This is a genomic window from Nonomuraea sp. NPDC002799, assembly GCF_053592075.1.
Map to the genome: position 1 here is coordinate 171,201 of NZ_JBSFVA010000011.1, position 54,377 is coordinate 225,577.

Here is a 54,377-nt window from a genome sequence, read left to right on the forward strand (position 1 = left end):
CAGGAACTCCGCCAGCCGGGGGCCGAGCGTGCTGCGATGGTAGGTCGCCGAGATGCCGAACAACAGAGCCGACGTGAGCGCGTAGACCACGGAGGCCAGACGGGCCTGCACGGTCGGGCCGAGTGCCACGAGCACGAACCCGGCGACCAGCGTCACGGGCAGCGCTCCAGTGTGCAACCAGCCGCGCAGCCTCGGCTTAACGGTGATGGTCGTCATGGAAACCTACGGTACCGTAGGTTAGAGGCCGTTGAGGAAGCGGGCCGCTATGGGGACCGCCACAGCGCCACCCGCGCCGCCGTGCCGGACGAACACGCAGAAGGCCAGGTCATCGAGGTAGCCGATGAACCACGCGTGCGACTCCTCGCCCTTGACCTCGGCCGTTCCCGTCTTGCCCGCCACGCCCTCCGGCAGCCCTTTGTCAGAGGCGGTCCCGTAGTCCACGACGGCGGCCATCATGCCTCTGAGCCCGGCCACGACGCCGTCGTCGAACGTGAGGTCGGCGGCCGGCAGCCCGTCGATGCGGATCGCCTCCGGCTTCGACAACAACCGGGGCGCGCGCCAGGTGCCGCTCTGCACGGCGGCGGCGAGGGCGGCCATGCAGAGCGGGGTCGCGACGACCTCGCCCTGACCGATCACGTCGGATCCGAACATGTCGGGATCGGTGGTGTCGGCCATGGAGCCGCAGGCCCCGCCGACGCCGGTCGCCATCGACCGGCCGAACCCCCACTCCCGCGCCGTCTCGTGCAGCTCCTGCGCCGTGAGCCGGGTGGTGGCCTGCTCGATGAACGTCGTGTTGCAGGAGTAGGCGAACGCGTCGGTGAGGCTGACCAGCCCGCGGTCCACCTCGCCGTCGTTGTGGAAGGGCCGGTGGAACGGGATCGTGTACGTGCCCGGGCACTGGAGCTGGTCCGCCGGATCGAGCCCGCTCCCGAGCAGCGCCGCCGCGGTGATCGTCTTGAAGACCGACCCCGGCGGGAAGGTGTCGCTCATGGCGCTCAGATTGTCCTCCAGGCGGTCGGCCAGGGCGACGATCTCTCCCGTGCTCGGCCGGATGGCGACGATGGCGGAGTCCTCGACCTCGTCCAGCGCACGGGCGGCCGCCGCCTGCACGGGCCGCGACAGAGTGGTGCGCTCGATCTTCACCTCGGGCTGTCTGGCCATGAGCTGCCTGTCGGGCAGCCCGGGCACCTTGGACAGCAGCTCCCAGCCGCGGCCTGCCTCCTCGAACTCGGGCTGGAGCCGCTCCAGGTACGCCTCCGCGTAGCTGTCGTTCGGGATCTTGTCGCCCTCGCTGGTGACCAGCTCGGGCGAGGAGGCGTCGATCGGGCCGACCTCCAGCGTGCCGCCGTCCTTGAGCAGCGGATGCAGCGTCTCCGGGGCCCATAAGACCTTCCACGCCCGATCGCGTACGCCCAGCCGTAACGTGCTCTCGAAGGGCCACTCCCCGAACTGGGCGAGCTGCCGCACTCCCGCGAACGGCATCTCGGCGCTCGCCTGCCCCGTGCTCTTGAGCGGCCCCGGCGTGAGCTGGATGGACTCGACGTGCAGCCGGTCCGACAACTCGCGGTGCCGGCCGATGAAGTCCGGCGGCGGCTGGTAGACCAGGCGGGCCATGGCCGGCACGTCGCCCCTGCGCCACGCCTGGAAGTAGGCGGTCGCCGTCTGCGCCGCGCTGCCCTTGACCCGGTCCGACGCCAGCACGGCGAAAGCACCCGCCCCGACTACCGCGACTACCGCGATAACGAGCACAATCAGCCTTCGTCGTCGCATACGGTTTCTCCCAGGAGGGGATCAGCGTGGCACGTGGACAGCGGGAACCGATGCCTGGCCTTTATCCGGTGACGTTCGGGGAGATCGAGCTTCTCCGGGATCTGGACAGGCAGGACGGCTGGGTGCTGTCCAAGGATGGCGTACCTCAGTCCTACGTTGATCTACAAGACCCGACATTTCTCGATTTTGAGTATGTACGACTCATGGCGGACGTGATCGACCTTCTCGCGGAAGGGCCGCTGAGCTGCGTGCACGTGGGCGGTGGCGCCTGCACGATCCCCCGCTACGTCGCCGCCACCCGCCCCGGCTCCAGGCACATCGTCATCGAGCCCGACGCGCGGCTGGTCAACCTGGTGCGCGAGCAGCTGGACCTGCGTTCGGTGCCCCGGCTGAAGGTCATCGTCGAGGGCGGGCGCGAGGGCACCGCCAAGATCTGGGACGACTCGGCCGACCTGGTGGTCCTCGACGCCTTCTCGGGGGCCACGATGCCGGTGGAGCTGGCGACGCAGGAGTACATGGGCGACCTCGCCAGGGTGTTGCGGCCCGGCGGGACCCTGCTGATCAACATGGCCGACGGCAAGGGGCTGGCGTTCGCCCGGCGGCTGCTGGCCACCGTCACCGGGACGTTCCCGCACGTGGCCCTGCTGGCCGAGCCGGGGATCATGCGCGGGCGGCGGTTCGGGAACCTGATCGTGGCGGCCTCGCGTGCGGCGCTGCCCGTGGACCTGCTGACCCGGCGCGCCGCCGGTGGGCTGACGCAGGCACGGTGCGTGCACGGCGGGGCGCTGACGAACTTCATCGCCGGGGCGTACCCGATCAAGGACGGCGACCCCGTGCTCGCGCCCGTGCCGCCGCCCGCCGTCTTCGGCTGAGCCCCGAACGAACCCCTGCCGACGAACCCTCTTCCCCGTGCGCGCAAAAAGTGATATCACTTTGCTAGCGAACAGACATCATAGGAGGGGACGGACGATGGCGGGATCACCAGCAGGAGCCACGCTCGAAGGACCGGTCGTGGACATGCCCACACCGCACACGCACGAGCACCCGGTGCGGGCCGCCAACGGCTTCGTGCTGCTGGGACTTGGGTTGGCGCTGCTCCTGGCATCGGTCGTGCTGCTCGTCGTGGGGATCGCCCTGCTGATCAGCGGGGCGGGGCAGCCCGGGGCGTGGGCGATCGTGGCGGCGGTGCTGGCCTTCGGGGTGGGCCTGACCCTGCTCTTCGGCCTGACCGCGGTGGCGCCGGGCGAGGCCAGGGTCGTGCAGCTCCTCGGCCGTTACATCGGCACCCTGCGCACGCCGGGCCTGCAGTGGGTCAACCCCTTCAGCATGCGGCGGCGGGTGTCCACCAGGATCCGCAACCACGAGACCGAGGTCACGAAGGTCAACGACGCGGACGGCAGCCCGATCCAGATCGCGACCGTGGTGGTCTGGCAGGTGCGGGACACGGCGCAGGCGGTGTTCGAGGTGGATGACTTCGTGGAGTTCGTCGCGATCCAGGCGGAGACGGCCGTGCGGCACATCGCGGGCCACTATCCCTACGACTCGCACGGCGAGCCCCGGCTCTCCCTGCGGGACAACGCCGACGAGATCAACGAGCGGCTGTCGGCGGAGATCGCGGCCCGGGTGGACGCCGCCGGGGTGCACGTCATCGAGTCCCGCATCATCCACCTGGCCTACGCGCCCGAGATCGCCCACGCGATGTTGCGGCGCCAGCAGGCCGGCGCGGTGGTGGCGGCCCGGCAGCGGATCGTCGAGGGCGCGGTCGGCATGGTCGAGACGGCGCTGGCCAGGCTCGCCGAGCACAACGTGGTGGACCTGGACGAGGAGCGCAAGGCGGCCATGGTGAGCAACCTGCTCGTGGTGCTGGTCGGCGACCGCGACGTCCAGCCGGTGGTCAACGCCGGAACGCTTTATCAGTAATCGTGGTGGAACGGAAGAAAATCCTGCTGCGGCTCGACCCGGTGGTGCACGACGCGCTGGCCAGATGGGCGTCCGACGAGCTGCGCAGCACGAACTCCCAGATCGAGTTCCTGCTGCGCAGAGCGCTCGCCGAGGCCGGGCGCCTGCCGGAGGGCGTGGGCGGGATGCGCCCCCGGGGGCGGCCCAGAAAGAGCGCGGACGAGGAGGAGGAAGCGGATGGAGACACCGGAGTGGGATGAGCGGGGTGAGCGGGGTGAGTCCCTGCCGAGGTCGGCCTTCCTGCTGACCTTCGACCTGCGCAAGGAACGGCTGCACAACAAGGGCCAGCTGGGTTACCTGGTGCGGGCGGCGGCGCTGGCCGAGCTCCTGCTGGGCGGCAACCTGGCGGACGAGGCCGGCAAGGCGCTGGCGCTCTCGCCGCCCCGCCGCCACGCCGGGCCCCTGCAGGAGCTGCTCTGGGAGCAGATCTCGCAGTCAGAGCCGCGACCGTGGCGGCACTGGGTTCGCAAGGAGAGCACGCGCTCGTACCGCCTGGTCCGTGACGAGCTGGCGGCGGCCGGGCTGATCCAGGTGGAGTCGCGGCGGATCCTGCTGATCCCGGTCTGCCGGATCACGCCGCGCCGGCCGTACCTGTCGCGCCGGCTCGCCGAACGCGTCGGGCGGGCGGTCCTCGGCGGCCTGCCCATCGGCCGGGTGGACCAGGACATCCGGGTCCTGTCCGCGCTGGCCGCGGCCGTCCGGCTCAGGGTGGTCCTGTCCGGGCGGGATTGGAGCCGCGGCAAGGCCAGGATCGCGGAGTTGTCCGAGCCGGTCGAGCCGATCTCGACCGCACTGCGCAAGACCGTCGAAGCGGCCCAGGCGGCGACCTACAGCGGCGGCTGACGGGAGCGTCGCGACCACACCAAGAAGGAGCGCACTCGTGAACACGTCGATCCAGGCGTCCTCTCAAGCGCCCGGCCTCACGGAGCGGGCCCTGGCTCCGGATCTCGCGCGGGGCGTCATGCTGCTGGCCATCGGCTTCGCGCACGCCCCGCTGTTCGTGACCCTCGTCGACCGCGGCCCCGACCTGGCGAACCGGGCCACCGCCCTCTTCCACCTGCTCTTCGTCAACAACCACGCGCGACCGCTGTTCGCCTTCCTGTTCGGCTACGCGCTGGTGCAACTGATGAACCAGCGGCTGCGGCGCGGAAGCGACCCGGTGAGCGTGCGCAAGCTGCTGCGCCGCCGGGGCTGGTGGCTCGTCGCGATCGGGTTCGCCCACACGGCGCTGCTGGTGCCCACCGACATCCTGGCCGGGTACGGCCTCGCCGCCGTCCTCCTGATCGGCCTGTTACGGGTCAAGGACGCGACGCTCCTGTGGGCGGCCGGGCTCAGCCTGGTGCCGGCGACCGTGGCGGTCGCCTTCGCCATGTGGTTCCCGCTGTCGCAGGGCGTCTCGACCTACACCCTGGGAAGCATCGCCGCGGGCACGAGGGGCGTCGCGGAGATGTTCGTCGAACGGCTCACGACCTGGCCGTTGACCATGACCGCGACCATCCTCGCGGTCATGCCCGGGGTGATCCTCGGCATCTGGGCGGCGCGCAGGCGTCTCCTGGAGGAGCCGGGGCGGCATCGCGGCTTCCTGATCCGCGCCACGGCGATCACCACGGCGCTCTCCCTGCTCGGCTCCATCCCCGTCTGGCTCGTCGAGGCAGGGGTGTGGAGCGGGCTCGCGGACGGCGCGCTGCTGGCCGTGGCGGTGGCCCAGCCGCTCACCGGCTATTTCGGCGGCATCGGCCTGGCCGGCCTCGTCGCTCTCGTGGCGCTCAGGATCGGCGACCGGCGCGGTCCGGTGACCACCGCCGTGGCGCCCGGGACCGGCGACCGGCGCGGCCCGGTGACCACCGCGTTCCAGGCGCTCGGGCAGCGCTCCATGAGCTTCTACCTCTTCCAGTCCGTCGTGTTCGTCGTGGTCTTCCATCCGTACGGGCTCGGGCTGCAGGACGATCTCGGCCTCGCGGGCGCCACGGTGGTGGCCGTGGTGACGTGGTCGGCGTCGCTCGCCGCTGCCGAGGTGATGCGGCGGGCCGGCCACCGGGGCCCCGCGGAGCTCCTGCTGCGCCGGCTCGCCTACGGCCGGGAGCGCCAGGCCGGATCCGCGCCCCAGGCGGAATAGTTGAAAAGTAAATTTAGTTGAGCAGGGCAGATCCGCTGGAAGGAGCGCGACATGCCTGCCGTCACCGTTGAGAACCTCCTCAGCCTCCCGCGCCTCCCCGAGCCCCGCGCCGGGGAGCTCGGGCGCAAGGTGCTCGCCGTCGAGACCGCGCCCAGCGGATTCGAGGGCGAGGGCTTTCCCGTCCGCCGGGCACTGGCCGCCATCAAGCCCGAATACCTGGACCCGTTCGTGATGATGGATCAGATGGGGGAGGTCGACTACGCGGCGGGCGAGCCCAAGGGCACGCCGTGGCATCCGCACCGCGGGTTCGAGACCGTCACCTACATGATCGACGGCGTGATGGACCACCTCGACTCCAACGGCGGCGGTGGCACGATCACCAACGGTGACACGCAGTGGATGACCGCGGCGCGGGGCATCCTGCACAAGGAGGCGCCGCCGGAGTGGCTGGTGCAGCAGGGCGGGCTGTTCCATGGGATCCAGCTCTGGGTGAACCTGCCGGGCGCGAAGAAGATGATCGAGCCGAAATATCAGGACATCAGGGCTTCCAGCGTCGCGCTGCTGAGCAGCCATGACGGCGGGGCCCTCGTCCGGCTCATCGCGGGCGACCTCGGCGGGAACGTCGGGCCGGGGAGCACGCAGACGCCGATCACGCTGCTGCACGCCACCGTCTCTCCCGGGGCGCGGCTGGTGCTGCCGTGGCGCAAGGACTTCAACGCGCTGGCGTACGCGCTGTCCGGGCGCGGCACGGCCGGCGTCGAGCGGCGGCCGTTCCACAGCGGGCAGCTCGCGGTGTTCGACGGCTTCGGCAACCGGCCGGGGCTCACCACCGCGGGCGAGAGCGTGACGATCACCGCCAAGGACACCCTTGAGATCATCGTCCTGGGCGGCGCGCCCATCGGCGAGCCGGTGGCGCACCACGGCCCGTTCGTCATGAACACCCGCGCCGAGCTGGTCCAGGCGTTCGAGGACTTCCAGGCGGGCAGGCTCGGCGCCATCCCGGCCGGACACGCCTGACAGCACCCGAGATCCACCGGGCCCGCGCGCGTTCGCGCGGGCCCGGCCGTGATAGGACGACCGGGCCCGCACGAACGCGCGCGGGCCTCACCGGGTCAGGGTGTCTTCTTCACCGTCAGGCAGGCGATGCGGTCGCCGGCCATCCCCGCCTCCGGGCCCGAGGGCGTGGTGCTCTTGGCGTGGATCACCAGCGAGGCCGGCAGGCGGGACGCGTCCAGCGCCCAGTCGTTGCGGGCCGTCGAGTTGGCCGTGCCCTCCTCGTCGGTCTCGAAGTCGAGCCAGACCTCGCTGGCCCGGCTGGCCTCCCCCGCGTGGTGCTGGTAGTGGGGGCCGGAGGCGTCGGGCTGCGCGCCGCAGGGCTTGGTGTGCAGGTGGGCGCCGTAGCGGCGATCAGGAAGGAGCCCTTCGACGACGAGCGAGGTGCGGGTCTGGTCGCCGGTGGACTCGGCGGTGAGGCTCGCCTGCGCGCCCCTCGGGGCGAGCTTGCGGTTGTAGGCGATGGCCGCGGTGTCGGACGAGGTGAACTCGCCGGCGCCCGACAGAGTGATCCCCTTCGCAGGGGATCTGGCCGGGCTCGCCGCCTCGTGGAGCGGCGCGGGCTGGCCCGCGCAGGCCGCCGTGAGCAGGATGAGCAGGAGTGCGGGCACGCGCATGAGACCCCCTCATGGTTCGAGCCCCCACGACATGAGGCTCGGGGAGGGCACCACTCTAACGAGTCACCGATCAGCTACGTACGGTATTCGCGTCAGGCGCCGTGTTTCGCCGCGATCTCGTCGATCACGGCGGCCAGCGCGAAGTCGGCGTCGGTCAGGCCCCCCTGGTCGTGCGTGGTGAGCGACAGGTGCAGCGTGCGCCACCGGATGTCGATGTCCGGGTGATGGTTGCGTTCCTCGGCGCGTACGGCGATCTCGTCGACGATGCGGATGGCCGCGGGGAAGTCGGGGGCGGTGACCGTCCGCCTGATCTCCTCGCCTTCGCGCCGCCATGCGGGCAGGTCGGCGAGCTTGCTCTCGATGTCCATGACGCCTCCTTCGCGGCCCACGTTACTTCAGCGCCCCGGCGCCGAGCCCGGACTGGATCTGGCGCTGGAAGATGATGTAGATGATCATTACCGGCAGGATGGTCAGGCTCAGCGCGGCGAACAACCCCGGCCAGTCCGCCTCGTAGCCGGCCAGTGTCGAGATCCTGGCGATACCCTGCGTGAGGACCCATTTGTCCGGATCGCCCGCCAGGAGGACCAGCGGCAGCAGGTACTGGTTCCACTGCCCGAGCACGTTGAAGATGGTGATGCTGATCAGGCCCGGCCTGGCCATCGGGACCATGATCTGGAAGAACGTACGGGTGTGCGACGCGCCGTCGATCATGGCGGCCTCGGCCACCGTTTCCGGCAACGTCCTGAAGAACGCCGCCAGGAAGAACACCGTGAAGGGCAGGGAGTAGGCGATGTAGACGAGGACGAGGCCGGCATGCGAGTTGAGCAGGCCGAACTGCTTGACGACGAAGAACAGCGGCCCGAGGGCCAGGAAGACCGGAAAGGCCAGACCGGCCACGAAGTAGTAGTAGATCAGCTTGTTGCCGATGAAGGAGTAACGCGCCAGCACGTACGCCGCCATCGACCCGAAGAGCATCGTGCCCGCCGTACCGAAGAAGACGACGATGACGGTGTTGAGCATGTACTGCCCGATGTGCGCCCGGTCCCAGGCCCGGCCCCACGAGTCGAACCGCAGCGCGCCCGGCAGTTGCAGCGGGTCGCCGAAGATCTCGGTGTTGCTCTTGAACGACGCCAGGAACGTCCAGAGCAGCGGCGCGATGATCAGCAGCGCCCAGACGGCCAGCGCCACGTGTGAAAGCCCGCTGAGCACACTGGGCCGGGGCCTGCCCGTATCACGCATCTCTAGAGCTCGACTTTCTCGCGCCTGGTCGTCCGCAACGTCAGCACGGCGAACGTCACGGTGAGGAAGAACAGCGCCACGCCCATGGCGGAGGCGTAGCCGACCTTGTTGTAGTCGAAGGCCGTCTTGTAGATCGTGACGGGCAGGATGGTGGTGGCCCCGTCGGGCTCACCCTTGTCGCCGGCCAGCACCTGGATGAGCGCGAACCCGTCGAGTGCCGCGATCCCCAGGTAGATCCAGCCGACCTGGACGGTGTCACGCAGCAGCGGCAGCGTGATCGAGAAGAACAGCCGGCCGCGCCCGGCGCCGTCCAGCGCGGCCGCCTCGAAATAGTCCTTGGGAATGGCGGCCATGCCGGCCGAGAACAGCACGACGTAGAAACCGACCCCCTGCCAGACCATCACCCCCATGATCGACCAGAGGGCGAGGCCCGGCTCGGTGAGCCAGCCCACGGGGTCGATGCCGAGCCTGGCCAGCACCCCGTTGACGACACCTTCCGCGTCGGGCCGGTAGACGGCCTGGAAGAGCACCCCGACCACGGCCACGGCGAGCACCTGGGGGAAGAAGAACACCACCCGGTAGAACGTCGACCCCCGGACTCCCCTCATGCCCGCGCCGCGCGCGCCGCCGCCCAGGTTCAGCAGGAACGACAGGAACAGCGCGATGACGAGCGTCGCGATCGGCAACACGAGCAGCATGACCGCGTGGTTGCGCAGGGCCTGCCAGAACACCTCGTCGCCGAAGAGCCGGCCGAAGTTGTCCAGGCCCACGTACCGCACGACCGAGCTGTATCCGTTCCAGCTCGTCAGGGAGAGCTGGAACGCCTGGACATAGGGGCCGATGACGAAGACCGAGTAGAGCACGAGCGGGACGACGAGGAATCCGGCGACGAACCCGTACGTGCGCAGCCGCGCCATCCGCTACTGGCTCCGCGTCTGCTTGGCGACCGCGTCGTCCCGCTTGACGGCGTCGGCCTTCTTCTGCATGTTGGCGCAGAACTTGTCCGGGGCGATGCGCCCGGCCATCACCGCGTTGATCTGCTGGGTGCCGTGGTCGAACAGCTCCTTGTACCAGCCTTCGAAACGCGCGTCGGTGATGATGTTCTGGCCGGCCTTGTCCTGGGCCCTGGCCGCGCTCATCAGGCCGGGGGGCAGGTCCAGGCCCTCGGCGGCGCCGTTCACCACCGTGAGGTTCTGGGTCTTCTCGGTGAAGCCGCGCGCGCCCGCCTTCGACAACATGATGCGCAGGTATTCGAGGCCGCCCTGCGGGTTCTCGCCCTTGGCCGCGACGACGAAGTTCTCCCCGACGCCGACCTGGATGGCGCCGTAGGGCATCTTGTCGGCGGCGGTGACGTCGGGGATGGGGGCGATGGCGTACTCGAAGTCCTGGGGCTTGTCCTTGATCATCTCGTTCTCGATCCAGGATCCGACCGGGTAGAACAGCACCTTGTTCTGCAGGTGCTTGATCTGGGTCTGGGTGTGGTCGAGACCGAAGTACGCTTTGTCGCCGTAGTCCGCCTGGATGTCCACCCAGGCGGTGACCGCCTGCTTCATCGCCTCGGCGTTCCAGGCGTTGTCGACCAGGTTGTCGATGTCGATGACGACCTGGTTGCCGCCGATCTTGGCGGCCGTGTAGAGCACGTTCCAGAGCTGGTAGTACGGGCCCTTCAGCCCCGGGTACGCGAAGAGCAGCATGCCCTCCTTCTTCGCCGTCTCCCCCAGCGCCGTGAACTCGGCCCACGTCGTCGGAACCGCCCACTGCATCGACTCGAACAGCTTGGCGTTGAACCAGAGCGCGCGGTGGGACACGGTGTAGTTCAGCACCAGGTCCTTGCCGTTGATCTTGGCGTTGTCGAGCACGGCGGGCGTGACGGTGTCGCGCACCTTCTTGGCCGGATCGTCGACGGAGGGGGCGTCGAACAGCACGCTCAGGTCGGCGAGCTGCTCCTCGGCGGCCAGCGCGGCCAGGTCCATCGAGTCGGGGCCGGAGTTGTTGAGCACGTCGGGGGCGTCGCCGCCGATGAAACGCGGGCGGAGCTGGGTGCCGATCTGCTGGGTGGCGCCGTGCTTGATCGAGACGCCGGGGAACGCCTTCTTGTAGAGCTCCTCGTGCAGCTCCTTGGCGTACGCGTCGCCGTACCCGCCGCTGAAGATGATCACTTCGAGCGGCTTCTTGGCGTCCGCGCCGAACGGGTTGACGGGGCTCGCCGGGGCGGAGGCGGAGGCCGAGGTGGCGGTGGCGGCCGGCGGCTCGCCGCCGGTGCCCGCGGTGGCGCAGGCGCTGAGCAGGCCCGCACCGGGACCGGCGACGAACGCGGTCATGCCGATCCGGCGCAGTAACTGACGCCGAGTGATCTCGCCCGGGTGAGTCATGGGGGGCTCCCGTAAATTAGGAAAGTTTCCTAAACGTTTGCCCGAAAGGTACGAATGCCCGCCGACGCGCGTCAAGGGGGCGCGGCAGAGACGTGACCTTGCCGTGATGCCTTGCCTAGGAGAGTGGGCCAATGATCGTCGAGTACGCGGACCGGGGTTTGGCGCGGTGAATCAGACGACAGCATCGTGGACGCCGGCATGGAGGGCAAGGGCGTACAGACGATCACGGACGGGGTGGGCTGGTGGTCAGGGTTCGGAAAGGTGATCGCCTTCGAGACGGCCGCCGAGTCGGGCGAGCGCGCCTCAGTCCTGCCACCAGCCGCGGGGTAGCGGGAGGTCGGCTCTGGGGATGGAGTTCTCCGGAACGTCCGCGGGGGCGAGGACGTCGAGCTCGACGGCGTCGGGCCCCACCTTCTGACCTGATTCGACGACCCAGTCGTCCTCGATCCGGTCGGCGTCCACCTGATGGCCGTGGCCGCTGCCGTCCGGGTTCAGCCACATCAGGATGTAGGCGATCTTCATCCCCCGCCGCTCCATCTCGGCCCGGACCTCGGAGACCGGCTTGCCCCGGCCGTCATAGGCGTCGGGGCTCCGGTCCTCGACCCCCTGCGGCGGGATCGGGATGATCTGGACGCGCTGGGCATAGCGCTCCCCTGGCTCGGCGAGCCGGCCGATCCCGAAGATGAGCCGCCCCGTGTAACGGACGGGCATGGACACCGTGCCGCACCAGACGGAGGCACAGTGCTCCGCGTGCATGACCGTCACGCCGGTGCCCGCCGGGAACGTCCCCGGCGTGGCGGGCCCGATCAGCTCACCCACCTGCTCCGCCGCCACCGGGACCTTCTTCACCTCCGCGTCCAGCCCCACCGCGCGGAAGGCTTCCGTGAACGTCGCGGTGTCGGCCTCCGGGTCGTTGATGGTGACGTTGAGGAAGTCCTCGCCGCTCCTGAGGGTCACGGCGGCGTTGGCGTACTCGGTGACGGGGCCGCCGAAGGGCGACCAGAGGACGAGAGCCGCGGACAGGGCGGCCACCACCGCTCCCAGTCCCATGCCGCGCCGCCACGGGAAGCCCCGGCGCACGGGTACGCGCTCCTCCATCATGATCGACTCCATCAGCGCCCGCGCCCCCGCGCCGGACGCCTGCCCCACGGGCTCCGCGGCCAGGTCCTCGTCCCGCAGCCGGGCCAGATCGGCGATGCTCACAGCGTGCTCCCTTCGATGGCGACGGCACGCGCGCGGTCGATGCCGGCCTCGGCCAGGCCGCGGGCGAAACGTTTGCGGGCGCGATAGAGCCTGACGCGTACGGCGTTGCGGGAGACGCCGAGCGTCTTGGCGATCTGACCGGGGTCCAGGCGCTCCCAGGCGACCAGGGTCAGCAACTCCCTGTCGTCGTCGGACAGCGTGCGGAAGACCTTGCCCACGTGGGTCGGGTCCGCGTCCGGCGGCTCGGCCACCAGCGGCGAGGCGGCCAGCTCCGCGCGCAGGGCCGCCGTGCGCCGTTCGTGCCTGCGCTCGCCGCGCCGCTGGTTGGCCAGCACCTTCCTGGCCACGCCGTACAACCACAGGCGGGCCTCGTCCCCCGTGGGGACCTCCTCGATGCGCCGCCAGGCGATCACGAACGTCTCGGCCACCACGTCGGCGGCGTCGTCGGGATCGGGGCAGCGGCGCAGGGCGTACCCGAGGAGTGGTCCGTACGAAGATCCGTAGATCTCCTCGAACCGGCTTTCGGGATCGGCTCCCATCCGGGCTCCTCACATGGTCGGTAACATCAACCACATGTCCGGAATGCCGGATGCATTACAGGTCAGCCGAAATGGGCGCGGGTCTCGGCGAACGCCTGGTCCATCCCCTCCAGCGCCCGCGCGATGTCCTCCTCCGTGTGCGCGGCCGACATGAACCAGTTGTGCCACGGATGCGCGTAGACCCCGTGCCGCAGGCACGCGTCGCTCCAGTACATGGCCACGGACAGGTCGGCGTCGCCGTCGAAGCTCAGCCACGGGATCGTCACGGGGCCGGTCTGGTTCACCACGAACCCGTGCGACTTGGCCTGGGCGTACAGGCCCTCGCGCAGCCGGCTCCCGGCGCGCTCCATGGCCGCGATGCCGCCGGTGTCGCGCAGCGTCTCGATGGTCGCCTTGGCCGCCGCCATCGGCACCGCCGAGAACCAGAAGGAGCCGGTCGAGTAGAGCGTCTGGGCGGGTCCGCGCAGCGCGTCGGTGCCGGTGACGGCGGCGATCGGATAGCCGTTGGCCATGGCCTTGGACCAGGCCGTCAGGTCGGGGCGCACCCCGTAGGGCTCCCACGAGCCGCGCAGGTCGATCCGGAACCCGGCGCGCACGTCGTCGATCACCAGCGCCGCCCCGAGCCGGTCGGCCAGGGCTCGGGCGCCACGGGCGAAGGCGGGCTCGACCAGCTCCTGGTCCTCGAACGAGTCGTGCTTGAAGGGCGTCACGATGATCGCCGCCACGTCGCCCGCCACGGTCGCCGCCGCGGCCTCCAGGGAGTCGAGCGAGTTGTAGGCGAACTCAACCAGGTCGGCCCGCTCGTTCGGCGTCGTGCCGGACAGCGACGGCGTGCACCACGGGTCGGCCCCGTGGTAGGCGCCGTGCGCCATCAGCACCTTCGTCCGCCCGGTGGCGGCCCTGGCGACCATGAGCGCCTGCGTGGTCGCGTCGGTGCCGTTCTTGGAGAACATCGCCCAGTCGGCGCTCGGCACGGTGTCCACCAGCAGCTCGGCCAGCTCCACCATGATCGGGCCGGGCCCGTTGAGGCAGTCGCCGAGCGCCGCCTGCCGGGCCGCGGCCTCCTCCACCTTCGGATGCCGGTGACCGAGCACGACGGGGCCCCAGCTGCACATGAGGTCGATGTACTCGCGGCCGTCCACGTCCCACTGCCGGCAGCCCGCGCCGCGCTCGAAGAACTGCGGGTAGCCGGGGGCGAAGAGGGCGGCGTTGAGGTGCCCGTACATGCCGCCGGGGACGACCTTCAAGGCCCGCTGGCGGAGATCGGCGTCTGTCATGGGGAGAGGTCCTTAGAGGAGGCTGAGGGTGGATGCGAGGTCGGTGAGGCCGGCGTCGGAGCCGAGCCCCGTGGCGACGCGGGCGGCGGCGGCCGTGCCCCAGCGGGCGGCGGTCAGCACGTCCTGACCGTCCAGGAGCCCGGTGAGGAACCCGGCGCAGTAGGCGTCACCGCAGCCGGTCGTGTCGGCGACCTCGGTCTTCAAAGCCGGCACGTGCTCCGCGCCCGACTCCGTGACGACGAGGCTGCCCTCCTCGCCCAGGGTGACAAGCACGCCGCGCGGCCCCTCCGCCAGCAGGGCGGCGGCGGCCTCGCCGAGGTCGGACAGGCCGGTCATGAGCCGGGCCTGGGACTCGTTGGGGAGCACGTAGTCGACGTGCGGGAGGAAGGCCCTGGCCATGCCCAGTAAGTCGGGCAGCTCCGAGAGCAGGTCCATGGTGACGAGCGTCCCCGAGGCCCGCAGGGAGTCCAGGAGGGCGAAGAAGGCCGGATCGCCGAGGCCGAACGTCACGTCCATCCCGCCCAGGTGGATCGCCCGGACGCCGCGCAGCACGTCCACGTCCAGGTCGGCGTAGGTCACGCCGAGGTTGGCGCCCGGGACGTGGAAGCTGGGCCGCCCGCCGTCCGGCCTGATCGGCAGGATCGAGGCGGCGGTCTGCTCCCCCGCCCTGCGCGCCAGGCGCGAGACGTCCACGCCGCGTTTGGCCAGCACCATGAGCAGGAAGTCGCCCAGCTCGTCGTCGCCGATCGCGCCCATGGTGACCACGGAGTGGCCCAGCTTGACCAGGTCTACGGCGGTGCCCGCGGCGGCGCCCGCGGCGGTGAGGCGGATCTGGTCCACCAGCACGGTGGCCTGGCCCTCGGGGATGTGCTCCACGGGCCTGGCGAGGATGTCGACGATGTGGACGCCGACGGTGGCGACAGTCATAGTCTAAATAGACAGACGTCCGAATAAAAAGTCAATGACTCCGGGAGGCGGCCGATGCCGAAGATCGTCGATCACGATGAGCGCCGGCGCGAGGTGATGTCGGCGGCCCGCCGGGTGATCGTCAGAGACGGCATCGACGCCGCCACGACGCGGGCCATCGCCAAGGAGGCCGGCTACTCCAACGGGGTGCTCGCCCACTACTTCACCGACAAGGACGAGATCCTGCTGTCGGCGCTGCGGCAGTCGCACGAGCGCATCAGGGCCAGGCTGGCCCGCAAGGTCGAGGGCATGTCGGGCCTGGCCGCGCTGCGCGAGCTGCTGCTGGACAACCTGCCGCTGGACGCCGAGCGCACCCAGGAGAGCCGCCTGGAGGTCAGCTTCTGGAGCCGGAGCCTGGCCGCGGAGCGCCTGGCCGAGGTGCAGCGGGCGGAGGCGGAGGAGTTGCGCGCCGCCGTACGCGACCTGCTGGGCCAGGCCCGCGCGGCCGGCGAGCTACGCGCGGACGACGACCTCGACGACCTGACCGAGCATCTGCTGGCGCTGGTCGACGGCCTCAGCCTGCACCTGCTCCTCTACCCCGGCCGGCTGACCCGCGTCGACCTCGAACGCCTCCTGCTGCGGTCCCTCGATGGCCGATGATTGCCGCATTTCGGACAACCGACTACATTCCCAGCACATGAGCCTGCGCGAGCAGTTGTGCGAGTACGGCCGGCGTGCGATCGAGCTCGGCCTGGTCATCGGCACCTCGGGCAACCTGAGCGTGCGCCAGGGCGACCTGGTCGCGGTGACCCCGTCCGGCGTGGCGCTCGACCGCCTGACGCCGGAGATGTGCCCGATCGTGGACGTCGAGGGCTATCTGGTGGAGGGCGAGCTGCAGCCGTCCAGCGAGACCCCCATGCACCTGGCCGTCTACGCGACCACGGACGCGCAGGCCATCGTGCACACGCACTCGGTGTTCGGGACGGTCGTGGCCACCACGATGACCGAGCTGCCGCCCGTGCACTACAACGCGCTGCTGCTCGGCGGGGTGGTCAAGGTCGCCGAGTACGCCACGTACGGCACCCCCGAGCTGGCCGCCAACGTGCGGGCGGCTCTGACGGGCAAGCAGGCCGCGCTGCTGGCCAACCACGGCGGGGTGAGCATCGGGGCGACCCTTGAGCAGGCGTTCGAGTCCACCCGGCTGCTGGAGTGGTTGTGCGAGGTGTACGTGCGGGCGCTCGGCGTGGGCAAGCCGGCCGTGCTGACGGAGGAGCAGCTCGCGGCCGTGGTGGACCGCGCGCTGCATCCCCCGGCGTTCCCGCGCCGGGCCCAGGCGCACTAGGCCAGCGCGGCCTGCTCCGCCAGCCCCAGCGGGAGCCCGCCGGAGCCCGCGATCTTGTCGTGGAAGTCCTTGAGCGATCCCTGGAACGACTCCCGGATGCGGTCGATCTCGATCGCGCCCGTCAGGTAGGACGGCGCCTGCGTGGGCCAGGCGCAGTAGCGGTTGACCTCGCCCTGGGCGGTGCCCGGCGACAACGACGCCTTCGTGGCCATGAACGTCTCGGCCTGCTCGACGGACATGTCCTCGCAGTGCAGGGCCGTGTCCACGACGATCCGGGCGGCGCGGAAGATCCGGCAGTCCAGGTGGGCCAGCTCGGTGGCCGGGGTGTCGAAGTAGCCCTGCTCGTGCAGGAGCTTCTCGACGTACAACGCCCAGCCCTCGGTGAAGTACGGGGTGCGGAAGACCTTCCTGACCGTACGCGGGTTGCCCGCCATGTACGACAGGTGCCAGTGGTGCCCCGGGTATGCCTCGTGGACGGCGATCGAGGGCATCTGGGCCCGCGAGTTCGTCCGCAGGCGCTGGCGGACCTGCTCGGCGGTGAAGTCGTCAGGCGTGTACGGCACGAAGAAGACGCCGGTGCGCGAGCTGTGCAGCGGCGGCGGCGCCAGGTAGTGGGCCACGGCCAGGACGGGACGGGTGTACTCGGCCGACGGGAGCACCAGGCACTCCTCGCCGTCGGCGAACGTCACCAGGTCCCGCTCCCTGACGAACTCCCGGGCCCGCTGGGTCTCCGCCTCGTACTCGGCCCGCATGCCTTCCAGCGTCGGCGGATGGTCGTCCATGAGGGACTCCATGGCCGCCCGCCAGTCCCGCGACCCGTTGACACGGGCCGCGACCAGGCTCATCCGGGCGTCCAGCTCGGCCCACGCGGCCTTGCCCTTCTCGTGCAGCTCGGCGGCGCCGTACCCGAGCATCTCGCGCTCACGCAGCAGCGTGGAGTAGAGCTTCTCCCCCATCCGCCAGGTGCCGCCGCACTCGAAGCTCTCCAGGAACGTGACAAGGTCGTCGAACGCCCGTGCGGCGGGCTCGGCGGCCTCGGCCAGCCGCGCGCTCAGCGCGGGGTCCTCGACCATGGAGGGGATGGTGCGGGTCAGGAAGTTGCGGCCGGTGCGGGCCTGGCCGAGGCCGCGCTTGACGAGCAGCGGCGCGGCCAGGTCCGGGTCCAGGTTGGCGCGGCAGGCGGCCAGCACGCCGGGCACCTCGGCCAGGCGGGCGAGCGCGGCCGAGACCAGCTCGGGCTCCGGCTTGAGCCGCCGCTGGAACGGCTGGTACATCGACCCGAAGATCGTGGAGAGGTAGACACCGGGATCGCGGCGCCACTCGGGCCAGGCCGCGAGCGCGATCGAGCCTCTCAACTGCGACAGGACGAGGTCTCTGTCGATGGCGTCGTCGATGGTGGCCGCCTCGGTGGCCGACAGGCGGTCGAGCCAGCGGGCCTCCGCGCGCTCGCGCGCGGCCCAGCCGGAGGCGGTGAGATCGCCGAGGGTGTGATCGTAGCCGTCGGCTCCCAAATTGCTGGCTGCGACGGGATGGTCGGAAAAGTACCAGTTGAGAAACTCGTCCACCGATGCACCATATCCTGGCCCAATGCCCCTTCAGATCACTGGCGCGCTGAGCGATCCTGACCTGATCCGCCTCCCCTGGGAGGTACCCCTTCAAGACTGGCCGCAGCGCCATCTGGTCGATCTGCCCCGCGGCATCTCCCGGCACGTGGTGCGCTTCGCGCGACTGTCCGGCAAGGTGTACGCGATCAAGGAGATCAGCGAGCGCTACGCCAAGCGCGAATACCAGTTGTTGTGGGACCTGGCCAGACTCGACGCGCCCTCCGTGGAGCCCGTCGCGTACGTCACCGGCCGCGACGAGGGCCTGGACGCGGCGCTGATCACCAGGCACCTGCAGTTCTCGCTGCCCTACCGCGCCGTCATGTCCGGCACGCTGCGGCCCGACACGCTCACCCGGCTGCTGGACGCCCTGGCCGTCCTGCTGGTGCGGCTGCACCTGAACGGGTTCTACTGGGGCGACTGCTCGCTGTCCAACACCCTGTTCCGCAGGGACGCGGGGGCGTTCGCGGCCTACCTCGTGGACGCCGAGACCGGCGAGATGCATCCGATGATCAGCGAGGGGCAGCGGCTCGCCGACATCGACGCCGCGCACACCAACATCTTCGGCGAGATGCTCGACCTGGAGGCCGGCGGGCTGCTGCACCCGTCGATCGACCCCATGGACACCGCCGAGGACGTCGTCACCCGCTACCACCGCCTCTGGGAGGAGATCACCCAGAGCGAGATCATCGAAGAGGTCGACTGGCACCGGGTGGAGCAGCGCATCAGGCGGCTGAACCTGCTCGGCTTCGACGTGGCCGAGATGATGGTGCGGCGCAAGGTCGGCACCGGGCGGCTGATCGTCCGGCCCAAGGTCGTGGACGCCGGGCACCACCAGCGGCGGCTGCTCCGGCTGACCGGGCTGGACGTGGAGGAGAACCAGGCGCGGCGGCTGCTCAACGACCTCGACGGGTTCAGGGTGGCCAAGGGGCTGCGGCACGAGGACGAGGCCATCGTGGCGCACCGGTGGCTGGCGGAGGTGTTCCAGCCGACGATAGAGAGCATTCCGGCGGAATTGCGCGGCAAGCTGGAGCCCGCGCAATTCTTCCACGAGATTCTCGACCACCGCTGGTACCTGTCCGAGGAGCAGGGCGCCGACGTGGGGCTGACCGCGGCCGTGAAGTCGTACGTGGAGAACGTGCTGGTGCACAAGCCCGACGAGAAGGCGCTGCTGCCCGACGAACCCGATCAATAGGCCCCGGCGCCGCGCGCGGTTCCGCCATTCCCCTTAATAGCGAGAAATTCTCGTAAATCGCACAATTATCAGTAGTAGTGTTGTTTTTCTTAGCAGTAGCCGTATAAAAGCTTAACGCCGGCGACGGCCGATACTTTCCGGTGTTCTCCTCCCCCCTACGCTGACTCCGTCCCACAACGGCGAGGGAGGGGTCCGGTGCTCGGAATCGACACCTGCCTGGCGGAGGTCATGTCCATACCGGGTGCGCTGGACGCCATGCTGGTCGACAACACCAGCGGCATGGCGGTCGCCTTCAGCAGCGCCTCCGGTGTGGACGCGGACCGCTCGGCCGCCGCCCTGACCGAGGCGTTACGGGCGACCACCGACGGCCTGGCCCGCTCGTGCCCGGGTGACGTCGTGCGCATCGACGACATGCTCGTCACCACGGACAAGGGCCACCATCTGCTCAGGCTCCTGGAGACGGTCTTCGAGGGGCCGCTGGTCATCTACGTACGCCTGGACCTGGAGCGATCTAACCTGGCCCTGGCCCGCCACCGTCTCCAGTCCATCTCCAGCCGCCTGACGACGTGACCCATGACGAAGCTGGACGCACTCCTGGCCGGGCTCGCCCGAGAGCGCTCGACGGGCGCCCTGCGGGTGGGCAGGAACGGCACGATCTTTCTCTCCGACGGGCGCGTGACGTACATGGAGTGCGCCCAGACTCCCAGCGTCGAGCGCCTGCTCACGGCCAGGGACCTGATGACCGAGGCGGCGCTGCGCGGGATGCGGGCGGACGGCGGGTGCGAGCGGCTGCTCAAGGAGGGGCCCATCACGCCGGGCGAGCTGCAGTACGCCGTGCTCGGTGTGGTCCTGGACGCGGCCTTCTTCCTGCTGCCGATCACCGGCACGCGGCCCAAGTTCCGTCCCGGGGAGCGGCACTGGCTGGGCGAGCAGTGGTACTTCGACGTGCCGGGGCTGGTGCGGGAGTGCGCGCGGCGGCGGGCGCAGCTCGCCCGGATCTGGCCGTTCGCCGACGTGGACACGCTGCCGGTGCGGCCGGTGGCGCGGCTGCCGGGACACGGGGTGACGCTGAGCCGGGTGCAGTGGGAGGTCGTCCTGCGCGCCGATCAGAAGGCCACACCGCTGGAGCTGGCCAAGCAGATCGGGCGCTCGGGCTACTCGGTGTTGCTGGCGGTCCGGCGGCTGGCGGCCTCGGGCCTGCTCGCCCCGCAGGAGCAGCCCAGCCTGCCGCCCGGCCGCCGGGATCCCGCCATCGAGGCCCCTCGGGGACACGACGTTCTCGCGATCGGGCCCGGCGATGACGACGGGACCGACGGCGGGCCGGACGAGCAGGCGGAGGGCGGGCCGGAACTGCCCAAGCGAGGACAGGAGACGTACCAGCGCCCGCCGCACGATCCGAGGGCGGCCGGTCTGCCGTACGGCCCGGCCACGACGGGCGATCCGACCGATCTGGCGCTGCTGATGCGGCTGAAGAAAGCGCTCGAGGAGCTGTCGTGAGGTTCCTCTCACTCAGGAGGAGGCCACCGGTGGAGCTACGACAAGAGGTTCTGGAGGAGATGGCGCTCCTGCGCGAGCGCACGCCCGACGTGAACGGCAGCGTCGCCTGCACCGTGGACGGCCTCCAGATCGCCTGCGACCTCCCCGCCGGCCACGGCGAGCAGGTGGCGGCACTGTCGGCCGCGCTGCTGGCGATGAGCAGGCGGATGCTGATCATGAGCGGTCACGGCACCTTCGAAGAGACGCTCATCTCGGGCACCGCCGGCTTCGTGGCCTTCTACGCCGCCGGCCCCACCATCGTCCTCACAGTCCTGGCAGGCCCCGGCGCGAACGTCGGGCTCCTGCGGCTGGAGGGCAGGAAGACGGCTGCCGGAGTGGCCGCCGTCGCAGCACGCAAGCACTGAACCATCGCACGCAGAAAGGGAGGAAACATGGCGAGCATGGACGTCTCTCTCAAGGAGATGATGGGCGTCGACGGCGCCATCGGAGCGGCGATCGTCGATTACGGCAGCGGCATGGCGCTGGGCACTCTGGGCGGCTCCAAGGACCTGGACCTCCAGGTCGCCGCCGCGGGCAACACCGAAGTGGTCAAGTCCAAACTGCGCACGATGGACTCGCTGGGTCTCAAGGACGCCATCGAGGACATCCTGATCACGCTGAGCGGGCAGTACCACATCATCCGCCCGCTGACCGGGCGTGGCGGCAAGGGGCTGTTCCTCTACCTGGCGCTCGATCGCGGGCGCGCCAACCTGGCGTTGGCCCGCCACCAGCTCCGGAGCATCGAGGAGAAGCTGGAGGTCTGACCACCGGCTCAAGGTGGCCCGCGCGCCCAGCGCGGGCCACGCCGGGGCGCCCGATCAGGGGCGCCCGGTCAGGAGCGCCCGGTCAGGAGCGCCCGGTCAGGCCCGTGTCCGCCCGGCCACGGGCCCTATGAGAGATGCCAGGTCAGCCGGAGGTCAGTTTGGTGATCTCGGCCGCGATGCCGGGCCAGAGCGGCCTGGGCAGGTCGTGCCCCATCCCCGGATAGGTCACCAGCCGCGCCCCGGGAACGGCCGCTGCCGTGGCCCGGCCGCCCTCGACCGGGACGAGCTGGTCGCCCTCGCCGTGCAGCACCAGCGTGGGCACCCGGACCCCGGCCAGCAGCTCCGTACGGTCGCCCGAGGCCATGATGGCCGCGAGCTGCCTGGCGGTGCCTGCGGGGTCGAAGCACCGGTCGAAGGCCAGCCCGGCCAGCCTGGTCACCCGGTCGCGATCCAGCTCGTAGCCGGGCGAGCCGATGACCGACCACGTCTCCAGCGCCTGCGCCAGGATGGCTTCGCGACCGGCGGCGGGCCTGGCCATCAGGACGGCGGTGGCGGCCGCGCTCGGCGGGGCGGCCGCGGGGCCGGGCGTGGACATGATCGAGGTGAGGCTGAGCACACGTTCCGGATGGCGGATGGCCAGCGTCTGGGCGATCATCCCGCCCATCGAGGCGCCGACCAGGTGCGCGGCGGGCCAGCCGAGGGCGTGCATGAGCCCGGCGGCGTCGTCGGCCAGGTCGTCCAGCAGGTACGCCGAAGGCGCTCCCGCGGCGGGCACGCCGGCGTCGTGGAAGTGGGTGGACAGGCCCGTGTCGCGGTTGTCGAACCGTACGACGTGGTGTCCCTGCTCGGCCAGGAGCTCGCAGAACTCTTCGTCCCAGTGGATGAGCTGCGCGCCGAGCCCCATGATCAGGAGCAGGGGACGCCCTTGCGGCGAGCCGAAGCTCTCGTAGGCGATGTCGATGCCGTTGGCGGCTACGCGGGTGGTCACGGACACCAGAATGACATTCTGGTGTTGCGCCGTAAAGTCAGCGCTTGATGAGCGTGCGGATGCGCTCGCTCCCGAGCACGGCGCCGCCACCGGCCAGAGCCAGCGCGCCGACCAGCAGGGTGTTGCCCACGGTGCCCGGCGCCTTGGCCTCGGTGGCCTCGGTCGCGGGGGCCTCGACGGCCTGGCCGCCGCCCTGGGCCGCCTCCTCGTCGTCCTGGACCTTCGGCGGCGTGGCCGGGTTGGTGTCCCGCTCGGCCCAGGCGCCGGTCGAGAACGCGACCGGGTGGTTCTTCTTGCCGACGCCGGCGCCCCACTTGGTGATGACGTAGTCGATGTCGATGTGGCCCTGGCCGCCGACGCCGTCGACGCCGAGCGTGCTGGAGTTGAACCTGCCGCCGGTGAGGTCGGCGAAGGTCTTGGCGTCGAGGTCGAGCATGACGCCACGACTGGAGGGCTCGCCGGGGCCGCGGTCGCCGACGAAGAACGGCATCTTCTTGCCCTTGTAGACGACGTAGCCCTCGGTGAGCAGCGGCCAGCTCGGGCTGGCGATCATGCCCTTCTGCATGGGCTTGCCGCTGGCGGGCAGGCCGGTGTCGCCGGCGCGGCCGGAGGAGTCGTCCCAGAAGTAGGAGGCGGTGGTCGAGCCCTTGAGCAGGATCTTCTCGTCAGTGCCGGAATCGGCGTGAGCGGGGGCGCCGGCAATGGTCAGCGCGCCGATGGCGGAGGCGCCGATCAGAGCGAGGGAACGCAGGCCAGAACGAGCAGACATGAAGATACACGGTCCTTCGCGAGGGGACGGGGAACACGCTCGGGGGAACGAGCACAGCCGGGCAGAGCGCCTGACGGAGGGTGGCCGCGCGGAGCGTGGAAAAGCCGGGGGAAGGGGGGCCGCTCAGCAGGCGGCCGGCACCGCCCGCTCTGGGGGTTCGACGCGGTTTCGCATGTATGAGGTCCTCTCCATCACGCCTACCGGGTTAGCTGACGGGTTCGGGCGTGGAGATGCCCTACCGACGCATGGTCGGATTCACCCCGAAGACTTGGGTCCCCGGTTCCCGATGATCGGAATTCGGCGCCAGCCGGCTGGTCCCTCCTGGGTGAGGGCCACACCACCAGCTGGTGTGATGGCGACCACTGTAATCACGCATTCCGGACAAACGCAAACTATTCGTCATGAATCGGGCGAAGATCTACCTCTCTCGGCAAAGAGAAAGGGAGACACGGCATGCCGTGCCTCCCTTGAATTCCAGCTTTCAGCCGCCGCTCTTGCGCCTGAACGATCTTTTACTCGCCGCTGGACCGTGCGCCCCGTGGATCTTCGATGTGTCGACGCCCTTGCCCTCCGCGCCCGCGCTCGCGTTCTGGTCACGCTTGCGGTCAAGTGCCTCGCGGAACTTGCGCTTCATCTCGTCCTCGGGAGTTTCGCTGGTTTCCGGCTCCGGTGTTTCCGCCATGAGGACCTCCGTCGTGTTGGGACCTTTACAGCTTCGCATGGAGCCGCTTATGACGCGAAACCGGCCGGTACCTTGGCCTGTGGCGTGGCGGGCGCGTCCAGCCGTCTGGCGGGCATCGCCAGCAGCGCGACCAGAGCGACCAGCGCGCCCACGACGCCCAGCGACGGGATGACCGCGGCGGCCGCGGCGGCGTGCGCGGCGGCCAGGCCGTGCGCCGGCGCGTCGGCGGCGACCGTCGCGGAATAGAGCGTGCCGCCCACGGCCAGCGCCACGGAGCCGCCGATCTGACGGAAGAAGGTCAGATTCGCCGAAGCGGTGCCGATGTACTGCGGCGCCACGGACTGCTGCGCGGCCACGGTCAGCCCCGAGAGCATCGGCCCCACCCCCAGCCCCAGCGGCAACATCCACAACGCCAGCGCCACAGGGCCGGTCCGCTGGGTCAGGCCCAGGCAGAGCAGCGCGCCGGCGACCATCAGGAACGGGGAGACGAGCAGCCACGGCTTGTACACCTTCGTCCTGGACATCAGGACGCCCATGAGCACGCTGCCCGCCGCCATGGCCAGCGTCATCGGGTAGATCCGCAGCCCCGACTCGGTGGCGCTGACGCCCAGGGACTCCTGGAAGTAGCGCGGCAGGAACACGACGCCGGCGAACATGCAGAAGGCCGAGGCGAACGACGTCAGGCTGACCAGCGTGTACGTACGGTTCCCGAACAGGTGCATCGGCATGATCGGGCCGGCCGCCCGCCGCTCCACCACCACGAACACGGCCAGCAGCACCAGCGCCCCCAGGATCGGCCCGGCCACGACCGCGTCGGTCCAGGAGTTGCCGTCAAGGCCCTTCTCCGTCAGCCCCACGAGCAGCGCGCTGATGGCCACGGTGAAGACGGCGATGCCCGCGTAGTCGGGACGGCCGCCGCCGCCGGCGCCCGGCCGGTTCGGCAGGCGCAGGACGACGATCGCGATCAGCACCAGGCCGAGGGGCACGTTGACGAAGAAGGCCCACCGCCAGCTCGCCTGGTCGGTGAAGAGCCCGCCGAGGAACGGCCCCGCCAGGTAGGTCAGCCCCATCACGCCGCCGAGCGCGCCCTGCACGCGGGAGCCGTTCGCCCCGGGCGGGAACATCTCCATCACCAGCGCGATCGACAACGGCAGCAACGCGCCCGCGCCCAGGCCCTGCACGGCGCGGAAGGCGATGAGCTGCGGCATGTCCTGCGCGACCCCGCACAACGCCGAGCCCGCCACGAACACCACCATGCCGATCAGCAACAACGGCTTCCTGCCGTGCTGGTCGGACAGCCTGCCGTAGAGCGGCACGGTCACCGTGGAGGTCAGCAGGTAGGCGGTCACCACCCACGTGTACAACGAGGCGCCGCCCAGCTCGCCCGTGATGCGCGGCAGCGCCGTGCCGACGATCGTCTGATCGAGCATCGCCAGGAACATCCCGCCGAGCACGGCGATCAGGACGATGCCCTTGCCCTGAGTTTGAGTGTCAGTATTCACATGTGAAGAGTGATAGGTAAGCTCTTACATGTCAAGTCTTCGATATGCTGACGGGCATGTCCCTACGGATCGCACTGCTCGGGCTGCTGTCGGGTTCCGGCCCGGCCAGCGGCTATGACCTGGCCAAGAAGTTCGAGCACTCGCTCAACCACGTCTGGCAGGCCGGGCACACGCAGATCTATCCGGAGCTGGTGAAGATGGCCGCCGAGGGGCTGGTCTCGGCCGAGGCCGAGGGCGCGCGGGGGCGCAAGATCTACACGATCACGCCCGGCGGCACGGAGGAGCTGCGCGCGTGGCTGATCGAGCACGCGCCTTCGACGACCATCCGGAACGAGGCCGCGCTGCAGGCGTACCTGCTGCCGCTGCTCGGCCGGGACGAGGGGATCGCGATGGTCGAGCGGATCAGGGCGGGCTTCGCGTCCCGGCTGGCCGTGCTGGAGTGCACCACGACCGGCGAGCTCGGCCGGCACGCGCTCCAGCTCGGCCTGCGGCAGGCCCGCACCGGCATCGAGTGGGCCGACGAGACGCTGGCCGACCTCAGGAGCGGCTGACCCTTCCGGACGGCCAGGAGCCCGGACACGGGTCCGGCCCGGAGCCGTCCATGAGACGAGGGCGCCGGGCCGGAAGGTGCCGCCGCACGCGCGGCGGAAAGGATGCGGGCACGCCGTTGGGCCCGCACGTACCAGGTGACGCCGCACGCGCGGCGGGAGAACGAGGCGGGCACGCCGTTGTGCCCGCCTCGGTGAGCGTTAGCGGCGGCGGGCGTGCCAGTTGAGGTAGGCGACGGAGAGCAGGTAGGAGCCGTACTGCGGCTCGACGGCGCGGGCCTCGTAGATCGAGCGGGAGTGGGTGAACACGGCGTCGTCCCACTGTGCGACCGCCATCCAGCGGGGCGCCTGGAGATACTGACCGGGCGTGACGGCGCCGCCGGTGCCGTCCACGCGCACGTAGGCCGACGGGAGGCCGTCGGCGCCGGTCGGGGCGATCAGGTTCTTGCTGTACGTGCGCGCGAACCTGGCCATGTCCCGGCCGGTGAAGGCGAGCTTGTTCCGGAAGGCCGCCGCGGCGAACTCGACGTCGATCGCGCCGTGGCTGAGGTCCTCGATGCTGCGGACCGGGGTGCTGGACGGGGTGTACTCCGAGACGCCGTCGGCCTTGGCGAAGCCCTGGGCCGCCTTGCCGAACGCGGGCCAGTACGTCCACACGTAGGCGTCGTCGGCGTCCACCGTGAGCTCGCGGGTGAGCATGCGGGCCATCCGCCGGGTCCGGTCCCGGTAGAACGGGTCGCCCGTGGCCGCGGCCAGCTCGGCGTAGGTCTGGCCGAGGGCCAGCCCCTGGTTGCTGGGCTGCTCGGTGCCGTCGTAGCCGAGCGGGGTCCCCTTGTTCCAGACGAAGTAGCCGTACCCGTCGTCGGTCTGCCGCCACTCGTCGTCGTGCACGGCCGCCGCGTCCCGCGCCGCCTTGAGGTACTCGATCGCCTTGTGCCGGTACTTCGCCACGGCCGCCAGGCGCGGGTCGCGCAGGACGATCTTGGCGAACGACGCCATCGGGTAGGTGATCATGCCGGTGTGCACGGTGAAGACGACCGGCAGCGAGACGAGCGGCGTCGCCCCGAGCGCGGGCACCGCGCCGCCGGACGGCGCGGGCCGCAGGTCCTTGGCCGTCACCTTCGTCGGGGTCGGGAAGGCGTCGAGGATCCGGCGCACCGCGTAGTCCGCCGCCGACGGGTCCAGCGACAGGTCGGGGAAGGTGGCGACCAGGTTGGTCTTGTTGTTCCTGACCTCCAAGGTGAAGCGGTCCTCGGAGGTGCCCGCCGTGACGGTGGCGACCGCGTCGTTGGCGTAGGTGAGCGAGCTGCGTACCTCCAGCAGCGGCGTGCCGTCCGCGGCCTTCAGCGTGGCGGTCCCGACGGTGTAGGGCGCCATCGCCCGCCAGGCCGGCTGCGAGCGGCCGCGATAGTCCGTCACTCCGCGCGCCGAGTCGCGCCCGGCCAGCACCAGGTCGATGTTGGTGATCAGCCGGTCCAGGTAGTGGGTGTCCTTGTAGGCCTCGTACATGCGGATGAACCCGGCCAGGACGTACGACTGCCCCCAGGCGAGCCCGCCGGCCTCGTTGGTGTCGGTCGGCTGCCCGACGGACGTGCTCGCGTGGAAGGTCTGGTCGAACAGGTCGAACGTCGCGCGCGCGGTGTAGTCGTGACCGGCCGCGGCCTGGGCGGTACCGGTCAGTGAGCCGGCGAAGGGTGCCAAGGCGCCCATGGCCAGGGCGCCGGTGGTGAACTGCCTGCGGGACAAATGCATAAAACTGCCTTCCGAGGGGGGTGGGACGCGGTGTCAGCCTTTGACCGCACCGCGCATGCCTTCGAGGACGTGGCGTTGCATGAACATGAAGAAGACGACGACGGGCAGGATCGAGATCACCGTGCCGGCGGCGAGGCTGCGGACGTCGGTGCCCGTGATGCCCGCCAGGTAGGCGATGCCCAGCGCGATGGGATAGAGCGAGGAGTCCTTGAGGACGACCATGGGCCAGATGAAGCTGTTCCAGACCGAGATGAAGCCGAAGACGCCGAGGACGGCCAGGGTGGGCCGGGCGGCGGGCAGCATGACGTGCCAGAAGATGCGCAGTTCGTTGCAGCCGTCCGTCCTGGCGGCGTCCACCACGTCGCGCGGCACCCCGGCGAAGGTCTGGCGGAGCAGGAAGATCCCGAACGCCGAGAGCACCCCGGGCAGGATCAGCCCCAGGTAGTTGTCGGCCAGCCCGAGCTGCGAGACCACCAGGAACCTGGGCAGCAGCATGACCTCGCCCGGCATGAACATCGTGGCCAGGATCGCGAAGAAGATCAGGTTCCGGCCCCGGAACCGCATCTGGGCGAGGGGATAGGCGCACAGTGCCGACACCAGGATGTACAGCGGCACCGTCGTGCCCACCAGCAGCACGGAGTTGAGCAGGTAGCGGAGGAACGGGATGGCCGTCCACGCCTCCTGGGCCCAGGTGAGCACCGGCGGCCGGGGGATGATGTCGGGCGGGAAGGAGAAGACGGCCTGTCCGGCGGGCTTGAGCGCGGCCGACAGCAGGATCAGGAAGGGGCCGACGAAGACCAGGGCGATGGCGACGAGCAGCACGTACATGCCGGTGCGCCGGGCGTAGAAGCCGAATCTGCGGGTCAACGCTCTTCCTTCCTTCCGCTGGTGAGCCGGTGGTTGAGCAGGGCCATGACGATCAGCAGCACCCACAGGACGAGCCCGACGGCGCTGGCGTAGCCCATGTCGTACTTCTCGAACGCCTCGGACCAGACGTAGTAGCCGAGCATGAGCGTGGCGTCCTGCGGCCCGCCCTTCGTCATGACGAACACCGTGGTGAACGCCTGCATGGCGTCGAGCATGGCCATCGTGGTCGCGACCGCGATGTACGGGACCATCAGCGGCACCGTGATGCTCCACATCCGCCGCCAGGCGCCGGCCCCGTCGACCCGCGCCGCCTCGTACAGGTTGGTGGGGATCGTCTGCAGGCCGGCCAGGTAGATCATCATGTAGACGCCCATGCTCTTCCAGCCCTCGACGAGGATCAGCGCGGGCAGGGCCCAGACCGGGTCGAGGAGATACTGGATGGGCTCGTCCAGCAGGCCGAAGCCGGTGAGCAGCCAGTTGAGGATGCCCTGCTGGTGGAAGAGGTAGTTCCAGGCCACCGCCACCGCGACCATCGACGTCACGACGGGCAGGTAGTAGAGCATCCTGAACGTCCTGATGCCCGGCAGTTTCTGGTTGACCAGCGCGGCCAGCGGCAGCGGCAGGACGACCAGCAGCGGGAACAGGCCGAGCAGGAACAGCAGCGAGTTGCGCAGCGCCGTCCAGAAGCGGCCGTCGTCAAGGATCCTGACGAAGTTGTCCAGGCCGGTGAAGACCGGCGGGCTCACCCCGTCGTAGTCGGTGAAGGAGAGCTGCAGCGCGGTGATCGCCGGCCAGGCGAAGAAGACGCCGAACAGCACGAGAGCCGGGATCGGAAAGAGGTACGGCGTGTACCAGCGCTGTCCCGGGGTCCGGCTGATGGCCATCGGCATCACATCCTTCAAAACCAAATTGTGCTGGCCGTAGCTTCGATAAAAGCTGGCCGGAATGTGAGCGGAGCCTATTAACGGCCAGCGAAAGACGTCAAGGTCTGCGGTGAACTGAGACTTGACGGCAGAAGCCGCAGCCTGCCAAGGTGCCGAAAGCAAGCATTAAGGACGGCCATAACAGCCAGGAGGTCCGCGGTGATGAGAAAAGGTGCCTTAACGGTTGGAGCGCTCGCCCTGGCGCTCCTGACGTCCGGCTGCGTCGCAGGCACGTCGGGCGGAACCGCAGGAACGGCTGACGACCAGCCGTTCGAGGGTGAGGTCGAGTTCTGGACGATCAACCTGAAGAAGAACTACGGCGCCTACATCGACGGCCTGATCGCCCAGTATCAGAAGGCCCACCCCAAGGTCACCGTGAAGTGGGTCGACGTGCCCGGCCAGGACATGGCGACCAAGCTGCTCGCCGCGGTCGCCAGCGGCGACGTCCCCGACGCCGTCAACCTCGCCTCCAGCGACCTGGGCAGGTTCGTCCCGTCGCTGGCCCCGCTCGACACCCTGTTCAAGCCCGCCGACCTGGCCGACTTCCAGCCGAACCTGGTCGAGCCGCTGCGCGTGGACGGCAAGCTCTACGCCGTGCCGTGGTACAACGGCGGCACCCCGGTGGGCATCTACCGCAAGTCCGTCGTCGCCAAGGCCGGCTTCGACGAGAAGGCCCCGCCGAAGAGCTACGACGAGGCCCTGGCCCTGGCGAACAAGGTCTACGCCGAGACGAAGGTCTACGGCACCAACGACATCCCCGGCATCAACGTCGCCTCCGTCCTGCGTTACTACGGGGTCGACCTGCTGTCGGCGGACAAGAAGAAGGCCGCCTTCAACACCCCGGAGGTCGTCAAGCTGCTCGGCAGCTTCAAGAAGAGCTACGACGACCACGGCATCGCGCCCGGCTCGATCTCCAAGGACGTGCGCAACTTCCCGCAGAGCCTGGAGAACGGCCAGCTCGCCATGTCCGCGAGCACGTTCGCCGCCACACTGCTCAACATCCAGAAGAACGCGCCCGACGTCTACGGCGACCTCGCGATCACCGAGCCGGTGCAGACCAAGACCGGCGGCTACCTGCTGCTCGCCCAGCAGACCTTCGCCATCCCCAAGGCGTCGGCGCACCAGCAGGCCGCGGCCGAGTTCGTCAAGTTCTTCGCCAACGGCGCCAACCAGCTCGCCTTCTGCAAGCTGGTGCCGATCTACCCCTCGACCATCTCCTCGACCAAGGACCCCTTCTTCGCCGGTCAGGGCAGCGACGACCCGATGGACGTGGCCCGCGGCATCATCGTGAAGGGGCTGCCGAAGCTGGAGTACACCCCGCTCGGCACGCAGAAGGACATGGAGTTGACGGAGGCGCTGGCCGAGGAGCTGCGGGCCTTCCTCCAGGGCTCCAAGACCGCTGAAGAAGCACTGCAAACCGCCGAGAAGCAATGGAATGACGCTCTTGCCTAAGCTCAGAATCGGGATCGTCGGGGCCGGGATCATGGGTCGCGGCCACGCCGAGGTCCTGGCCGCCCACCCGGACGCCGAGATCACCGCGGTCGCCCGCCGTCCCCTGGAGCACGCGCCCCAGGCGGCGGTCTTCCCCGGCTACCGGGAGCTGCTCGCCTCCGGCACGGTCGACGCCGTCTCGATCACCACACCCGACCACCTGCACGCCGACGTGATGGTGGCCGCCGCCGAGGCGGGCGTGCACATCCTGGTCGAGAAGCCGTTCACCACGACGGTCGAGGACGCCGACCGCTCCGTCGCCGCGATCCGGCAGGCGGGCGTGACCGCGATGTGCCTGTTCAACCACCGCTGGGTGCCCGCCTACGCGCAGGCCAAGGATCAGATGCCGCTGATCGGCGAGCCCGTCGTGGGCTACGCCCGCAAGGACGACACCATCCACGTGCCCACCGAGATGATCGGCTGGGCCGACCAGACCACCTGCGCGTGGTTCCTGTCCAGCCACGACATCGACCTGGTCACCTGGCTCTACGACGACCGCGTCGTGGAGGTCTTCGCCACCGCCCGCTACGGCAAACTGCGCGGGCTCGGCATCGAGACCCCCGACGCCATGCAGATCCAGGCCAGGTTCGCCGGCGGCGCGGTGGCCACGTTCGAGTCGGCCTGGATCTACCCCAGCACCTTCCCCACCATGGTGGACAGCTACGTCACCGTGGTGGGCGAGGGGGGCGTCATCCAGCTCGACCGGCAGAAGGAGAACATCCAGCTCGCCACCGAGCAGGGTTACTCCTATCCCAGGAACATGCTGCAGCGGGTGGTGCACGGCGTGCCGGCCGGCGCCTACCGTGACGCCATCCACCACTTCGTCGACTGCGCCCGTACCGGCGCCGAGCCGCTCGTGAGCGTGGAGAGCTCGCGGCACGTGACCGCCGTGCTCGCCGCCGCGCACGAGTCGGCCCGCACGGGACTGCCGGTGAAGCCGGCATGAGTCACGTGGAGAAAGCGCCGCACGTCGACCACGCGCGGATGCGGCACATCAGCGACGAGGCGCTGCTGACCGAGCTCGGCGCGCCGAGCGTCGCCGAGGCCCGGCGCTGGCGGCGGGCCCGGCCGGTGCCCGCCGCGACCGCCGCCGCCGGCGCGGACGCGCTGCTCGGGACCGAGGTCGACTTCCTCGACAAGGGCCACGGCCGCTCCCGGCTGTACGGCTTCCACTACCTGCGCTGGATGAGCCCGCTGGTCTCGGCCTACGCCGAGACCGGCGACCCGCGCTACGCCGCCGAGTGGGACCGCCTCTTCCGCCAGTGGTACGACGGCCGCGACCAGGTGGTGGGCGACTGGCCCGGCCTCGACGTCGTCTGGTACTCGCTCGGCGTGCGGGCCCGCGCCATGTACGTCACCGAGGCCCTGGCCGTCTTCGCCGACGAGCCCGCGCTGAGCGACGGATGCTGGCTGCGGATGATGAAGACCGTGCTCGGCGGCGCCCGCTGGGCCGCCGAGGAGCACGACGAGTTCAGGCACGGCAACTGGCAGTTCGCCACCGCCTGCGAGCTGCTGCACACCGCCAGGGTCTTCGCCGACCTCCCCGAATCGGCCCACTGGGCCGAGGTCGCGACGGCCCGCGTCCTGGAGCACCTGGAGCACGACGTGCGGGCCGACGGCGGCCACCACGAACGCTCGCCCGGCTACCACGGCATGTGCCTCGAAGGGCTCGGCCGGGCCGCGGCCGTCGAACCCGAGCTCGACGCGCACCCCCGTTACCAGGCCATGCTCCGCTGGCTGACGATCCTGGCCACGCCGGCCGGCTGGGTGCCGCACCTGCAGGACAGCGGCGTCGTCTGGCTCGACGGCGACCAGCCCGCCGAAGGCTCGCACAACCTGGCGGCCAGCGGCTACGCGACCTTCCGGCACGACCACTTCCACACGGTGATCAACTACGGCCCGTACATCGGCCACGAGCTGGAGCCGCACAGCCACCACGCCGCGCTCGACTTCGTGTTGTCCGGCTGGGGGGTGCCGCTGGCCTGGGAGGGAGGCGGCCCGCCGTCCTACGACGATCCCGGCTACTACGACTGGTACCAGGCGACCAGGGCGCACAACACCCTGCTGGTGCCCGGCCAGGAGTACACCGAGGACCGCCGCGCGGCCTGCGACCTGTTCTCCGTCACGCCGGAGGCCGACGTCTTCGCCGGGCACCACCACGGCTACAGCGCCCGCCACGACCGCGAGATCCGCTTCGTGAAGGGCCCGTCGCCGTACTGGGTGATCAACGACCGGATCGACGCCGACGCGATCTGGCAGATCCACGGGTTGTCGCCGTGGACCGCGCGGGCCGGCGGCTACGCCGGCGGCGGCCGGGGGCCGGGCATCCTCGTCGTCCCCCTCGAACCACCCGACGAGGTCCTGTACGGGACCGGCCCCGCCAGAATCCCCGACCCACTGACGCGGACGGCCGAGTACGGCGAGATCCACTCGCTCGGCCTGCGCCGCCACGACGGCCGCTTCACGGTGGGTGTCTTCCCCTACCGCGACGAGCCGCCCACGATCCCTGACGGATGGACGGTCCATGCTCATCGACGCTGACGCCATGCTCGGCCGCCATCCCCGCAGGGACGCCGGCCCGGGCACGGTCACGCGGGCACTGGCCGACATGGACCGCTTCGGCATCGCCGAAGCGGTGGTGAGCCACACCCTGTCGTGGCTGCACGACCCGGGGACGGGCAACAGGGAGCTGCTCGGCCTGGTCGCGGCCGAGCCCCGGCTGCACCCGTGCTGGGTGATGCTCCCCGACACCTGCGGGGAGACGGGCACGCCCGCCCAGTTCGTCGCCGCCGCCCTCGACGGGGGCGTCCGCGCCGTCCGCGCCTACCCCGCCGATCACGGTTACGACCTGGCGGGCCGGGACGCGGCGCCGATGCTCGGCGCGATCGCCGAGGCCGGGCTGCCGCTGCTCGTGGACGCGCCGCAGATCGGCTGGCCCGCCGTGGAGGCCATCGCGGCCGCGCACCCGGGCCTGCCGATCGTCGTCGGCTCGCTCGGCTACCGCCTGCTCCGGCAGGCGGCCGGGGTGTTGTCCCGCACCGGCAACGTCTACCTCGGGCTGGCCAACCTGTCCTCGCACCGCGGGCTCGAATGGCTCACCGAGCGGTACGGCGCGCACCGCCTCGTGTTCGGCACCGGGGCCCCGCTGCGCGACCCGGCCGAGGTCGTCACCCGGCTGCTCTGGGCCGAACTCGACGACGACGCCGTGACCACCATCGGCTCCGGCACCCTGCTGGGCCTGCTCAAGGCGGAGGCCGCGTGAACCCGCTCGTGTCCGCGCTGCGCGAGCGGCGCCCCCAGACCGGCCTCCGGATCGTCGACGCGCACGCGCACTCCGGCCCGTACAGCCTCTTCTTCATCCCCGACGCGGGACCCGAGGCGATGGTCAAGGTCATGGACCGGTGCGGCGTGTCCCACGCCGTCATCTCCAGTCACCTGGCGATCCAGCTCGACGCCGCCGCCGGCAACGCCGCGACCGCCGCGGCGGTGGACCTCGCGCCCGGCCACTTCACCGGCTACCTGACCGTCAACCCGTGGCAGGACCCGCTGGGAGAGCTGGAGAAGTGGGGCGACGACGAACGCTTCGGCGGCATCAAGCTCCACCCCGACCTGCACGACTACCCGCTCACCGGCCCGCGCTACGCCCCGGTGTGGGAGTTCGCCGAGCGGACCGGCTGTCCCGTGCTCACGCACACCTACGACGGCTCGGCGTACAACGACCTGCCCATGGTGGACCGCGTGGCGGCCGACCATCCCGGCGTGGTGATCCTCGCCGGGCACGCGGGGGCCACCCCGCTCGGCTTCGAGGTCGCGATCGAGGTGGCGCAGCGGCGCCCCGGGGTGATACTGGAGCTCTGCGGTTCCTACAACACCGGTGCCGACATCGCCGCGATGGTGCGCGAGGTGGGCGCGGACCGGGTGGTCTACGGCTCCGACTTCCCGTTCATTGATCTCCGGATGTCGCTGGGCCGGGTAATCTTCAGTGACCTTACCGATGAGGATCGGGCGGCGGTGCTCGGCGGAACGATGACCCGCCTCCTTCGATGGCGTTCGGGACTGGGGTGATCAAGAGCATGGAGCGGTTGCGTCCCGAGACACGGTCCAGAGTGGGGATCGGCGTGGTCGGCCCGCACGACCTCGTCGAGCAGATCGTGATGGTCGGCGCCGACCTGCCCGCCGCCGCCGACTGGCGGCTGGTGGGCGCTCCGCACGCCGGGGAGCACGAGACGTACGAGAAGTTCTCCCGGATCGCGGACAGCATCGACGTCGTGCTCTTCACCGGCCCGCTCCAGCACGATCTCGCCAGGCAGGCGGGCGAGCTGCCCCTGCCGGCCACGCACGTCCCGATGAGCGGGGCCGGCCTCTACGCCTGCCTCCTGCGCGGAGTGCTCAAGCACGGCATCGACCCGGCCAGGGTGAGCATCGACTCGCTGCCCGCCGCCGACGTGGACGAGGCCTACGGCGAGATCGGGGTGAGCACCGCGGGCGTCCACCTGTCGGAGTACGACCAGCCCGAGTCCGTCCGCGGCTTCATCGGCTTCCACGAGCAGCTCTACCGGCAGGGCGCCACCACGGCGGCGCTGACCACGATAAGGAGTGTCGCCAAGGCGCTGAACAACGCCGGGGTGCCCGCCCTGCGGATGATGCCGACCACGCACACCCTGCGCCTGGCGCTCAACACCGCCGCCCTGCTCGGCACCGGCAGCAGGCTGGAGGAGGCGCAGATCGCCATCGTCGTGGTCGAGCTCGCCACCTCCGCGCGGCCCAGCTACTCGGGGCCCGGCAACTACTGGCAGCAGGAGCTCAAGCTCAAACTGCACCAGGCGCTGCTCGCTGACGCCCGGCTCATGGGGGCGACCGTGGCCCCCCGCGACGAGAACAGCTACGTCGTCACCGCCACGCTGGGCGCGCTCGGCCAGGCCACCGACGGGTTGCGGGCGGCGCCGTTCATGGACCGGATCCGCTCCGAGGTCGGCGTCGAGGCCGAGGTCGGCATCGGGCTGGGCAGCACCGCCAGGGACGCCGACGCCAACGCCCTGGTGGCGGTCGACAAGGCGCGCAACGCGGGCGCGGCGTCGGCCTACCTGGTCGGCGTCGACGGCGCCGTGCTCTCCCTGCCGGTCCGCCGGCGGCGGCGGGCCGAAACCGAGCCCGCCGTCACCACCAAGGCGGCCAAGCTGCTGGAACGGCTGCTCCAGCAGCTCGACGACGGGCCGGACGCGATGGTGGTGGACGCCGAGATCGTCGCCGACGTGCTGGCCATCGCGCCGCGCAGCGCCCGCCGGGTGCTGCAGAGCCTCGCGGACGAGGGGCTGGCCTGGCCCGTTCCCCCCGTCAAGGGTGCCCAGGCGGGGCGGCCGCGCCAGCCGTACCGGCTGGTGCGCGCCTGACCCCCTTTTACGTGTTTTCCGGCCTTTACGCGTCTCCCAGTCGCACCCGTCCTTCGTAGGCGGCCAGCAGGGCCTCGTTGTGCGCGTCGCCGCCGGGGGTGTTGGCGGACTGGTAGACGGGCGGCGCCTGCCCGGCCTCCAGGTACCTGCCGACCACGTCGGCGACCAGGAGCTGAGCGATCAGGACGCCGGTCAGGTTCGACACGGCGCAGACGGCGCCGCCGCCGGGCAGCGGCAGGACCGCGTCCCCGTACGGCGCGCCGTTGTCGATGACCACGTCGGCCAGGTCGGCCAGCCGCGCCCGCGCACCGCCTTCGGCGGCCGGCTCGCGGGCGGCGGCCTCGGCCGTGTGCGCCCGCGAGGTGATCGCGATCACCGGGTGCCCGCGTTCGCCCGCCAGGCGGGCCATCTCGACGATCGCCGCGTTGCCGCCGGAGTTGGAGATGATCACGAAGACGTCGGCGGGCCGGATCTCGGCCAGCTCCCAGATGCGCAGGGCCAGTCCCGGCTCCCGCTCGACCTTCGGGTCGAGGATGTCCTGCGGCGAGGCGTCGCCGTAGTAGGCGACGTCGCGGATGCCGAGCTGGTTCGCGGGCACCAGCCCACCGGCCCGGCCGGCCAGTTCGAGCGCGACCGCCCTGGAGTGGCCCGTGCCGAACGCCTGCACCACCCCACCGGCCCGCAATCCGTCGTAGACCAGGCGGCCCGCCTGTTCGATCGCCTTCCGTTCCACGTCGAGCACCCGCTCCACAGCCGCTCTGGCGGCGCCGGAGTACTCATTCTGACCGATCATATGTCCTCCAGCAGTTGTCGCGCGGCCCCGGCCAGCGCCTCGGCGCTGCCCGGGGCCACCTGGCTCACCAGCACTTCGTACTCGGCCCTGCCGTACGCCTCGGCGGTCGGCAGGTAGCCGGGATAGCCGTTGACGTAGCCCAGCACCATGACCGGCCCGCCTGGGGCGACGCTCTCGGCCACGGCCAGGAACGGCTCGCCGGGCAGGCCCGCCAGGGACAGGTCCCCTAGGCGGGCGGCGTACACGTGCACGCCGATCGGGTCCGGGCTCGTGTTCGCGCCCGCGCCCGTGTCCGGGGCCGGGTTCGCGCTCGCGCTCGGGTCCGGGCTCGGGTCCGGGTTCGTGCGCTGCGGGCGTGCCCGGAGGCCCTCCAGCCTGCTGCGGGCCAGCCGGACGGCGACCGGGTCGCCGGCCGCCTCGGCCGCGCGCAGGCCGTCGGCCAGCGCGGCCAGGTCCGCGCCCACCGGGCCGCCCTCCTCGCCGGGCCGGAACGGGGCGAGCAGCAGCCGCCGCGCCGCCCACGCGATGCCGGAGCCCGCCGACCAGGCGTGGGCCGGGGGCTCCCGCAGCAGCTCCAGGCAGCGGTCGGCGACGATCGCGGCGAGGCGGTCCAGCTCGGCCGCGTCCTGGCCACGGCGGGTGTGGCGGGTGCTGATGTCGCCCGCCGCACCGGTGGCGACCAGGGCCCACACGTCCGGGCCGAGCCGCGCGCGCAGCGCCCGGCGGACGGCTCCGACCAGGTCGGCGCTGACCAGACGACTGGCGGCGGGCAACACCGTGGGATGCACGGGCAGCACCACCAGCACGCCGGCGAGCCGCCCGCCCGCGTCCTCGCGGACGGCGATCACGGTGAGCGGGACCACCGCGGGTGCGGACGGCCGGCTGCGGTCCGCGCCGACGTCGTGCAGCTCGCCGTGGCGCGCCTCCCCGTCGCAGCGGCGCTCGTCCTCGATCGCCCGCCGGACGGCCACGCCCACCGCCTCGCTCAGCCGGTCCAGCCACGGGCCGGGCGTCGGCGCTCCACCGGGCACGCAGCCGGTCTCGGGGCCGGAGTGCGTGTGGCTGGCCGCCAGCCACAGCTCACAACCGAGCGACCGGGCCTCCGACCTGACCCGGTGGGCCAGGTCCTCGTTCACGCAGATGACGTCGGCGGTCGCCAGCGCGAAGCGGCGTTCGCCGTCGAACCAGGTGACCGCGGCCACCGACAGCGGATCGAGCCGGCCGGCCGACGGGCCGGGGCGGTCGATGTAGCCGCCCATCGGCGTGCCGTCGGGAACGGCAAGTTCCGCCGTGCCATGACCGACCCTCATCGCCGCACCGTCCTGATCGTCGCTCCGTCACGGACCGCTCTCATCACGGCACCGTCGGCACCATGGCGCGCCCTCATCGCCGCACCGTCCTGATCATCGCTTCGTAGGGGCCCGGGTCGTCGGCGGCGGCCAGCAGGGCGGCGCCCGCGAGGCTGTCGCCGGCGGGCGGCCGGAGGCGGGCCCGGGGAAGGAGGCGGGCCAGCTCCGCCTCGAACCCGGCCCGCAACACCGGGTCGCGTAACAACCTGCCGGTCCACGCCACGGGCACCTCGGCCTCGCCGGGGAAGTCGCGGGCGGCGGCCGCCGCCGTGGCCGCCAGCTCGCGGGCCGCCTCGGCGACGATGGCGCGGGCCGTGTCGTCGCCGGTCAGGCCGAGCACGTGTACGGCGAAGCGGGCCACCTTCGCCACGCCGTCGGGCGCCAAATAGAGCCGGGCGGGCAGCCCGGACAGGTCGCCGAAGACCTCACGGGCCCGCCGGGTGAGCGGGCCGCTCTCGGCGCGGCCGTCGTGTCCCCGGGCGGCCGCCTCCAGGCCGCGCCGCCCGATCCAGTAGCCGCCGCCCGCGTCGCCGTACAGGAAGCCCCACCCGTCCACCTGCCGTGCGCCGCCGCCGGCGCTCACGCCCAGGGCGATCGCGCCCGTGCCCGCCGCCAGCACGACGCCCGGCCCGCCCGAGAACGCGCCGGCGTGCGAGGTGACCACGTCCGTGGTGACCAGCACCCGCCTGGCCGTCCCGAGCAGCCGCTCGGCCAGCCCTTCCGGGTCGTCGAGGATGGTGGTCAGCCCGAGGCAGACGGTGTCGAGGTCACCCCAGCCGGCCCCGATCCGGGACAACACCGCCTCCACCGGCGAGCCCTCGGCGTAGGACAGCCCGGGCCGCTCGTGCACCTCCGTGATCCGGCCGCCGGTCGCCAGGCCGAGCCGCAGGCCCGTCTGCCCGCCGTCGATCGCCAGGTCCATACACCCTCCATCACGAGCCGGGCCGGAGCCCGGCCCTGCGGTATTCGGTCGGGGAGCACCCGACGTGCCGCCTGAACGCGCCGCGCAGCGCCTTCGCGCTCGGGTAGCCGGTGCGGGTGGCGATCACGTCGACGGGCAGCGGCGAGGTGGTCAGCAACCGGCGCGCGTGCTGCAGCCGCAGGCCGGTGAGGTGGCGCAGGAAGGTGGTGCGGCGCTCCTCGGCGAACAGGTGCGAGATGTAGAACGGGCTCGCGCTGACCGCCTCCGCCAAGGTCGTCAGGCGCAGCCCCGGATCGGTGTAGTGCGCGGCCAGGTACTCCTCGGCCAGCGTGAGCACGTCCCGGCGCGGTGGCGGCGGCATGAGCTTGCCGAGCGTCTCTCGCAGCCAGATGTGCAGGTAGGACCGCTCGTGGATGTCGCCGACCGAGACGATGTCCTCGATCGGCAGCCGGGCGCACGCCTCCACCCAGTCGGTCGAGCCGTCGGTCAGCCTGGACCGGTTGACCACGTCCACGACGAACAGCAACTGCCCGATCAGCCAGTTGCGCAGCGTCCTGGGGTCCACGTCCCGCTCGCGGGCGCACCGGTCCACCCATCCCGCGAGCAGACCGGCCGCGCCGTTGCGGTCGCCCGCGCGTACCCGCCTGGAGAGCTCCTGCTCGATGCGGACGGGCGGCGTGAGCGCCACCCGCGCCGGCGACGGCGGGGCGATCACCCGGTCGCCGCCGAGCACGAGCTTGTAGTCGTTGGCCAGCCTGGCGTCGCGCTCGGCCGCCCCGCGGCCCCCCAGGCTCGGCGAGCCGAGGCTGACGGTGGCGGTCCAGGCCGTATCGCGCACCATGTGCTCGCGCACCTCCTCGGCCAGCGCCGCCGCGTCGCTCATCAGAGCGTCGGGATCGGCGCCGGTCAGCAGGACGAACCACTCCTCGGGCGGCTGCGGGCGGCAGGTGGCCCCAGGGTGGCCGTGGGTGGCCGCCCGCACGACCTGGTCGGCGTGCTGGAGTTGGCGGCGCGCCCACGACCTGCCCCGAGCCTGCTCGGATGCCACGTAGTCGTCGATGTCCACCAGGGCAGCCACAGCGTAGTCCATGCCCCTAGTTTAGGCGGACCGAAATTCGACCGTATTTACCAGCGTGCCGACTCCGGCCACGGTCGCCCGCATCGTGTCGCCGTCCTTGAGCGGGGCGATCCCGGCTATGGTGCCGGTCGCGATCAGGTCGCCGGGCATCAGCGTCATCCCGTCGGAAAGGTCCTCGATCAGCCGGGGCAGGCCGAAGACCATCTGCTTGGTGTTCGCCCGCTGCCTGACCTCGCCGTCGACCTCCAGGACCAGCTCCAGCGCCTGCGGATCCGGCACCTCGTCCACCGTCGCCAGGAACGGGCCGACCGGCGCGAAGGTGTCGAACCCCTTCGACTGGTCCCACGGGGCGTTCCTGGCGATGTTGGCGAGTTGCAGGTCGCGGGCGGTCATGTCGTTGATCACGGTGTAGCCGGCCACGGCCTCCTGCCACCGGTCGGCGGGCAGGTCTCTGGTGACCTTGCCGATGACGACCGCCAGCTCCACCTCATGCTCCAGGTGGCGGGTGCGCGCCGGCGCCACGACCGGCCGGTTGTGGCCCGTGAGCGAGGACGGCGGCTTGAAGAACAACACCGGCTCGGGCGGCACCTCCATGCCGCTCTCCTCCGCGTGCGCCAGGTAGTTCAGCGCCAGGCAGCAGATCTTCGTGCAGGTGGCCACCGGCGGCTCGAACAGCACGTCGTCCTGGTCCAGAACGGGGGCCGCCGACCGCTCGTTCACCAGCTCGTTGAGCCGGTCGAGCCCGTACGTGCTCAGGGCGGCCACGGGGTCGTCGCCGAGGTCGGCCAGGCTGAGCAGGCCGCCGTCGGGGCGCAGGGCCACCAGCTCGACGGGGCCTGAAGGGATTCGCCGAATACGTCCAAGGAACATGACCGCAACCCCATCAAGGGCCCGCGACCACCACAAGCACCGAAATTTGCGCTGACAACCCGCTTCTTGTCCTCTTTCTTGTGGCCGGGTGACATCTCACCCTTTGATGGTCGACATGACCCGGACACTGGACGTCAGCCGCGACCTGTACACCACCGCCCAGCGCCACATCGCCGGCGGCGTCTCCAGCGACGCCCGTCGCATGGCGGGCGTTCCGCTCTTCGTGGACCGGGCGGCGGGCGCGCGGATCTGGGACGCCGACGGCAACACCTATCTCGACTACGTGCTCGGCCAGGGACCCGCGCTGCTGGGGCACTGCCCGCCCGCGGTGGTCGAGGCGATCACCGCGCAGGTGTCCCGTGGCATCGTCTACTCCGCCCAGCACGCCGCGGAGGCCCGGGTGGCCGAACGGCTCTGCGCCATGGTGCCCTCGGCCGAGCGCGTGCGGTTCAACACGGTGGGCTCGGAGGCCGTGCACGCCGCCTGGCGGCTGGCCCGCGGCTTCACCGGACGGCCCAAGATCCTCAAGTTCGAGGGGCACTACCACGGCTGGCTGGACCCGGTCCTCTACAGCGTGCACCCGCCGCTGGAGGCCGCCGGGCCCGCCGACCGCCCCGCCGCCGTACCCGGCACGCTGGGCCAGCCGGAGGCCGCCGACCTGGTGGTCTGCCCGTGGAACGACCTCGAAGCCCTGTCCCGGCTGATGGACGAGCACGCGGGGCAGATCGCCGCCGTGGTCACCGAGCCGGTGCTCTGCAACACCGGCGCCATCGAGCCCGACCCCGGCTACCTCCAAGGGGTTCGCGAGCTCTGCGACAAGCACGGCAGCCTGCTCATCTTCGACGAGATCATCACCGGGTTCCGGCTCGCCCCCGGCGGCGCCCAGGAATACCTCGGCGTCTCCCCCGACCTGTCGGTGTTCGGCAAGGCGATGGCGGGCGGGATGCAGGTGTCGGCGCTCGCCGGGCGTGCCTTCGTGATGGACGCCATCACCTCCGGCAAGGTCGCGCACGCGGGCACGTTCAACTCCCAGCCCGTCGGCATCGCCGCCGCCGAGGCGACGCTGCGCATCCTCGACGAGCAGCGGGACGAGGTGTACGGCACGCTGTACGCCCGGGGCCGGCAGCTGATGCGCGGCCTGTCGGAGGCGGCGGCCAAGGCCGGGGTCCCGATGCTCGTCGACGGGCCGGGGCCGGTCTTCCAGACGTACTTCACCGAGGCGCCCTCCGTGCGGAACTACCGCGACTTCGCGGCGACGGACCGGGCCTTGATGGGCCGCGTGCACGCCGCGCTGCTCGACCAGGGGATCAGCATGGTGCCGCGCGGCCTGTGGTTCCTGTCGACCGAGCACACCGAGGCGGACGTGGCCGCGACCGTCGAGGCGTTCTCGGCGGCGCTGAACTCGCTCTGACCGGGCGGCCCGGCGACGGGTAAAGGGGATCCGCTCCGTTCGTGGTGTTGCGTTGAGAAAACAGCGGAAATAGCACGTACATGATGGCCGAGCCCCCGAGCCCGCGATGAGCCTCCTGGGCCGCGACCTCGCGGTGGACCTCGGGGCGGCGAGCACGCGCATCTACGTCAAAGGCCGGGGCATCGTGCTCGACGAGCCCTCCGCCGTCACGCGGGACAGCCTGACCGGCAAGGTGATCGGGTTCGGCGCCGAGGCCGCCTGCGACACCGGCGTCGAGACGTGCTGGCCGGTCAGCGGCGGCATGCCCGTCGACGGCGAGCTGGCCCACCGCATGATCCGGCATTTCCTGCGCAAGGTGCACCGGCATCCGTTCTCCAAGCCGCGCGTGGTCATGGCGCTGCCGGAGGACGCGACGCCGATCGAGCGGACGGCGCTGCGCGACGTGGCGTTCGACGCGGAGGCCAGGGGGATCCTGCTGATCCCGCACGCGCTGGCGGCGGCGCTCGGCGCCGGTCTGCCGGTCAAGGACTGCGCCGGGCGCATGGTGATCGACATCGGCCGCGACTCCGCCAGGATCGCCGTGCTCTCGCACGGCGTCGTGGTGGCCGCGGCGAAGGTGCGCGGTGGCGGCGAGGCCATCAACCGCTCGATCGCGCGCCTGGTCGAGCGCGAGCACGGACTGCTGCTCGACGCGCAGGAGGCCGAGGCCGCCAAGCGGCGCGCGGGCACCGAGTGGAAGCCGCTGCACCGCCAGGTGGTGGTGCACGCCCGCGATCCGGACACCGGCCGGGAGCGGGCGGTGACGCTGTCCGTGCAGGAGATCTACGAGGCGACCAAGCAGCCGGTCGAGGCGATCGTACGGGCCGCCATGGACACCGTGGAACGGTGCCCGCCCGAGCTGGTCGTGGATCTCGGCGAGCGCGGCGCGGTGCTGGTGGGCGGCGGCGCGCTGCTGCGGGGGCTGGGCCGGCGGCTGCGCGCCGCGCTCTCCATGCCGGTGGGCCGGGCCGACCGGCCGCTGGAGGCGGTGGCGCTGGGCCTGGGCCGCTGCGCGGAGAGCCTGGGAATGATCGCGAAGCTTCGAGGGCGATGAGCGACGACCTCTTCGCCGCGGGGATCTCCCTCGCCGACAAGGCCGTCAGGACCGTCGCCGTCTACCTCGCCGTGGCGACCCTGCTCAGGATCGGCGGCAAACGCGGCATCGCGCAGCTCAACAACTTCGACTTCGTGGTGATGTTGCTGATCAGCAACGTCGTCCAGAACGCGATCATCGGCCCCGACAACTCGCTGATCGGCGGGATCGTCGGAGTGGTGATCCTGGTGGCCTTCAACGCCCTGGTGGTGCGGGTCGCCGCCGCGGTGCCGGCGCTCGGCCGGATCGTCGAGGGCCATCCGATCGTGCTGGCCCGCGACGGGCGCTACCTGCCCTCGGTGTTGCGGCGGCTCGGCATGCGCCAGGCGGACGTGGACGTGACGATCCAGCTCAGGGGTGGTTCGAGCGTGGCCGACACCACCCTCGTCCGGCTGGAGCCGGGCGGCGCGGTGCTGGTGCGGCTGCGTCCCGAGGAGGAGAACGCCGAGCGCGGCGACGTGGACGGGCTGCACGCCAGGCTCGCCCGCATCGAGGACAAACTGGACGCGCTGCGCAGACAAGCACCCTGACGGTACGCGGCATCCGTGCGGACGTCCCCTGACGGGAGGCTCACCGCCCTGTGTTGCTTTTTGTGCGATTTGCCCGGTAACCGAGGATGACCTACGCTATTCTGCCTCTGTGCGCGCCCGCCGTCACGTTGCCACCATGGTGCTCCTCTGCATCACGGCGATGACGGCCTGCTCGGCGGCGACCGGACCGGCCACGCTCGACGACGCCACCCAGCGGCTCAGCGCCGACGCCGGCGACCTGCTCCGCACGACCGGGCTCGGCCCGCCGGTCGTCGAGGAGATCGACGACGATTCCTGCCTGCCGGGCCAGGCCCGGCGCTTCCTGCGGACCGGGGGCGACCTCCCCTCCGGCGACCTCCTCGACACGCTCAGGAAGCTGGGCTACGACCAGATCGTCGATGACCTGGATCTCCGCGACGAGGACCCGGACGTGGCGGTCCTGCGCAACCCGGAGACGCGCCTGACGTTCGAGCTGACCGTGAGCCCCGGGGAGCGGCCCGGGGTCCGGATCCTCGGCAAGACCACCTGTTACGCGTCCGGCTAGTTCTCCGGCATGGCCACCTGTTACGCGGCCGGCCGGTTTTACGGCGTGGCCACCTGTTACGCGGCTCTACGGCGTGGCCAGCGCCTCCGTCGGGGACAGGCGCGCGGCGCGGATGGCCGGGTACAGGCCGGCCACGGCTCCGATGGCCAGCGTCGCCATGAGGCCGCCGGCGGTGGCCCACGCGGGCACGACGGACGGCCAGTCGCTGTAGAGCGCGTACCCCATCGTGACCCCCGTGCCGAGCAGGATGCCGCCGCCCCCGCCGATCGCGGACAGCAGCAGGGACTCGGCGAGGAACTGGGTGCGGATCTGGCCCCTGGTCGCTCCGAGTGAGCGGCGCAGGCCGATCTCCGCGCGGCGTTCGAGGACGGAGATGACCATGGTGTTGGCCACGCCGACCCCGCCCACGAGCAGGGCCACCGCGCCGACGCCGAGCAGCAGGCCGGCGAAGGCCTGGCCGGTCGCCTGCTTGGCGGCCAGCGCGTCGGACGGGCGCGAGACGTCCACCTCGTTCGGCGCCTCGGGGTTGGCCGTGCCGGCCAGCACCTGGCGTACGGACTCCAGCCTGGCCTCCTGCACGCGGGTGTAGAGCGTCGTCGGATGCCCGTCGAAGCGCAGCCGCTCCTCGGCCACCGGCCAGCCGACCAGCACGCCGCTGTCCAGATCGGTGGCCAGCGCCACCGGGTCGAGCACTCCGACGACCGTGAACCGCCGGCCGCCGACGACGACCTGCGTGTCCGCGTTCACCGAGCCGACGCCGAGCCGCTGGGCGGCGCCGGAGCCGAGCACGGCGGCCGGGTAGCGCTCGGTGGCCGCGTTCAGCCAGGTTCCGCTGCGCAGGGTCGCGCCCACGGTCGCGGGCAGGTCGAGGCGGGCGGCGTAGGCGGTGATCCCGCCGGTCTGGGCCTTCGGGATCTCCTCCGAGCGGTAGACCTTGGCCTCCGGGATCTTCGCGATCGACGACACCGCGTCGACGGGGCCGATCCGCTCGATCATCGTCTCCGCCTCCGCCGGCATCCGCGCGACCTCGCCCAAGAGCGTGCTGCCGGAGGAGACGGTGAGCAGGTTGGTGCCCAGCGCGGAGAGGGTGCGGTCGAGCTCCGCGCCCGAGGAGGACGAGAGCCCGACCACGGCGACCATGGCCGCGATGCCGATGGCGATGCCGAGCGCGGACAGGAACGCCCGCAACGGACGGGTGCGCAGGCCGACCGCGCCGACCCGCAGCACGTCACGCGGCCGCATCCGGGCCGGGGACAACTTCGGCCGTCGCACCTCGATGCCGGCCATCACGCCACCCCTGATTCCGCGGGCTCGCGCCGCACGTCCGCCGAGTCGGAGACGATCTCGCCGTCGCGCATGCTCACCTGCCGGGGCAGGTTGCCCGCGATCTCCCGGTCATGCGTGATGATCACGATCGTGGTGCCGCCGGCGTTCAGCTCGTGCAGCAACTCCATCACCCCTGTTCCCGACAGCGAGTCCAGGGCTCCGGTCGGCTCGTCGGCCAGCAGCAGCGGCGGGTCGCCCGCCACGGCCCTGGCGATGGCGACGCGCTGGCGCTCGCCGCCGGACAGCTCGTGGGGCTCGTGGTCCATGCGGTGCCCGAGCCCCACCCGCTCCAGCGCCCGCGCCGCGCGGCGGCGGCGCTCGGCCCTGCGCAGGCCGGTGTAGAGGAGGCCGTCGGCCACGTCGTCCAGCGCCGGGACCCTGGCGGCCAGGTGGAAGGACTGGAAGACGAAACCGATCGTGGTCGCCCGGAGCGCCGAGAGCTGCCCGTCGGACAACGTCGACACGTCGTAGCCGTCGACGCTGACGATCCCCGAGGACGGCCGGTCGAGGGTGCCGACGACGTTGAGCATCGTGGACTTCCCCGAGCCCGAGGGGCCGACGATGGCGACGAGCTCGCCGTGCTGGATCCGCAACGACACCGACCGCAGCGCCGCCACCCCTCCCGGGTACGTCCTGGACACGTCCGAAAGTTCGATCATGGGATGCGTCACTTCGGCATCCCCACGGTCATGCCCTCGGTGAGCCCGTCACCGGTGACCTCGACCCGGCCGCCGGAGAACAGTCCCGTCTCGACGGCGACGTACCGGGACGTGCCGCCTTCGATGATCTCCAGCCCGAACCCGCCCTCCCGCAGCGCCACGAGCGCCGCGATCGGCACGGTCAGGACGTTCTTGCGCTGGGAGGCGGTGAACGTCACGTCCACCGCGGCCTTGTCGAGCCCCTTGGCCGCCTTGCCGCCGCCGATCGAGACGAGCGCCTCGACGCGGGTCTCCGGCTCGGCGTTCTGCCCGTCGCCCGGTACGATGACGGTGGCGACCTCGGTGACCTTGCCGTTCACGCGTTTGCCGTCCGGCAGCGTGACCGTGACCTTGGCGCCCTTCCTGGCCATCCGCTGGTCCTCGGCCGCCAGCACGGCCGTGACGACCTTGGACGTGCCCGTGTAGGTGAGCACCTTCTGGCCGGGCGTGGCCGGCTGGCCCTTCTCGGCCTCCAGGCTCTCCACCCGCACCTTGCCGGGGGCGAAGACGACCCGGCCCAGCTCGACCACGCCCGTCTCGTCGAGGCCGCGGTCCTCCTGCCATTCCATGACGGCCTGGGCCGTGTCATAGGTGAACTCGTCGTCCACCGTGAAGCCGTCGTAGCCCAGCTTGCTCAGGTTGCGCTCCAGGTTCTCGACGTCCTTGCCCTCCATGCCGTACCTGAGGTCGCGGTAGGCGGGCGTGTCGCCGTACAGGAGCATGACCGGCTTGTTGTCCAGCCGGTACAGCGACCTGCCGCGGGTGATCTCCCGGCCGCTGCCGGGCAGCCAGGTGATCGTGCCCGGGCCCCTGCTGACCGCCGTGGTCACCGGGCCGTAGCCGAGCTCGCCGTCGGCGTCCATGGTGTCCTTCAGGGTCTGCCGGTCGACCGTGGCGGTGGCCGGGGGCAGGGCGGCGGCCTGCCGGGTCGGGCCGGCTCCTCCTTCCAGCAGGCCGGTGCTGTTCACCACCACGAACCCGGCGCCGGCGGCGACCAGCACGAGGAGCAGCCCGGCGACCACCTTGCCCCGGCCGCGGCGGCGGCGCGGCCGGGCGGGCGTCGCGGCCGGCTCCGCCTTTCCGTCAAGGGTGGCCATGCCCATCAGAACCCTCCCATGCCGGCCTCGGCCATCTCCTTCTGGCACTTCTCCTGGGCGGCCTTGAAGTCGGGGTCCTCGCCGATTTCGGCGGTGATGCGCACGCCACCGCCCTCGGGGTCGGGGTAACCCTCGACGCCGTTGTCACGCATGCACTGCGCGACCTTGCGCAGGTTCTCCGCCATCTTGGGGTCGCCGCCGCCCGCGAGCTTTCCGCTGGGGGCGTACTGCTTGCAGGCCTCCTGGGCCTTGTCCATCGTCTCCTTGGACCCGTTCTTGTCGAGCTTGAGCAGGACGCCCTTGCCCGGCTCCGGGTCCTCCATGTCGATGCCGTTCTCGCGCATGCACTGGGCGAACTTGAGCGCCTTCTCGTGCGGGTCCCCGCTCGGCTGCGCGCCGGCCGCGGTCGGGGCGCCGGTGCCGGACACCGAGGCCACGTCGGGCCCGCCGCCGGCGTCGGAGCCGCAGCCGGCCAGCAGCAGCACGGCCGCGATGGGCGCCGCGAGCAGGGCGCTCAGGACTGGTCCTCGCATGACATCTCCTCCGTCGAATGGATTTCGCGTACGAGAGAGATGCAATAGGGGCCGCTGTTTCCTCAGCGTTTCCGCCCGGCGGCTTACTCTGACCAAATGCCACCTAGGTCACACTCGGCTCGGCAAACGAAAGAAAGGCCGGGGATACGCCATGCGGGTGCTGGTGGTTGAGGACGAGCGGCTGCTCGCCGACGCGATCGCCGAATGGCTGCGCGAGGACACCCACGCGGTGGACCTGGCTCGTGACGGCGCGGCCGCCCTGGAACGGATCGCGGTCAACGACTACGACGTGGTCGTGCTGGATCGCGACCTGCCGCGTGTGCACGGCGACGAGGTCTGCAGGGAGCTGGTCGAGTCGCGGTCGGACGCGCGGGTGCTGATGCTCACCGCCGCGGCCCAGCTCGACGACCGGGTGACGGGGCTGTCCATGGGGGCCGACGACTACCTGCCGAAGCCGTTCGCCTTTCCCGAGCTGGCCGCCCGCGTGCTGGCGCTGGGGCGGCGCTCGCGCCCCGCGGCGCCGCCCGTGTTACGCCGGGCCGGGATCACGCTCGACCCGGCGCGCAGGGAGGTCTTCAGGAGCGGGCGGTTCGTGCCGCTGTCGAAGAAGGAGTTCGCGGTGCTGGCCGAGCTGATGCGGGCGGACGGCAACGTCGTCTCGGCCGAGCAACTGCTGGAGAAGGCGTGGGACGAGCACGCGGACCCGTTCACGGGGGCGGTCCGGCTCACCATTCTCAAGTTGCGCCGCAAACTCGCCGAGCCGCCGGTCGTGGAGACCGTGGCGGGGGTCGGTTACCGGATCGTATGAGAGCGCCATGGCCGTCCTTCCCGCAGCCGACCCTGCGGCTGCGGCTCACCCTCGTGTACGGCGCCGTCTTCTTCCTCGCCGGGCTGGCCCTGCTCGGCGTCACCTACCTCCTGTTCGACCAGCAGCTCACCGACAGCTTCGAGAACCGGTTCACCCCTGAGCCCGGCCGGAGCAAGGAGCTCATCATCCTGGCGAACGGCGTCGAGCTCAGAGGCGCCCAGGCGGTCGCGCTGCTGCGCCGGCAGGAGGAGACGCTGCGCGGCGCCGCCGTCACCTCGCTGATCACGCAGGGCGCGATCGCGCTGCTCGTGGTCGGGGCCGGAGCCGTGGGGCTCGGCTGGGTGGCCGCCGGCCGGATGCTGGGCCCCCTGCGGCAGGTGACCGCGACCGCCCGCAAGATCGCCGCCGCGCCCATGGCCGAGCGCGGGCTGCACGAGCGGATCGCGCTCCAGGGGCCGGCGGACGAGGTCAAGGAGCTGGCCGACACCTTCGACACCATGGTGCGGCGGCTCGACGAGTCCTTCGACGGGCAGCGCAGGTTCGTGGCGAACGCCTCGCACGAGCTGCGCACGCCGCTGACGATCAACCGGGCGCTGGTCGAGCTGGCCATGCATCGGCGTACGGCCTCGCCGGACGTCAGGGAGCTGGGCGAGAGCCTGCTGGAGATCAACGCCCGCCACGAGCGCCTCATCTCCGGCCTGCTGCTGCTGGCCAGGTCGGAGCAGCCCATCGCCGACCGGTCGCCGGTGGACCTCGCGGACGTGGTGACGCACGTGGTCGAGCAGACCGCCGCCGACGCCCGCGACGCCAAGGTCACCGTGTACGAGGTGACCGCCCAGGCCCCCACCATGGGGGACGCGCTGCTGCTCGAACGGCTGGTGCACAACCTGGTGGAGAACGGCCTGCGGCACAACGTCGACGACGGCACCGGGTGGGTGCGGGTGGTGAGCCGCACCGTGGCGGACGGGCGGGTCGAGGTGGAGGTCGGCAACACCGGGCCGAGCGTGCCGCCGTACGACATCCCGCTGCTCTTCAAGCCCTTCCACCGGCACGGCGCCGAGCGGGTGGTGACGGGGATGAGCGCCGGCCTGGGGTTGTCGATCGTCCGGTCGGTGGCGCTCGCGCACGGCGGTGACGTCCGGGCCAGGCCGCGTGAGGGCGGCGGTCTCATCGTGACGGCCGCCCTTCCCCGGGCCGCCTTCTAGGACGGCGGCCGGCCGCTATCGTTCGGCGAGGTGGCTCAGGATGAGGTCGGCCCGGCTCTGGCGGCCCATGTGGGCGTAGGCTTCGGCCTCGTAGTCCAGGCTGAGGACGGGGACGAGGTGCTCGCCCAGGCTGACCATGCGGCGGTGCTCGGCCGGGTCGGTCACCGGACCCCATGCGCCGTCGGGGTCCCGGATCTGCCCAGCCCCAATGATGTCCACTTCGACACCCTTAAGCTGAAATTTCCCGAAAAAGGAGCGGACTCGCTCCAGCTCCCGCCAGCTCACCGGCTCCACCATCAGCTCGGCGAACCGCTCCGCCACCGTCTCGATGCCCTCGGCGTCGGTCTGGACGTCTAGGTCTCCCACGTGCCCCAGCGGAAGCCCCTGCAGGACGTGGCCGGCGCTGCCGGTCAGCGCCCAGTTGACCTCGTCGAGGGGCAGGCGGCGGACCAGCTCGACGATCGCGGCCCGGTGTGGTTCAGAAACGCGCAAGATCTACCTCCTTCTCCCCCCTTGTATATCCCCTCCGACGCGCTCATGGCCGAGACTTGCTCCGCGCGGGTGATGGGGCGGCGGTCAGGCGGCGATATTCCTGGCTTCATGTCCGTGGACGATCAGCGCGTACAGGACGAGCACGTCCAGGGCGATGACCGCCAGCGACCACCACGGGTTGACCGAGATCCAGGCGAGCTGGGTCATCGCGTTGAGCATCACCAGGATGACCGCGACGACCCGGGCCCAGCCCTGACCGACGCTCACGGCCAGACCGGCTACGAACAGCACCACGCCGAACACCAGATGCGCCCAGCCCCACGCGCTGGCGTCGAAGAACAGCAGCCGGTTCGGCGTGCGGACGTACAGATCGCTGTTCATGACCGCGTACAGGCCGCTGATGACGTTGAACACGCCCGACATCACCATCAGCATCCCGGCGAACCACACCCAGCCGACCCAGCCCGTCACGTGCTTGCTCTGATACGTCATGATCGGAACCTCCTCTTCGGCTCACGGACGACCCGTGAAGCTGATCCGCAGAGGGGGCCGGGCTACGGCTCGATCCCGCAAGAGAAGATCAGCTATAAAGCGGCTCTTCCCCTGCGCAATTCACGCTAATGCCCGCAAAGCCCCAAGCTTCCCAGCCCAAGCCATCAGGCAGCCGGGGCAAGTGCCCGAGTCACACACGCAGGATGGTGACCTGGCGGCCGGACGGCGTGGTCGCCTGCTCGAAGCCGCCGCGTTCCTGCCAAGGCGGGGACTCGGGGCGGCGGTCCATGAGGATGATCTGGCAGGCGGCCTCGTGGTAGCCCTCCTGCTGGATGAGGACCTCGCCGTGCTCGCGCCAGAACACGACGAACTCCCGCAACAGGCGCGGCAGGTCGAAACGGCCGTCCGGCAGCACGAAGCTGTGCGGATCGGCGCGTACGAACCGCTCCGTACGATCACCCAGGACCCGTAGCAAGACCTCTCGATAGATCGGGTTGGCGATCTCGAGGTCCCTGGTGCCCCGGATGAGGCCCAGATCGTGGACGTAGGAGACGTCATCGTCAAAGGCGGCGTCCGTATCCGGCGACGTGCCGGCCACGATCGGCTCGATCACTCGCTTGACGCGGGGCTCGTGCAGCCGGGCCACGAGGGCGTCCAAGTGGATGGCACGTGCCCGGATCAGCCGCTCCTTGGCGTCTTCCGCGTGCCCGGCGGTGATGAGGCCGGTCACTCCCATCTTGAAGGTGATCTCATAGGCGACGGCGTTGACCAGCCATGGTTGTCCTTGGGTCAGCTCGAAGACCCGGTCCACCGCGTCCTTGGTGAACTCCTGGCCGGTCGCCTGGGTGTGCTGGTCGTACAGCTCGGCGATCTCATCGGTGGTGAAGTCGCCCAGGCGCAGCGACTCGGTAATGATGTTGAACGGGCTGGCCGGGTTCGATCCATCGGGCTCGCCGCCTGAGGCGACCTTGTAGTCACGCACGTCGCGCAACCCGCACAGCACCACCGAAGAGGGGAACGGATGGCCTTTCGGCCGCGCGTTGTGACCGTCGCGGAGCTGGCTGAGGATGCTGACCATGCTGTTGCCCTGCAGGGCGTCGATCTCGTCGAGGAGCAGCACCACCCGGCGCGGGCAGCGGCGACACCACTCGCGCAGCGCCGCACGGAACCGGCTGCCCGGGGAGGACTGCGGCCAGGGATCTGGCGGCAGCAGCTCCGCTGGCCATCCCGACCCTTCGGCGGCCTCGCGGAGGGAATCCAGCAGAAGCGACTCCGCCCAGCCGACGTCGTCGCCGGCCGACTTGGCACTCTCGCAGGAGAACATCAGGGCGGCGATGTCGCCCTGAGCGTTCAGCTCGGAGGCCAGGGCGTCCAGTGTGGTCGTCTTGCCGGTCTGCCGGGGCGCGTGCAGCACGAAATAGCGATCCATCTCGACGAGCACGCGGGCCTGGGGGAGCCGCTGCGTGGCGGGCAGCATGTAGTGGCGCTGCGGGTCGCACGGGCCGGTGGTGTTGAAGTATTTCGCTCGGGGTGGCCGCATGGTCACATTCTGCCATCAGATTGATCTGAGTGTCTGGCGCAAGGGAATGTGCGCGGAGCGTCCTGTCGACTTGCCGGGAAGGTTTCCTACGGCTGGGTAACTTCACCACAAATCCGGACTTGAGTCGCTATCGTACGTAAAGATCGCCGCACCTGTCTCAGGAGTCTCTTCTCTCATGGCGCATGTCGAACCGCTGCGGGACGACGATCCGGCGGCCGTAGGGGTATACCGTCTGCTCGGCCGGCTGGGCGCGGGTGGTCAAGGGACCGTTTATCTCGGGCAGGCGCCCGACGGCCGGTCGATCGCGGTCAAGGTGCTGCGGGGCAGCGCCGGGTTCGACGACCGGTTCGCCAAGGAGGTCGAGGCGGCCCGGCGGGTGGAGCCGTTCTGCATCGCGCAGGTGCTCGACGCGTCGCTGGGGCGGCCGTCGTACATCGTGACCGAGTACGTCGACGGGCCCTCGCTGCAGCAGGCCGGCCGTCATACCGGGGCCGACCTGCAGCGGCTGGCCGTCGCCACCGCCACCGCGCTGGCCGCCATCCACCAGGCCGGGGTCGTGCACCGCGACTTCAAGCCGGCGAACGTGCTGCTCGGTCCCGGCGGGCCCCGGGTCATCGACTTCGGCATCGCCAGAGCCGCGGACGCCGCCGCCACGGTGACGAGCGGCATCGTCGGCACGCCCGCGTACATGGCGCCCGAGCAGTTGGGCGGGGAGGCGGTGGGGCCGGCCGCCGATGTGTTCGCCTGGGCCTGCGTGATGGTGTGGGCGGGTACGGACACGCCGCCGTTCGGGCAGGACACGCTGCCTGCGATCATCAACCGCATCCTGCACAACGAGCCGCAGCTCGGTGATCTGCCGCAGCCGTTGCGGTCGATCGTGTACGCCTGCCTGGCCAAGGATCCCCGAGCTCGGCCGACCATGCGCGATGTGCTGCTGCGGCTGCTCGGCGGGCCCGCTTCGCCGCCACAGCCTGGTGTGCGGCCTTGGCCGCAATCCGGGACACAGGGACCTGGACCTGGACCTGGGTACGGACCTGGGCCTGGGCCTGGGCCTGGGTATGGGTATGGGTATGGGCATGGGCCGGTGCCAAGGCCAGGATCTGTGCCGGGCCACGGCCCGATGCCCGGACAGGGCCCGATGCCGGGGGCCGGGGTG

The 54,377-nt window shown here is 70.9% G+C and carries 59 protein-coding genes and 1 riboswitch (2 of these 60 cut by a window edge); of the genes, 28 read left to right on the forward strand and 31 right to left on the reverse strand.

Features of this window, described 5'->3' with window-relative positions; genetic code table 11:
* Positions 1-216, reverse strand: the beginning of a protein-coding gene (trhA, locus tag ACWD0F_RS21740; protein ID WP_449878100.1) for a PAQR family membrane homeostasis protein TrhA. Its footprint begins 432 nt before the window's first position; only the first 216 of its 648 coding nucleotides appear in the window; its start codon is at positions 214-216; its stop codon lies off the left edge, out of view.
* Positions 217-237: 21 nt separating this feature from the next.
* On the reverse strand, positions 238-1,701 hold the full coding sequence (locus ACWD0F_RS21745) for a penicillin-binding transpeptidase domain-containing protein (protein ID WP_449878102.1): 1,464 nt from the start codon (positions 1,699-1,701) through the stop codon (positions 238-240).
* 119 nt (positions 1,702-1,820) lie between these two features.
* Between ACWD0F_RS21745 and ACWD0F_RS21750 the strand changes: the two genes are divergently transcribed.
* From ACWD0F_RS21750 to ACWD0F_RS21775, 6 genes are all read left to right on the forward strand, one after another.
* A complete protein-coding gene (locus tag ACWD0F_RS21750) occupies positions 1,821-2,642 on the forward strand; it encodes a spermidine synthase (RefSeq protein ID WP_449878104.1) in 822 nt (273 codons plus the stop codon).
* A 145-nt stretch (positions 2,643-2,787) separates the two neighbouring features.
* Positions 2,788-3,690: an SPFH domain-containing protein gene (locus ACWD0F_RS21755; protein ID WP_449878314.1), complete on the forward strand. Its 903-nt coding sequence runs from the start codon at positions 2,788-2,790 to the stop codon at positions 3,688-3,690.
* Between the two features lie 2 nt (positions 3,691-3,692).
* On the forward strand, positions 3,693-3,929 hold the full coding sequence (locus ACWD0F_RS21760; protein ID WP_449878106.1) for a hypothetical protein: 237 nt from the start codon (positions 3,693-3,695) through the stop codon (positions 3,927-3,929).
* The gene (locus tag ACWD0F_RS21765) at positions 3,907-4,572 is read left to right on the forward strand and encodes a GOLPH3/VPS74 family protein (protein ID WP_449878108.1); all 666 of its coding nucleotides are present in this window, start codon (positions 3,907-3,909) and stop codon (positions 4,570-4,572) included. Before ACWD0F_RS21760 ends, ACWD0F_RS21765 begins: the two co-directional genes overlap by 23 nt.
* A 37-nt stretch (positions 4,573-4,609) precedes the next feature.
* Complete coding sequence (locus tag ACWD0F_RS21770; protein ID WP_449878110.1) at positions 4,610-5,845, forward strand: DUF418 domain-containing protein; 1,236 nt, start codon at positions 4,610-4,612, stop codon at positions 5,843-5,845.
* Between the two features lie 51 nt (positions 5,846-5,896).
* The gene (locus tag ACWD0F_RS21775; protein ID WP_449878112.1) at positions 5,897-6,862 is read left to right on the forward strand and encodes a pirin family protein; all 966 of its coding nucleotides are present in this window, start codon (positions 5,897-5,899) and stop codon (positions 6,860-6,862) included.
* Positions 6,863-6,957: 95 nt separating this feature from the next.
* On the opposite strand, the gene ACWD0F_RS21780 is transcribed toward ACWD0F_RS21775, so the two are convergent.
* The 5 genes from ACWD0F_RS21780 to ngcE form a co-directional block, all read right to left on the reverse strand.
* Entirely contained in the window at positions 6,958-7,515 is a 558-nt protein-coding gene (locus ACWD0F_RS21780) for a superoxide dismutase family protein (RefSeq protein WP_449878115.1), read from the reverse strand.
* Between the two features lie 92 nt (positions 7,516-7,607).
* The gene (locus tag ACWD0F_RS21785; protein ID WP_449878117.1) at positions 7,608-7,883 is read right to left on the reverse strand and encodes a 4a-hydroxytetrahydrobiopterin dehydratase; all 276 of its coding nucleotides are present in this window, start codon (positions 7,881-7,883) and stop codon (positions 7,608-7,610) included.
* A gap of 22 nt (positions 7,884-7,905) precedes the next feature.
* A complete protein-coding gene (locus ACWD0F_RS21790) occupies positions 7,906-8,703 on the reverse strand; it encodes a carbohydrate ABC transporter permease (RefSeq protein WP_449878118.1) in 798 nt (265 codons plus the stop codon).
* 53 nt (positions 8,704-8,756) lie between these two features.
* On the reverse strand, positions 8,757-9,671 hold the full coding sequence (locus ACWD0F_RS21795) for a carbohydrate ABC transporter permease (protein WP_449878119.1): 915 nt from the start codon (positions 9,669-9,671) through the stop codon (positions 8,757-8,759).
* 3 nt (positions 9,672-9,674) lie between these two features.
* A complete protein-coding gene (gene ngcE, locus ACWD0F_RS21800) occupies positions 9,675-11,126 on the reverse strand; it encodes an N-acetylglucosamine/diacetylchitobiose ABC transporter substrate-binding protein (protein WP_449878122.1) in 1,452 nt (483 codons plus the stop codon).
* A 186-nt stretch (positions 11,127-11,312) separates the two neighbouring features.
* On the opposite strand from ngcE, the gene ACWD0F_RS21805 reads away from it, so the two are divergent.
* Entirely contained in the window at positions 11,313-11,456 is a 144-nt protein-coding gene (locus tag ACWD0F_RS21805; protein ID WP_449878124.1) for a hypothetical protein, read from the forward strand.
* Here the strand turns inward: ACWD0F_RS21805 and ACWD0F_RS21810 are convergent.
* The 4 genes from ACWD0F_RS21810 to ACWD0F_RS21825 form a co-directional block, all read right to left on the reverse strand.
* Entirely contained in the window at positions 11,430-12,329 is a 900-nt protein-coding gene (locus ACWD0F_RS21810) for a hypothetical protein (RefSeq protein ID WP_449878126.1), read from the reverse strand. The genes ACWD0F_RS21805 and ACWD0F_RS21810 overlap by 27 nt on opposite strands.
* Positions 12,326-12,868 (reverse strand): RNA polymerase sigma factor, encoded by a 543-nt coding sequence (locus tag ACWD0F_RS21815; RefSeq protein WP_449878127.1) that lies wholly within the window; start codon positions 12,866-12,868, stop codon positions 12,326-12,328. The genes ACWD0F_RS21810 and ACWD0F_RS21815 overlap by 4 nt, the downstream gene beginning before the upstream one ends.
* Positions 12,869-12,930: 62 nt before the next feature.
* Positions 12,931-14,145 carry an aminotransferase class III-fold pyridoxal phosphate-dependent enzyme gene (locus ACWD0F_RS21820; RefSeq protein WP_449878129.1) on the reverse strand — a complete coding sequence of 405 codons (1,215 nt, stop codon included), beginning with the start codon at positions 14,143-14,145 and terminating at the stop codon, positions 12,931-12,933.
* Positions 14,146-14,157: 12 nt separating this feature from the next.
* The gene (locus tag ACWD0F_RS21825) at positions 14,158-15,072 is read right to left on the reverse strand and encodes a carbohydrate kinase family protein (RefSeq protein ID WP_449878131.1); all 915 of its coding nucleotides are present in this window, start codon (positions 15,070-15,072) and stop codon (positions 14,158-14,160) included.
* 54 nt (positions 15,073-15,126) lie between these two features.
* Here ACWD0F_RS21825 and ACWD0F_RS21830 point away from each other — a divergent pair, with 54 nt between their 5' ends.
* A complete protein-coding gene (locus ACWD0F_RS21830) occupies positions 15,127-15,711 on the forward strand; it encodes a TetR/AcrR family transcriptional regulator (RefSeq protein WP_449878133.1) in 585 nt (194 codons plus the stop codon).
* A 37-nt stretch (positions 15,712-15,748) separates the two neighbouring features.
* On the forward strand, positions 15,749-16,393 hold the full coding sequence (locus ACWD0F_RS21835; RefSeq protein ID WP_449878136.1) for a class II aldolase/adducin family protein: 645 nt from the start codon (positions 15,749-15,751) through the stop codon (positions 16,391-16,393).
* Here the strand turns inward: ACWD0F_RS21835 and ACWD0F_RS21840 are convergent.
* Complete coding sequence (locus tag ACWD0F_RS21840; RefSeq protein WP_449878138.1) at positions 16,390-17,958, reverse strand: DUF885 domain-containing protein; 1,569 nt, start codon at positions 17,956-17,958, stop codon at positions 16,390-16,392. The two genes, ACWD0F_RS21835 and ACWD0F_RS21840, sit on opposite strands and share 4 nt — an antisense overlap.
* A gap of 22 nt (positions 17,959-17,980) precedes the next feature.
* On the opposite strand from ACWD0F_RS21840, the gene ACWD0F_RS21845 reads away from it, so the two are divergent.
* The 5 genes from ACWD0F_RS21845 (at position 17,981) to ACWD0F_RS21865 (ending at position 21,489) form a co-directional block, all read left to right on the forward strand.
* Positions 17,981-19,189, forward strand: coding sequence for a DUF4032 domain-containing protein (locus ACWD0F_RS21845; protein ID WP_449878141.1), 1,209 nt, complete (start codon positions 17,981-17,983; stop codon positions 19,187-19,189).
* Between the two features lie 195 nt (positions 19,190-19,384).
* Complete coding sequence (locus ACWD0F_RS21850; RefSeq protein WP_449878143.1) at positions 19,385-19,759, forward strand: roadblock/LC7 domain-containing protein; 375 nt, start codon at positions 19,385-19,387, stop codon at positions 19,757-19,759.
* 3 nt (positions 19,760-19,762) lie between these two features.
* The gene (locus tag ACWD0F_RS21855) at positions 19,763-20,686 is read left to right on the forward strand and encodes a hypothetical protein (protein ID WP_449878145.1); all 924 of its coding nucleotides are present in this window, start codon (positions 19,763-19,765) and stop codon (positions 20,684-20,686) included.
* Between the two features lie 29 nt (positions 20,687-20,715).
* Positions 20,716-21,090 carry a roadblock/LC7 domain-containing protein gene (locus ACWD0F_RS21860; RefSeq protein WP_449878146.1) on the forward strand — a complete coding sequence of 125 codons (375 nt, stop codon included), beginning with the start codon at positions 20,716-20,718 and terminating at the stop codon, positions 21,088-21,090.
* 27 nt (positions 21,091-21,117) lie between these two features.
* A complete protein-coding gene (locus ACWD0F_RS21865) occupies positions 21,118-21,489 on the forward strand; it encodes a hypothetical protein (protein WP_449878149.1) in 372 nt (123 codons plus the stop codon).
* Between the two features lie 142 nt (positions 21,490-21,631).
* Here the strand turns inward: ACWD0F_RS21865 and ACWD0F_RS21870 are convergent, their stop codons facing one another.
* The 4 genes from ACWD0F_RS21870 to ACWD0F_RS21885 form a co-directional block, all read right to left on the reverse strand.
* Positions 21,632-22,477, reverse strand: a complete 846-nt coding sequence (locus ACWD0F_RS21870; RefSeq protein ID WP_449878151.1) for an alpha/beta fold hydrolase — start codon at positions 22,475-22,477, stop codon at positions 21,632-21,634.
* Between the two features lie 37 nt (positions 22,478-22,514).
* Positions 22,515-23,246, reverse strand: a complete 732-nt coding sequence (locus ACWD0F_RS21875) for a hypothetical protein (protein WP_449878153.1) — start codon at positions 23,244-23,246, stop codon at positions 22,515-22,517.
* A 179-nt stretch (positions 23,247-23,425) separates the two neighbouring features.
* A riboswitch (cyclic di-AMP (ydaO/yuaA leader) is annotated at positions 23,426-23,559 on the reverse strand.
* Positions 23,560-23,727: 168 nt separating this feature from the next.
* Positions 23,728-23,928 (reverse strand): DUF5302 domain-containing protein, encoded by a 201-nt coding sequence (locus ACWD0F_RS21880; protein WP_449878155.1) that lies wholly within the window; start codon positions 23,926-23,928, stop codon positions 23,728-23,730.
* A gap of 47 nt (positions 23,929-23,975) precedes the next feature.
* The gene (locus ACWD0F_RS21885) at positions 23,976-25,430 is read right to left on the reverse strand and encodes an MDR family MFS transporter (RefSeq protein ID WP_449878157.1); all 1,455 of its coding nucleotides are present in this window, start codon (positions 25,428-25,430) and stop codon (positions 23,976-23,978) included.
* A 56-nt stretch (positions 25,431-25,486) separates the two neighbouring features.
* Here ACWD0F_RS21885 and ACWD0F_RS21890 point away from each other — a divergent pair, with 56 nt between their 5' ends.
* Positions 25,487-25,981: a PadR family transcriptional regulator gene (locus ACWD0F_RS21890; protein WP_449878158.1), complete on the forward strand. Its 495-nt coding sequence runs from the start codon at positions 25,487-25,489 to the stop codon at positions 25,979-25,981.
* A gap of 198 nt (positions 25,982-26,179) precedes the next feature.
* Here the strand turns inward: ACWD0F_RS21890 and ACWD0F_RS21895 are convergent, their stop codons facing one another.
* Genes ACWD0F_RS21895 through ACWD0F_RS21905 form a run of 3 tightly spaced genes read right to left on the reverse strand, consistent with a single transcriptional unit; the run spans position 26,180 to position 29,481 of the window.
* Entirely contained in the window at positions 26,180-27,730 is a 1,551-nt protein-coding gene (locus ACWD0F_RS21895) for a hypothetical protein (protein ID WP_449878161.1), read from the reverse strand.
* Between the two features lie 33 nt (positions 27,731-27,763).
* Complete coding sequence (locus ACWD0F_RS21900; protein ID WP_449878164.1) at positions 27,764-28,597, reverse strand: carbohydrate ABC transporter permease; 834 nt, start codon at positions 28,595-28,597, stop codon at positions 27,764-27,766.
* Positions 28,594-29,481 carry a carbohydrate ABC transporter permease gene (locus ACWD0F_RS21905; protein WP_449878166.1) on the reverse strand — a complete coding sequence of 296 codons (888 nt, stop codon included), beginning with the start codon at positions 29,479-29,481 and terminating at the stop codon, positions 28,594-28,596. The genes ACWD0F_RS21900 and ACWD0F_RS21905 overlap by 4 nt, the downstream gene beginning before the upstream one ends.
* A gap of 201 nt (positions 29,482-29,682) precedes the next feature.
* On the opposite strand from ACWD0F_RS21905, the gene ACWD0F_RS21910 reads away from it, so the two are divergent.
* From ACWD0F_RS21910 to ACWD0F_RS21935, 6 genes are read left to right on the forward strand one after another with little or no spacing between them, the layout of a single operon-like run.
* Complete coding sequence (locus ACWD0F_RS21910) at positions 29,683-30,972, forward strand: ABC transporter substrate-binding protein (protein WP_449878316.1); 1,290 nt, start codon at positions 29,683-29,685, stop codon at positions 30,970-30,972.
* On the forward strand, positions 30,956-31,957 hold the full coding sequence (locus ACWD0F_RS21915; protein ID WP_449878168.1) for a Gfo/Idh/MocA family protein: 1,002 nt from the start codon (positions 30,956-30,958) through the stop codon (positions 31,955-31,957). Before ACWD0F_RS21910 ends, ACWD0F_RS21915 begins: the two co-directional genes overlap by 17 nt.
* Positions 31,954-33,552, forward strand: a complete 1,599-nt coding sequence (locus tag ACWD0F_RS21920; protein WP_449878170.1) for a heparinase II/III domain-containing protein — start codon at positions 31,954-31,956, stop codon at positions 33,550-33,552. Before ACWD0F_RS21915 ends, ACWD0F_RS21920 begins: the two co-directional genes overlap by 4 nt.
* The gene (locus ACWD0F_RS21925; RefSeq protein WP_449878172.1) at positions 33,536-34,273 is read left to right on the forward strand and encodes an amidohydrolase family protein; all 738 of its coding nucleotides are present in this window, start codon (positions 33,536-33,538) and stop codon (positions 34,271-34,273) included. The genes ACWD0F_RS21920 and ACWD0F_RS21925 overlap by 17 nt, the downstream gene beginning before the upstream one ends.
* Positions 34,270-35,076, forward strand: coding sequence for an amidohydrolase family protein (locus ACWD0F_RS21930; protein WP_449878174.1), 807 nt, complete (start codon positions 34,270-34,272; stop codon positions 35,074-35,076). The genes ACWD0F_RS21925 and ACWD0F_RS21930 overlap by 4 nt, the downstream gene beginning before the upstream one ends.
* A complete protein-coding gene (locus ACWD0F_RS21935; RefSeq protein WP_449878176.1) occupies positions 35,055-36,401 on the forward strand; it encodes a transcriptional regulator in 1,347 nt (448 codons plus the stop codon). The genes ACWD0F_RS21930 and ACWD0F_RS21935 overlap by 22 nt, the downstream gene beginning before the upstream one ends.
* A 25-nt stretch (positions 36,402-36,426) precedes the next feature.
* On the opposite strand, the gene ACWD0F_RS21940 is transcribed toward ACWD0F_RS21935, so the two are convergent.
* From ACWD0F_RS21940 to ACWD0F_RS21960, 5 genes are all read right to left on the reverse strand, one after another.
* Positions 36,427-37,194 carry a sugar isomerase domain-containing protein gene (locus ACWD0F_RS21940; RefSeq protein WP_449878178.1) on the reverse strand — a complete coding sequence of 256 codons (768 nt, stop codon included), beginning with the start codon at positions 37,192-37,194 and terminating at the stop codon, positions 36,427-36,429.
* Complete coding sequence (locus tag ACWD0F_RS21945) at positions 37,191-38,504, reverse strand: hypothetical protein (RefSeq protein WP_449878180.1); 1,314 nt, start codon at positions 38,502-38,504, stop codon at positions 37,191-37,193. The genes ACWD0F_RS21940 and ACWD0F_RS21945 overlap by 4 nt, the downstream gene beginning before the upstream one ends.
* A gap of 73 nt (positions 38,505-38,577) precedes the next feature.
* Positions 38,578-39,465 (reverse strand): BadF/BadG/BcrA/BcrD ATPase family protein, encoded by an 888-nt coding sequence (locus tag ACWD0F_RS21950; RefSeq protein ID WP_449878182.1) that lies wholly within the window; start codon positions 39,463-39,465, stop codon positions 38,578-38,580.
* 10 nt (positions 39,466-39,475) lie between these two features.
* Entirely contained in the window at positions 39,476-40,555 is a 1,080-nt protein-coding gene (locus ACWD0F_RS21955; RefSeq protein WP_449878184.1) for a helix-turn-helix domain-containing protein, read from the reverse strand.
* Between the two features lie 9 nt (positions 40,556-40,564).
* Positions 40,565-41,365 carry a fumarylacetoacetate hydrolase family protein gene (locus tag ACWD0F_RS21960; protein WP_449878186.1) on the reverse strand — a complete coding sequence of 267 codons (801 nt, stop codon included), beginning with the start codon at positions 41,363-41,365 and terminating at the stop codon, positions 40,565-40,567.
* A 163-nt stretch (positions 41,366-41,528) separates the two neighbouring features.
* Here ACWD0F_RS21960 and ACWD0F_RS21965 point away from each other — a divergent pair, with 163 nt between their 5' ends.
* From ACWD0F_RS21965 to ACWD0F_RS21980, 4 genes are all read left to right on the forward strand, one after another.
* Positions 41,529-42,824, forward strand: coding sequence for an aspartate aminotransferase family protein (locus ACWD0F_RS21965; RefSeq protein WP_449878188.1), 1,296 nt, complete (start codon positions 41,529-41,531; stop codon positions 42,822-42,824).
* Positions 42,825-42,930: 106 nt separating this feature from the next.
* Positions 42,931-43,917 (forward strand): rod shape-determining protein, encoded by a 987-nt coding sequence (locus ACWD0F_RS21970; protein WP_449878189.1) that lies wholly within the window; start codon positions 42,931-42,933, stop codon positions 43,915-43,917.
* Positions 43,914-44,486 carry a DUF421 domain-containing protein gene (locus tag ACWD0F_RS21975; RefSeq protein WP_449878191.1) on the forward strand — a complete coding sequence of 191 codons (573 nt, stop codon included), beginning with the start codon at positions 43,914-43,916 and terminating at the stop codon, positions 44,484-44,486. Before ACWD0F_RS21970 ends, ACWD0F_RS21975 begins: the two co-directional genes overlap by 4 nt.
* A gap of 136 nt (positions 44,487-44,622) precedes the next feature.
* Positions 44,623-45,030 carry a hypothetical protein gene (locus tag ACWD0F_RS21980; RefSeq protein WP_449878193.1) on the forward strand — a complete coding sequence of 136 codons (408 nt, stop codon included), beginning with the start codon at positions 44,623-44,625 and terminating at the stop codon, positions 45,028-45,030.
* A 66-nt stretch (positions 45,031-45,096) separates the two neighbouring features.
* Here ACWD0F_RS21980 and ACWD0F_RS21985 read toward each other — a convergent pair whose 3' ends face one another.
* Genes ACWD0F_RS21985 through ACWD0F_RS22000 form a run of 4 tightly spaced genes read right to left on the reverse strand, consistent with a single transcriptional unit; the run spans position 45,097 to position 48,684 of the window.
* A complete protein-coding gene (locus ACWD0F_RS21985) occupies positions 45,097-46,317 on the reverse strand; it encodes an ABC transporter permease (protein WP_449878195.1) in 1,221 nt (406 codons plus the stop codon).
* The gene (locus ACWD0F_RS21990) at positions 46,317-47,015 is read right to left on the reverse strand and encodes an ABC transporter ATP-binding protein (protein WP_449878197.1); all 699 of its coding nucleotides are present in this window, start codon (positions 47,013-47,015) and stop codon (positions 46,317-46,319) included. Before ACWD0F_RS21990 ends, ACWD0F_RS21985 begins: the two co-directional genes overlap by 1 nt.
* Positions 47,016-47,023: 8 nt before the next feature.
* Positions 47,024-48,151: a peptidoglycan-binding protein gene (locus tag ACWD0F_RS21995; protein ID WP_449878199.1), complete on the reverse strand. Its 1,128-nt coding sequence runs from the start codon at positions 48,149-48,151 to the stop codon at positions 47,024-47,026.
* Positions 48,152-48,156: 5 nt separating this feature from the next.
* The gene (locus tag ACWD0F_RS22000) at positions 48,157-48,684 is read right to left on the reverse strand and encodes a hypothetical protein (RefSeq protein ID WP_449878201.1); all 528 of its coding nucleotides are present in this window, start codon (positions 48,682-48,684) and stop codon (positions 48,157-48,159) included.
* Between the two features lie 151 nt (positions 48,685-48,835).
* Between ACWD0F_RS22000 and ACWD0F_RS22005 the strand changes: the two genes are divergently transcribed.
* Together ACWD0F_RS22005 and ACWD0F_RS22010 are read left to right on the forward strand one after the other, a co-directional pair.
* Complete coding sequence (locus ACWD0F_RS22005; RefSeq protein WP_449878202.1) at positions 48,836-49,492, forward strand: response regulator transcription factor; 657 nt, start codon at positions 48,836-48,838, stop codon at positions 49,490-49,492.
* Positions 49,489-50,697 (forward strand): sensor histidine kinase, encoded by a 1,209-nt coding sequence (locus ACWD0F_RS22010; protein ID WP_449878203.1) that lies wholly within the window; start codon positions 49,489-49,491, stop codon positions 50,695-50,697. Before ACWD0F_RS22005 ends, ACWD0F_RS22010 begins: the two co-directional genes overlap by 4 nt.
* Positions 50,698-50,712: 15 nt before the next feature.
* Here the strand turns inward: ACWD0F_RS22010 and ACWD0F_RS22015 are convergent, their stop codons facing one another.
* The 3 genes from ACWD0F_RS22015 to ACWD0F_RS22025 all read right to left on the reverse strand — a co-directional run bounded on the left by ACWD0F_RS22015 (position 50,713) and on the right by ACWD0F_RS22025 (position 53,221).
* Positions 50,713-51,189, reverse strand: coding sequence for a nucleotidyltransferase domain-containing protein (locus ACWD0F_RS22015; RefSeq protein ID WP_449878205.1), 477 nt, complete (start codon positions 51,187-51,189; stop codon positions 50,713-50,715).
* Positions 51,190-51,273: 84 nt separating this feature from the next.
* On the reverse strand, positions 51,274-51,681 hold the full coding sequence (locus ACWD0F_RS22020; RefSeq protein WP_449878207.1) for a DUF7144 family membrane protein: 408 nt from the start codon (positions 51,679-51,681) through the stop codon (positions 51,274-51,276).
* 190 nt (positions 51,682-51,871) lie between these two features.
* Positions 51,872-53,221 (reverse strand): ATP-binding protein, encoded by a 1,350-nt coding sequence (locus tag ACWD0F_RS22025; RefSeq protein WP_449878209.1) that lies wholly within the window; start codon positions 53,219-53,221, stop codon positions 51,872-51,874.
* A 175-nt stretch (positions 53,222-53,396) separates the two neighbouring features.
* Here ACWD0F_RS22025 and ACWD0F_RS22030 point away from each other — a divergent pair, with 175 nt between their 5' ends.
* Positions 53,397-54,377, forward strand: the 5' portion of a protein-coding gene (locus tag ACWD0F_RS22030) for a serine/threonine-protein kinase (RefSeq protein WP_449878211.1). Its footprint extends 684 nt past the window's final position; 981 of the gene's 1,665 nt are visible here — the first part of the coding sequence; the start codon lies at positions 53,397-53,399; its stop codon lies beyond the right edge, outside the window.

Coding starts and splice junctions, on each gene's coding strand:
- ACWD0F_RS21750 (WP_449878104.1), top strand. CDS start 1,821: ATGCCTGGCCTTTATCCGGTGACGTTCGGGGAGATCGAGCTTCTCCGG.
- ACWD0F_RS21755 (WP_449878314.1), top strand. CDS start 2,788: ATGCCCACACCGCACACGCACGAGCACCCGGTGCGGGCCGCCAACGGC.
- ACWD0F_RS21765 (WP_449878108.1), top strand. CDS start 3,907: ATGGAGACACCGGAGTGGGATGAGCGGGGTGAGCGGGGTGAGTCCCTG.
- ACWD0F_RS21775 (WP_449878112.1), top strand. CDS start 5,897: ATGCCTGCCGTCACCGTTGAGAACCTCCTCAGCCTCCCGCGCCTCCCC.
- ACWD0F_RS21780 (WP_449878115.1), bottom strand. CDS start 7,515: ATGCGCGTGCCCGCACTCCTGCTCATCCTGCTCACGGCGGCCTGCGCG.
- ACWD0F_RS21785 (WP_449878117.1), bottom strand. CDS start 7,883: ATGGACATCGAGAGCAAGCTCGCCGACCTGCCCGCATGGCGGCGCGAA.
- ACWD0F_RS21795 (WP_449878119.1), bottom strand. CDS start 9,671: ATGGCGCGGCTGCGCACGTACGGGTTCGTCGCCGGATTCCTCGTCGTC.
- ngcE (WP_449878122.1), bottom strand. CDS start 11,126: ATGACTCACCCGGGCGAGATCACTCGGCGTCAGTTACTGCGCCGGATC.
- ACWD0F_RS21815 (WP_449878127.1), bottom strand. CDS start 12,868: ATGGGAGCCGATCCCGAAAGCCGGTTCGAGGAGATCTACGGATCTTCG.
- ACWD0F_RS21820 (WP_449878129.1), bottom strand. CDS start 14,145: ATGACAGACGCCGATCTCCGCCAGCGGGCCTTGAAGGTCGTCCCCGGC.
- ACWD0F_RS21825 (WP_449878131.1), bottom strand. CDS start 15,072: ATGACTGTCGCCACCGTCGGCGTCCACATCGTCGACATCCTCGCCAGG.
- ACWD0F_RS21830 (WP_449878133.1), top strand. CDS start 15,127: ATGCCGAAGATCGTCGATCACGATGAGCGCCGGCGCGAGGTGATGTCG.
- ACWD0F_RS21835 (WP_449878136.1), top strand. CDS start 15,749: ATGAGCCTGCGCGAGCAGTTGTGCGAGTACGGCCGGCGTGCGATCGAG.
- ACWD0F_RS21845 (WP_449878141.1), top strand. CDS start 17,981: ATGCCCCTTCAGATCACTGGCGCGCTGAGCGATCCTGACCTGATCCGC.
- ACWD0F_RS21855 (WP_449878145.1), top strand. CDS start 19,763: ATGACGAAGCTGGACGCACTCCTGGCCGGGCTCGCCCGAGAGCGCTCG.
- ACWD0F_RS21865 (WP_449878149.1), top strand. CDS start 21,118: ATGGCGAGCATGGACGTCTCTCTCAAGGAGATGATGGGCGTCGACGGC.
- ACWD0F_RS21875 (WP_449878153.1), bottom strand. CDS start 23,246: ATGTCTGCTCGTTCTGGCCTGCGTTCCCTCGCTCTGATCGGCGCCTCC.
- ACWD0F_RS21880 (WP_449878155.1), bottom strand. CDS start 23,928: ATGGCGGAAACACCGGAGCCGGAAACCAGCGAAACTCCCGAGGACGAG.
- ACWD0F_RS21890 (WP_449878158.1), top strand. CDS start 25,487: ATGTCCCTACGGATCGCACTGCTCGGGCTGCTGTCGGGTTCCGGCCCG.
- ACWD0F_RS21895 (WP_449878161.1), bottom strand. CDS start 27,730: ATGCATTTGTCCCGCAGGCAGTTCACCACCGGCGCCCTGGCCATGGGC.
- ACWD0F_RS21905 (WP_449878166.1), bottom strand. CDS start 29,481: ATGGCCATCAGCCGGACCCCGGGACAGCGCTGGTACACGCCGTACCTC.
- ACWD0F_RS21910 (WP_449878316.1), top strand. CDS start 29,683: ATGAGAAAAGGTGCCTTAACGGTTGGAGCGCTCGCCCTGGCGCTCCTG.
- ACWD0F_RS21915 (WP_449878168.1), top strand. CDS start 30,956: ATGACGCTCTTGCCTAAGCTCAGAATCGGGATCGTCGGGGCCGGGATC.
- ACWD0F_RS21920 (WP_449878170.1), top strand. CDS start 31,954: ATGAGTCACGTGGAGAAAGCGCCGCACGTCGACCACGCGCGGATGCGG.
- ACWD0F_RS21925 (WP_449878172.1), top strand. CDS start 33,536: ATGCTCATCGACGCTGACGCCATGCTCGGCCGCCATCCCCGCAGGGAC.
- ACWD0F_RS21935 (WP_449878176.1), top strand. CDS start 35,055: ATGGCGTTCGGGACTGGGGTGATCAAGAGCATGGAGCGGTTGCGTCCC.
- ACWD0F_RS21940 (WP_449878178.1), bottom strand. CDS start 37,194: ATGATCGGTCAGAATGAGTACTCCGGCGCCGCCAGAGCGGCTGTGGAG.
- ACWD0F_RS21945 (WP_449878180.1), bottom strand. CDS start 38,504: ATGAGGGTCGGTCATGGCACGGCGGAACTTGCCGTTCCCGACGGCACG.
- ACWD0F_RS21950 (WP_449878182.1), bottom strand. CDS start 39,465: ATGGACCTGGCGATCGACGGCGGGCAGACGGGCCTGCGGCTCGGCCTG.
- ACWD0F_RS21955 (WP_449878184.1), bottom strand. CDS start 40,555: ATGGACTACGCTGTGGCTGCCCTGGTGGACATCGACGACTACGTGGCA.
- ACWD0F_RS21965 (WP_449878188.1), top strand. CDS start 41,529: ATGACCCGGACACTGGACGTCAGCCGCGACCTGTACACCACCGCCCAG.
- ACWD0F_RS21970 (WP_449878189.1), top strand. CDS start 42,931: ATGAGCCTCCTGGGCCGCGACCTCGCGGTGGACCTCGGGGCGGCGAGC.
- ACWD0F_RS21975 (WP_449878191.1), top strand. CDS start 43,914: ATGAGCGACGACCTCTTCGCCGCGGGGATCTCCCTCGCCGACAAGGCC.
- ACWD0F_RS21980 (WP_449878193.1), top strand. CDS start 44,623: ATGGTGCTCCTCTGCATCACGGCGATGACGGCCTGCTCGGCGGCGACC.
- ACWD0F_RS21985 (WP_449878195.1), bottom strand. CDS start 46,317: ATGGCCGGCATCGAGGTGCGACGGCCGAAGTTGTCCCCGGCCCGGATG.
- ACWD0F_RS21990 (WP_449878197.1), bottom strand. CDS start 47,015: ATGATCGAACTTTCGGACGTGTCCAGGACGTACCCGGGAGGGGTGGCG.
- ACWD0F_RS21995 (WP_449878199.1), bottom strand. CDS start 48,151: ATGGCCACCCTTGACGGAAAGGCGGAGCCGGCCGCGACGCCCGCCCGG.
- ACWD0F_RS22000 (WP_449878201.1), bottom strand. CDS start 48,684: ATGCGAGGACCAGTCCTGAGCGCCCTGCTCGCGGCGCCCATCGCGGCC.
- ACWD0F_RS22005 (WP_449878202.1), top strand. CDS start 48,836: ATGCGGGTGCTGGTGGTTGAGGACGAGCGGCTGCTCGCCGACGCGATC.
- ACWD0F_RS22010 (WP_449878203.1), top strand. CDS start 49,489: ATGAGAGCGCCATGGCCGTCCTTCCCGCAGCCGACCCTGCGGCTGCGG.
- ACWD0F_RS22020 (WP_449878207.1), bottom strand. CDS start 51,681: ATGACGTATCAGAGCAAGCACGTGACGGGCTGGGTCGGCTGGGTGTGG.
- ACWD0F_RS22025 (WP_449878209.1), bottom strand. CDS start 53,221: ATGCGGCCACCCCGAGCGAAATACTTCAACACCACCGGCCCGTGCGAC.